This is a genomic window from Streptomyces zaomyceticus (assembly GCF_014656215.1).
Classification (GTDB): domain Bacteria; phylum Actinomycetota; class Actinomycetes; order Streptomycetales; family Streptomycetaceae; genus Streptomyces; species Streptomyces zaomyceticus.
Genome location: NZ_BNBZ01000016.1, coordinates 111315 through 167924, shown reverse-complemented (window position 1 = coordinate 167924; position 56610 = coordinate 111315). Strand labels below are relative to the sequence as shown.

The 56610-nt window shown below is 72.5% G+C and carries 53 protein-coding genes (2 of these 53 running past the window's edge); 37 read left to right on the top strand and 16 right to left on the bottom strand.

The window, feature by feature from the left end:
• A protein-coding gene (locus tag IE311_RS21700) for a flavin monoamine oxidase family protein (protein ID WP_189833427.1) crosses the window boundary here: on the top strand, positions 1-743 show its 3' portion. The gene continues 898 nt to the left of window position 1, outside the view; only the last 743 of its 1641 coding nucleotides appear in the window; its start codon lies off the left edge, out of view; its stop codon occupies positions 741-743.
• Between the two features lie 30 nt (positions 744-773).
• On the opposite strand, the gene IE311_RS21695 is transcribed toward IE311_RS21700, so the two are convergent.
• The gene (locus tag IE311_RS21695; protein ID WP_189833426.1) at positions 774-2156 is read right to left on the bottom strand and encodes an FAD-binding oxidoreductase; all 1383 of its coding nucleotides are present in this window, start codon (positions 2154-2156) and stop codon (positions 774-776) included.
• Positions 2157-2237: 81 nt separating this feature from the next.
• Positions 2238-4040, bottom strand: a complete 1803-nt coding sequence (locus IE311_RS21690; protein WP_189833425.1) for a glycoside hydrolase family 15 protein — start codon at positions 4038-4040, stop codon at positions 2238-2240.
• A 563-nt stretch (positions 4041-4603) separates the two neighbouring features.
• On the opposite strand from IE311_RS21690, the gene IE311_RS21685 reads away from it, so the two are divergent.
• The 14 genes from IE311_RS21685 to IE311_RS21620 all read left to right on the top strand — a co-directional run bounded on the left by IE311_RS21685 (position 4604) and on the right by IE311_RS21620 (position 20649).
• Positions 4604-6262 carry a CTP synthase gene (locus IE311_RS21685; RefSeq protein WP_189833424.1) on the top strand — a complete coding sequence of 553 codons (1659 nt, stop codon included), beginning with the start codon at positions 4604-4606 and terminating at the stop codon, positions 6260-6262.
• A gap of 187 nt (positions 6263-6449) precedes the next feature.
• Positions 6450-7076: an NUDIX domain-containing protein gene (locus IE311_RS21680; protein ID WP_189833423.1), complete on the top strand. Its 627-nt coding sequence runs from the start codon at positions 6450-6452 to the stop codon at positions 7074-7076.
• A 602-nt stretch (positions 7077-7678) separates the two neighbouring features.
• Complete coding sequence (locus tag IE311_RS21675; protein ID WP_229902065.1) at positions 7679-9664, top strand: NB-ARC domain-containing protein; 1986 nt, start codon at positions 7679-7681, stop codon at positions 9662-9664.
• A 147-nt stretch (positions 9665-9811) separates the two neighbouring features.
• On the top strand, positions 9812-10927 hold the full coding sequence (gene ald / locus IE311_RS21670; RefSeq protein WP_189833421.1) for an alanine dehydrogenase: 1116 nt from the start codon (positions 9812-9814) through the stop codon (positions 10925-10927).
• A gap of 449 nt (positions 10928-11376) precedes the next feature.
• Positions 11377-12402 (top strand): ParA family protein, encoded by a 1026-nt coding sequence (locus tag IE311_RS21665; protein WP_037637819.1) that lies wholly within the window; start codon positions 11377-11379, stop codon positions 12400-12402.
• The gene (locus IE311_RS21660) at positions 12387-12890 is read left to right on the top strand and encodes a hypothetical protein (protein ID WP_189833420.1); all 504 of its coding nucleotides are present in this window, start codon (positions 12387-12389) and stop codon (positions 12888-12890) included. The genes IE311_RS21665 and IE311_RS21660 overlap by 16 nt, the downstream gene beginning before the upstream one ends.
• A 423-nt stretch (positions 12891-13313) precedes the next feature.
• Entirely contained in the window at positions 13314-14219 is a 906-nt protein-coding gene (locus IE311_RS21655; RefSeq protein WP_373313932.1) for a segregation and condensation protein A, read from the top strand.
• A complete protein-coding gene (gene scpB / locus IE311_RS21650; protein WP_189833418.1) occupies positions 14216-14821 on the top strand; it encodes an SMC-Scp complex subunit ScpB in 606 nt (201 codons plus the stop codon). Before IE311_RS21655 ends, scpB begins: the two co-directional genes overlap by 4 nt.
• The gene (locus IE311_RS21645) at positions 14821-16158 is read left to right on the top strand and encodes a pseudouridine synthase (RefSeq protein WP_189833417.1); all 1338 of its coding nucleotides are present in this window, start codon (positions 14821-14823) and stop codon (positions 16156-16158) included. The genes scpB and IE311_RS21645 overlap by 1 nt, the downstream gene beginning before the upstream one ends.
• Positions 16159-16365: 207 nt before the next feature.
• Positions 16366-17019 carry a nicotinamide riboside transporter PnuC gene (gene pnuC / locus IE311_RS21640; protein ID WP_189833416.1) on the top strand — a complete coding sequence of 218 codons (654 nt, stop codon included), beginning with the start codon at positions 16366-16368 and terminating at the stop codon, positions 17017-17019.
• The gene (locus IE311_RS21635) at positions 17016-18095 is read left to right on the top strand and encodes an AAA family ATPase (RefSeq protein ID WP_189833415.1); all 1080 of its coding nucleotides are present in this window, start codon (positions 17016-17018) and stop codon (positions 18093-18095) included. The genes pnuC and IE311_RS21635 overlap by 4 nt, the downstream gene beginning before the upstream one ends.
• Positions 18092-18829, top strand: coding sequence for an NUDIX hydrolase (locus IE311_RS21630; RefSeq protein WP_189833414.1), 738 nt, complete (start codon positions 18092-18094; stop codon positions 18827-18829). Before IE311_RS21635 ends, IE311_RS21630 begins: the two co-directional genes overlap by 4 nt.
• Positions 18826-19857 (top strand): ADP-ribosylglycohydrolase family protein, encoded by a 1032-nt coding sequence (locus IE311_RS21625; protein ID WP_189833413.1) that lies wholly within the window; start codon positions 18826-18828, stop codon positions 19855-19857. Before IE311_RS21630 ends, IE311_RS21625 begins: the two co-directional genes overlap by 4 nt.
• 3 nt (positions 19858-19860) lie before the next feature.
• Complete coding sequence (locus IE311_RS21620; RefSeq protein ID WP_229902064.1) at positions 19861-20649, top strand: nucleotidyltransferase domain-containing protein; 789 nt, start codon at positions 19861-19863, stop codon at positions 20647-20649.
• A 33-nt stretch (positions 20650-20682) separates the two neighbouring features.
• Here IE311_RS21620 and IE311_RS21615 read toward each other — a convergent pair whose 3' ends face one another.
• From IE311_RS21615 to IE311_RS21605, 3 genes are read right to left on the bottom strand one after another with little or no spacing between them, the layout of a single operon-like run.
• On the bottom strand, positions 20683-21375 hold the full coding sequence (locus tag IE311_RS21615; RefSeq protein ID WP_189833412.1) for a nucleotidyltransferase domain-containing protein: 693 nt from the start codon (positions 21373-21375) through the stop codon (positions 20683-20685).
• A 10-nt stretch (positions 21376-21385) separates the two neighbouring features.
• Positions 21386-21880, bottom strand: coding sequence for a Rieske (2Fe-2S) protein (locus IE311_RS21610; RefSeq protein WP_189833411.1), 495 nt, complete (start codon positions 21878-21880; stop codon positions 21386-21388).
• 44 nt (positions 21881-21924) lie between these two features.
• Positions 21925-22260, bottom strand: a complete 336-nt coding sequence (locus tag IE311_RS21605; RefSeq protein WP_189833410.1) for a DUF952 domain-containing protein — start codon at positions 22258-22260, stop codon at positions 21925-21927.
• Between IE311_RS21605 and IE311_RS21600 the strand changes: the two genes are divergently transcribed.
• The 6 genes from IE311_RS21600 to der all read left to right on the top strand — a co-directional run bounded on the left by IE311_RS21600 (position 22168) and on the right by der (position 27496).
• A complete protein-coding gene (locus IE311_RS21600) occupies positions 22168-22800 on the top strand; it encodes a YidB family protein (protein WP_373313931.1) in 633 nt (210 codons plus the stop codon). The two genes, IE311_RS21605 and IE311_RS21600, sit on opposite strands and share 93 nt — an antisense overlap.
• 88 nt (positions 22801-22888) lie before the next feature.
• Positions 22889-23251 carry a chorismate mutase gene (aroH, locus tag IE311_RS21595; RefSeq protein WP_189833408.1) on the top strand — a complete coding sequence of 121 codons (363 nt, stop codon included), beginning with the start codon at positions 22889-22891 and terminating at the stop codon, positions 23249-23251.
• Positions 23248-24336: a prephenate dehydrogenase gene (locus IE311_RS21590; protein ID WP_189833407.1), complete on the top strand. Its 1089-nt coding sequence runs from the start codon at positions 23248-23250 to the stop codon at positions 24334-24336. Before aroH ends, IE311_RS21590 begins: the two co-directional genes overlap by 4 nt.
• A gap of 334 nt (positions 24337-24670) precedes the next feature.
• Positions 24671-25336, top strand: a complete 666-nt coding sequence (gene cmk, locus IE311_RS21585) for a (d)CMP kinase (protein WP_189833448.1) — start codon at positions 24671-24673, stop codon at positions 25334-25336.
• Positions 25333-25977: a lysophospholipid acyltransferase family protein gene (locus IE311_RS21580; RefSeq protein ID WP_189833406.1), complete on the top strand. Its 645-nt coding sequence runs from the start codon at positions 25333-25335 to the stop codon at positions 25975-25977. The genes cmk and IE311_RS21580 overlap by 4 nt, the downstream gene beginning before the upstream one ends.
• Before the next feature lie 70 nt (positions 25978-26047).
• Positions 26048-27496 (top strand): ribosome biogenesis GTPase Der, encoded by a 1449-nt coding sequence (gene der / locus IE311_RS21575; RefSeq protein WP_189833405.1) that lies wholly within the window; start codon positions 26048-26050, stop codon positions 27494-27496.
• A 128-nt stretch (positions 27497-27624) separates the two neighbouring features.
• On the opposite strand, the gene IE311_RS21570 is transcribed toward der, so the two are convergent.
• Complete coding sequence (locus IE311_RS21570; protein WP_189833404.1) at positions 27625-27957, bottom strand: hypothetical protein; 333 nt, start codon at positions 27955-27957, stop codon at positions 27625-27627.
• A 164-nt stretch (positions 27958-28121) separates the two neighbouring features.
• A complete protein-coding gene (locus IE311_RS21565) occupies positions 28122-28904 on the bottom strand; it encodes a hypothetical protein (RefSeq protein WP_189833403.1) in 783 nt (260 codons plus the stop codon).
• Between the two features lie 216 nt (positions 28905-29120).
• Here IE311_RS21565 and IE311_RS21560 point away from each other — a divergent pair, with 216 nt between their 5' ends.
• Positions 29121-29723 (top strand): LysM peptidoglycan-binding domain-containing protein, encoded by a 603-nt coding sequence (locus IE311_RS21560; protein ID WP_229902062.1) that lies wholly within the window; start codon positions 29121-29123, stop codon positions 29721-29723.
• Positions 29724-29774: 51 nt separating this feature from the next.
• Here IE311_RS21560 and IE311_RS21555 read toward each other — a convergent pair whose 3' ends face one another.
• The 3 genes from IE311_RS21555 to IE311_RS21545 are packed head-to-tail and all read right to left on the bottom strand — an operon-like array spanning position 29775 to position 33576.
• A complete protein-coding gene (locus IE311_RS21555) occupies positions 29775-30500 on the bottom strand; it encodes an ATP-binding cassette domain-containing protein (RefSeq protein WP_189833402.1) in 726 nt (241 codons plus the stop codon).
• The gene (locus IE311_RS21550) at positions 30497-33157 is read right to left on the bottom strand and encodes an ABC transporter permease subunit (protein WP_189833446.1); all 2661 of its coding nucleotides are present in this window, start codon (positions 33155-33157) and stop codon (positions 30497-30499) included. Before IE311_RS21550 ends, IE311_RS21555 begins: the two co-directional genes overlap by 4 nt.
• A complete protein-coding gene (locus IE311_RS21545; RefSeq protein WP_189833401.1) occupies positions 33157-33576 on the bottom strand; it encodes a hypothetical protein in 420 nt (139 codons plus the stop codon). The genes IE311_RS21550 and IE311_RS21545 overlap by 1 nt, the downstream gene beginning before the upstream one ends.
• A gap of 130 nt (positions 33577-33706) precedes the next feature.
• Between IE311_RS21545 and IE311_RS21540 the strand changes: the two genes are divergently transcribed.
• The 4 genes from IE311_RS21540 (at position 33707) to IE311_RS21525 (ending at position 37942) form a co-directional block, all read left to right on the top strand.
• Complete coding sequence (locus tag IE311_RS21540; protein WP_229902061.1) at positions 33707-34234, top strand: hypothetical protein; 528 nt, start codon at positions 33707-33709, stop codon at positions 34232-34234.
• Positions 34212-35504 carry an ABC transporter substrate-binding protein gene (locus IE311_RS21535; RefSeq protein WP_189833399.1) on the top strand — a complete coding sequence of 431 codons (1293 nt, stop codon included), beginning with the start codon at positions 34212-34214 and terminating at the stop codon, positions 35502-35504. The genes IE311_RS21540 and IE311_RS21535 overlap by 23 nt, the downstream gene beginning before the upstream one ends.
• A gap of 92 nt (positions 35505-35596) precedes the next feature.
• Positions 35597-36871 (top strand): glycosyltransferase family 4 protein, encoded by a 1275-nt coding sequence (locus IE311_RS21530; protein WP_189833398.1) that lies wholly within the window; start codon positions 35597-35599, stop codon positions 36869-36871.
• Between the two features lie 84 nt (positions 36872-36955).
• Entirely contained in the window at positions 36956-37942 is a 987-nt protein-coding gene (locus IE311_RS21525; RefSeq protein ID WP_189833397.1) for a helix-turn-helix transcriptional regulator, read from the top strand.
• On the opposite strand, the gene ctaD is transcribed toward IE311_RS21525, so the two are convergent.
• A complete protein-coding gene (gene ctaD / locus IE311_RS21520; RefSeq protein ID WP_189833396.1) occupies positions 37881-39593 on the bottom strand; it encodes an aa3-type cytochrome oxidase subunit I in 1713 nt (570 codons plus the stop codon). The two genes, IE311_RS21525 and ctaD, sit on opposite strands and share 62 nt — an antisense overlap.
• A 310-nt stretch (positions 39594-39903) precedes the next feature.
• On the opposite strand from ctaD, the gene IE311_RS21515 reads away from it, so the two are divergent.
• The gene (locus tag IE311_RS21515) at positions 39904-40119 is read left to right on the top strand and encodes an I78 family peptidase inhibitor (protein ID WP_189833395.1); all 216 of its coding nucleotides are present in this window, start codon (positions 39904-39906) and stop codon (positions 40117-40119) included.
• Between the two features lie 114 nt (positions 40120-40233).
• Here the strand turns inward: IE311_RS21515 and IE311_RS21510 are convergent, their stop codons facing one another.
• The gene (locus IE311_RS21510; RefSeq protein WP_373313929.1) at positions 40234-41049 is read right to left on the bottom strand and encodes a phosphatase PAP2 family protein; all 816 of its coding nucleotides are present in this window, start codon (positions 41047-41049) and stop codon (positions 40234-40236) included.
• Between the two features lie 471 nt (positions 41050-41520).
• Here IE311_RS21510 and IE311_RS21505 point away from each other — a divergent pair, with 471 nt between their 5' ends.
• Positions 41521-43314, top strand: coding sequence for an MFS transporter (locus IE311_RS21505; protein ID WP_189833393.1), 1794 nt, complete (start codon positions 41521-41523; stop codon positions 43312-43314).
• A 42-nt stretch (positions 43315-43356) separates the two neighbouring features.
• Here IE311_RS21505 and IE311_RS21500 read toward each other — a convergent pair whose 3' ends face one another.
• Positions 43357-43791 carry a cell division protein SepF gene (locus IE311_RS21500; RefSeq protein WP_189833392.1) on the bottom strand — a complete coding sequence of 145 codons (435 nt, stop codon included), beginning with the start codon at positions 43789-43791 and terminating at the stop codon, positions 43357-43359.
• Positions 43792-44114: 323 nt separating this feature from the next.
• On the opposite strand from IE311_RS21500, the gene IE311_RS21495 reads away from it, so the two are divergent.
• Positions 44115-45359 (top strand): DUF5685 family protein, encoded by a 1245-nt coding sequence (locus IE311_RS21495; RefSeq protein WP_189833391.1) that lies wholly within the window; start codon positions 44115-44117, stop codon positions 45357-45359.
• A 264-nt stretch (positions 45360-45623) separates the two neighbouring features.
• Here IE311_RS21495 and IE311_RS21490 read toward each other — a convergent pair whose 3' ends face one another.
• The gene (locus IE311_RS21490; protein WP_189833390.1) at positions 45624-46601 is read right to left on the bottom strand and encodes an ABC transporter substrate-binding protein; all 978 of its coding nucleotides are present in this window, start codon (positions 46599-46601) and stop codon (positions 45624-45626) included.
• Positions 46598-47095, bottom strand: a complete 498-nt coding sequence (locus IE311_RS21485) for a GNAT family N-acetyltransferase (RefSeq protein ID WP_189833389.1) — start codon at positions 47093-47095, stop codon at positions 46598-46600. Before IE311_RS21485 ends, IE311_RS21490 begins: the two co-directional genes overlap by 4 nt.
• Before the next feature lie 564 nt (positions 47096-47659).
• On the opposite strand from IE311_RS21485, the gene IE311_RS21480 reads away from it, so the two are divergent.
• From IE311_RS21480 to IE311_RS21445, 8 genes are all read left to right on the top strand, one after another.
• Positions 47660-48517, top strand: a complete 858-nt coding sequence (locus IE311_RS21480; RefSeq protein WP_189833388.1) for an amino acid ABC transporter permease — start codon at positions 47660-47662, stop codon at positions 48515-48517.
• Positions 48514-50319, top strand: a complete 1806-nt coding sequence (locus IE311_RS21475; protein ID WP_189833387.1) for an FAD/NAD(P)-binding protein — start codon at positions 48514-48516, stop codon at positions 50317-50319. Before IE311_RS21480 ends, IE311_RS21475 begins: the two co-directional genes overlap by 4 nt.
• 47 nt (positions 50320-50366) lie before the next feature.
• Complete coding sequence (locus tag IE311_RS21470) at positions 50367-51272, top strand: amino acid ABC transporter permease (RefSeq protein ID WP_189833386.1); 906 nt, start codon at positions 50367-50369, stop codon at positions 51270-51272.
• On the top strand, positions 51269-52078 hold the full coding sequence (locus IE311_RS21465) for an amino acid ABC transporter ATP-binding protein (protein ID WP_189833385.1): 810 nt from the start codon (positions 51269-51271) through the stop codon (positions 52076-52078). The genes IE311_RS21470 and IE311_RS21465 overlap by 4 nt, the downstream gene beginning before the upstream one ends.
• A gap of 30 nt (positions 52079-52108) precedes the next feature.
• Entirely contained in the window at positions 52109-53086 is a 978-nt protein-coding gene (locus IE311_RS21460; RefSeq protein ID WP_189833384.1) for an ABC transporter substrate-binding protein, read from the top strand.
• A 133-nt stretch (positions 53087-53219) separates the two neighbouring features.
• Positions 53220-54269 (top strand): LLM class flavin-dependent oxidoreductase, encoded by a 1050-nt coding sequence (locus IE311_RS21455; RefSeq protein WP_189833383.1) that lies wholly within the window; start codon positions 53220-53222, stop codon positions 54267-54269.
• The gene (locus IE311_RS21450) at positions 54266-55573 is read left to right on the top strand and encodes an NtaA/DmoA family FMN-dependent monooxygenase (protein WP_189833382.1); all 1308 of its coding nucleotides are present in this window, start codon (positions 54266-54268) and stop codon (positions 55571-55573) included. Before IE311_RS21455 ends, IE311_RS21450 begins: the two co-directional genes overlap by 4 nt.
• Before the next feature lie 5 nt (positions 55574-55578).
• The gene (locus IE311_RS21445; protein ID WP_189833381.1) at positions 55579-56397 is read left to right on the top strand and encodes a DUF1684 domain-containing protein; all 819 of its coding nucleotides are present in this window, start codon (positions 55579-55581) and stop codon (positions 56395-56397) included.
• A gap of 76 nt (positions 56398-56473) precedes the next feature.
• Here IE311_RS21445 and IE311_RS21440 read toward each other — a convergent pair whose 3' ends face one another.
• A protein-coding gene (locus IE311_RS21440) for a GNAT family N-acetyltransferase (protein ID WP_189833380.1) crosses the window boundary here: on the bottom strand, positions 56474-56610 show its end. 805 nt of this gene lie beyond the right edge of the window; only the last 137 of its 942 coding nucleotides appear in the window; its start codon lies beyond the right edge, outside the window; the stop codon is at positions 56474-56476.

Genomic DNA, 56610 nt, shown 5'->3' with positions numbered 1-56610 from the left:
CCCCCGGCACCCTCCGCCACGGCTGGTCCCTGACCGCCGTACGTGCCAACGCCGACGGCACACAGACGCTGACCTTCACCGAGGCCGGTGCCACCCGCACCGTCACCACCGACCACACGGTCCTCTGCCTCCCGCTGCCCGTCCTCAAGCAGCTCGACCTGTCCCGGGCCGGGTTCGACCCGCTGATGGGGAACCTGCTGCGGGACGCGCGGATGGGCCACTGCACCAAGCTCAACATGCAGTTCGGCACCCGCCCGTGGCGCGGCACCGGCACCTGGCCGGGCGTCTCGGCCGGCGACTGCTTCACCGACACCGAGGTCCAGCAGACCTGGGACACCACCAAGATCCAGGGCGGGACCGGCGGCATCCTCCTCCAGTACGGCGGCGGCAGCCTCGCCCGCTCGCTCACTCCCGCGGAACCGTTCTCCACCGAGTCCGACCCGTACGTACGGACCCTCGTCGGTCGTCACCTCGCGGGCATCGACGCCTTCTTCCCCGGCACCTCACGGGCCTACACGGGGCGCGCCCAGCTGTCCGCCTGGCACCGGAGCCCCTACGCGCTGGGCGCGTACTCCTGTTGGCCGGTCGGCTACCTCCACCGCTACGCCGGGTACGAGGGAACCGCCCAGGGCAATGTGCACATCGGCGGCGAACACTGCAGCTACGACTTCCAGGGCTTCATGGAAGGCGGGGCCACGGAGGGCGAGCGCGCCGCCCGGGAGGTGATCGACGCGCTGCGGTGAGCCCGGGCGGCGGGTGATCGTCCCGGCCGCTCAGGCGGCCGGGACGATGTTGTGGTTGAAGTGGAAGACGTTCTCGGGGTCGTACGTGGCCTTGACCGCCGCCAGCCGGCGGTAGTTCTCCTCGCCGAAGGAGGAGACCACCCGCTGCTCGCCCTCGGCGCCGACGAAGTTCAGGTACACGGCGTCGATCGCCCACGGCCGCGCGTCGGCCCGCACGTCACGGACCCACTGGATCTCGGCCTCGTCCATCGCCGGGTCCTCCCAGGTCGCGAACGGGTGCACGGCCCAGGGCGCGGTGCGCCACGGCTGCGGATACGGCCCGGCCCCGGCCGCCACCGCACCGCCCTGCATGAACAGCACGTGCTGGGTGGCCGCGGGCAGCGGGATCGCCGCGCCACGGTCGCAGAACACGTCCACGGCCTCGTCCGGGAATGCCGTCAGATACTCCGCCGACCAGTAGTTCCGCAGTCCGGGCGGGTCGTCGAGCATGGACTGCAGCTCCGCGTACGGGATGTCCGTGACGATCTCGATCACCGGCTTCAGGGCGAACAGCGGCGCCGCGAGCTCCCGCACCTCCTCGACCGGACCGGCGTACGTGAGCAGCGTCCCGCAGACCAGCCTGCCGACCAGCTCCGGCGGCACGAACGGCTCGGGCGGCGCGGGCAGGTAGATCGTTCCGCCGCCCACCTCGTCCGGCGCGGACTCCGCGATGTCCCGGAAGGCGCGGACCACCTCGGGCGCGTCGTCGGGCAGGAAGAACAGCATCACGACGCTCATCCGGGGCAGCTCGTGCAGCCGCAGCGTCAGCGAGGTCGCCACGCCGAAGTTGCCGCCGCCGCCGTGCAGCGCCCAGAACAGCTCCGGGTGCTCCTCCGCGCTCGTGCGGACGTGCTTCCCCTCGGCCGTGATCAGATCGGCGGCCAGCAGGTTGTCGCTGGCCAGACCGAACTTCCGCTCCAGCCAGCCGGATCCGCCGCCCAGGGTGAAGCCGCCGATCCCGGTGGTGGAGACCCGCCCGCCGGTGGTCGCGACATGGAAGGGCTGGCAGGCGTGGTCCATCTGCCCCATCGTCGCCCCGCCCCCGACCCGTACCGTCATGTTCTCCGGGTCCACGACGACCGTGTGCATCCGCCGCAGGTCGACCACGAGCGAGCCGTCGATCACCGAGGTCCCGGCGACGCTGTGGCCGCCGCCGCGCACGGCGATCGGAAGGTCGCACGCGCGGCCGAAGAGGATCGCGTTCGACACGTCCGCCTGGCTCTCGCACTGGGCGATCACCGAGGGACGGTGGTCGATCATGCCGTTGTGGAGGGTGCGCGCCTCGTCGTAGCCGGGGTCACCGGGGATGATCACCTCGCCGGCGAGGTCCTCGACCAGCCCTGACAGCGCGCTTTCGGAGATGTGGGGGCCCATGGGAACCCCCCTTTCGTACGGGGGGACAGGACCCCTTCATCGTAGGTCCGGGGCCTGTCCCGCGCGTGCCGGGCGGCTCCCTCAGCCGCCGTACGCCCCACTGGCCGTCAGGCGCAGCGCCGTGTCGATCAGCGGCACGTGGCTGAAGGCCTGCGGGAAGTTGCCGACCTGTCGCTGGAGCCTCGGGTCCCACTCCTCGGCGAGCAGCCCGAGGTCGTTGCGGAGCCCGAGCAGCCGCTCGAAGAGCGAGCGCGCCTCGTCGACCCGGCCGATCATCGCCAGGTCGTCCGCCAGCCAGAACGAGCAGGCCAGGAACGCGCCCTCGTCGCCCTCCAGGCCGTCGACCCCGGCCTCCTCGCCGGAGGTCGGGTAGCGCAGCACGAAACCGTCCTCCGTGGACAGCTCGCGCTGGATCGCCTCGATCGTGCCGATGACCCGCTTGTCGTCCGGCGGCAGGAAACCCATCTGCGGGATCAGCAGCAGCGAGGCGTCCAGCTCCTTGGAGCCGTACGACTGCGTGAAGGTGTTCCGCTCCGGGTCGTAGCCCTTCTCGCAGACGTCCCGGTGGATCTCGTCGCGCAGCTCGTGCCAGCGCTCCAGCGGGCCGTCGGCGTCCCCGGACTCGATGAGCTTGATCGTGCGGTCGACGGCCACCCAGGCCATCACCTTGGAGTGGACGAAGTGGCGGCGCGGGCCGCGGACCTCCCAGATGCCCTCGTCGGGCTGGTCCCAGTGCTTCTCCAGATAGTTGATCAGCTTGATCTGGAGGAGCGAGGCGTAGTCGTTCCGGGAGAGGCCGGTCATGTGCGCGAGGTGGAGGGCCTCGGTGACCTCGCCGTAGACGTCCAGCTGGAGCTGGTTGGCGGCGCCGTTGCCGACCCGGACCGGGCCGGAGTTCTCGTATCCCGGGAGCCAGTCGAGCTCCGCCTCGCCGAGCTCCCGCTCGCCGGCGATGCCGTACATGATCTGGAGGTTCTCCGGGTCGCCCGCGACCGCCCGGAGCAGCCAGTCCCGCCAGGCGCGGGCCTCCTCGCGGTAGCCGGTGCGCAGCATCGACGAGAGGGTGATCGCCGCGTCCCGGAGCCAGGTGTAGCGGTAGTCCCAGTTGCGGACGCCGCCGATCTCCTCGGGCAGCGAGGTGGTCGGCGCGGCCACGATCCCGCCGGTCGGCGCGTACGTCAGCGCCTTCAGGGTGATCAGGGAGCGGATCACGGCCTCCCGGTAGGGGCCGTGGTAGGTGCAGTGCTCGACCCATTCGCGCCAGAAGTCGGCGGTCGCCTCCAGGGAGCCCTCGGGGTCCGGGAGCGCCGGAGGCTCCTTGTGGGAGGGCTGCCAGGAGATCGTGAAGGTGATCCGGTCACCGGGGTTCACGGTGAAGTCGGAGTAGGTGGTGAGGTCCTTGCCGTGGGTCTCGGCGTCGGTGTCCAGCCACACGGAGTCGGGTCCCGCGACGGCCACCGTCCGCTCGCCGACCTTGTGGACCCACGGCACGATCCGGCCGTAGCTGAACCGCATCCGCAGCGAGGAGCGCATCCGCACCCGGCCGGAGACGCCCTCCACGATCCGGATGAGCTGCGGGGCGCCGTCGCGCGGCGGCATGAAGTCGGTCACCCGGACCGTGCCGCGCGGCGTGTCCCACTCGGATTCCAGGATCAGCGAGTCGCCCACGTAGCGACGCCGGTCGGCCGGGGCGGGCTCGGCGTCGGCGGGCCCGGCGGGGCCCACCCGCCAGAATCCGTGTTCCTCGGTGCCGAGGAGCCCGGCGAAGATCGCGTGCGAGTCGAATCGGGGGAGACACAGCCAGTCGACACTGCCGTCCCGGCAGACCAGGGCGGCGGTCTGCATGTCTCCGATGAGTGCGTAATCCTCGATGCGCCCGGCCACGTGCTTCACTCCAGTCGAACGGCCACGTCCGCCCCGCGGGGCGCTTGCTCAGATGCGTCGGCTGTGTTCAGCCGGGTCTGCGTGTGTCAGCGGTCAAGGGATCTTCGACGAGCTCTTGGTCCGGGTGACGGGCGGGGTGATGCCGCTGGCCGGCCGGCTCGGCGGGCAATGTCCGAGCAGGATACGTCGCACCCTAGTGACCCGGTGATCACGCCGGTAACGGCGTTGCTCCGATCGGGTGAACGGGGCTCGGTCCCGCCGTCGGGTCCCTCTGTCGTCCCACGGTCGCATACGAGGAATCCTCCCTTCCACCCTGGGGGAGGCCGGTCTCCCCGCACGCGGGAGGGTCCGTTCCGCTCGCGCGTCGCCGTCCGTGAACACCCGACTGCCGCGTGTGGCCGGAAGCGGTCTCCCGATGTCGCTGATACCCTGGTACCCCGTGGACCGGTGGGAAACGGCGACAGCCGAGCCCCCCGAAACCGCAGCGACGGCACCCCCCGATTCTTCCGGAGGGTACGCCGGTACGCACCTCCAAACGCGACCACGGGAGCCCCCTCTTGGCGATGCCGCCCAAAACCACGACGACCAAGCACATCTTCGTCACCGGGGGTGTCGCCTCCTCCCTCGGCAAGGGCCTGACCGCCTCCAGCCTGGGTGCGCTCCTCAAGGCCCGGGGCCTGCGGGTCACGATGCAGAAGCTCGACCCGTACCTGAACGTCGACCCCGGCACGATGAACCCCTTCCAGCACGGCGAGGTGTTCGTCACCAACGACGGCGCCGAGACCGACCTGGACATCGGTCACTACGAGCGCTTCCTCGACGTCGACCTCGACGGCTCGGCCAACGTCACCACCGGCCAGGTCTACTCGCAGGTCATCGCCAAGGAGCGGCGCGGCGAGTACCTCGGTGACACCGTGCAGGTCATCCCGCACATCACCAACGAGATCAAGTCCCGGATCCGCCGCATGGCGACCGACGACGTCGACGTGGTCATCACCGAGGTCGGCGGCACGGTCGGCGACATCGAGTCGCTGCCGTTCCTGGAGACCGTCCGCCAGGTCCGCCACGAGGTCGGCCGCGACAACGTCTTCGTCGTGCACATCTCGCTGCTGCCCTACATCGGCCCCTCCGGCGAGCTGAAGACCAAGCCGACCCAGCACTCCGTCGCCGCCCTGCGGAACATCGGCATCCAGCCGGACGCGATCGTGCTGCGCGCCGACCGCGAGGTCCCGACGTCCATCAAGCGCAAGATCTCGCTGATGTGCGACGTCGACGAGGCCGCGGTCGTCGCCGCGATCGACGCCAAGTCGATCTACGACATCCCGAAGGTGCTCCACACCGAGGGCCTGGACGCCTACGTCGTCCGCAAGCTCGACCTGCCCTTCCGCGACGTGGACTGGTCGACCTGGGACGACCTGCTCGACCGTGTCCACAACCCCGACCACGAGGTCACCGTCGCGCTCGTCGGCAAGTACATCGACCTGCCGGACGCGTACCTCTCGGTCACCGAGGCCATGCGGGCCGGCGGCTTCGCCAACAAGGCCCGCGTCAAGGTCAAGTGGGTCACCTCCGACGACTGCAAGACCCCGGCCGACGCCAAGAAGCAGCTCGGCGACGTCGACGCGATCCTCATCCCGGGTGGCTTCGGCGACCGCGGTGTGAGCGGCAAGGTCGGCGCGATCCAGTACGCCCGCGAGAACAAGGTGCCGCTGCTCGGCATCTGCCTCGGTCTGCAGTGCATCGTCATCGAGGCGGCCCGGAACCTGGCCGACATCCCCGAGGCCAACTCCACCGAGTTCGACCCGGCCACCGCGCACCCCGTCGTCTCGACGATGGAGGAGCAGCTGGCGTTCGTCGAGGGCGCGGGCGACCTGGGCGGAACGATGCGCCTGGGCCTGTACCCGGCGAAGCTCGCCGAGGGCTCGATCGTCCGTGAGGTCTACGACGACCAGCCGTACGTGGACGAGCGTCACCGTCACCGCTACGAGGTCAACAACTCCTACCGCGCGGAGCTGGAGAAGAAGGCCGGTCTGGTCTTCTCCGGCACCTCCCCGGACAACAAGCTCGTCGAGTACGTCGAGTACCCGCGCGAGATCCACCCCTACCTGGTCGCCACCCAGGCGCACCCGGAGCTCCGCTCGCGTCCGACGCGTCCGCACCCGCTCTTCGCGGGCCTGGTGAAGGCGGCCGTGGAGCGCAAGACGGGCAAGCCGGCGAAGTAGCCGACCTGTCGGTTCCTGGCGTTAACGTTGCCGGGGTACGGGCCCTTCCGGGGCCGGTACCCCGGCTTTCGTATGGGGCCGGGGGTCGGGGTCCGGGCCGGGTTCGGTTCGGGGCTCGTGGTCCGTGGTCCGTGGTTCGTACGTGTGGTTCGTGGTTCGTGTTCGTGGTTTGTACGGGAGGACGCAGATGGAGTTGCAGGACACCCCGGAGGAGTGGCGGGTCGTCGCGACGACGACCCCGTTCCAGGGAAACAAGACGAGTGTCCGTACGGACGACGTGGCCATGCCGGACGGCACGGTCGCGCGCCGCGACTACCAGGTGCACCCCGGTTCGGTGGCCGTCCTCGCCCTCGACGAGCAGGACCGGGTCCTGCTGCTCAAGCAGTACCGGCACCCGGTGCGGCAGAAGCTCTGGGAGATCCCGGCGGGGCTCCTCGACGTACCCGGTGAGAACCCGCTGCACGCCGCCCAGCGCGAGCTGTACGAGGAGGCGCACGTCAAGGCCGGGGACTGGCGGGTCCTGACCGACGTCTACACGACGCCGGGCGGCTGCGACGAGGCCGTACGGATCTTCCTCGCCCGCGATCTCGCGGAGGCGGAGGGCGAGCGCTTCGAGGTCTCCGAGGAGGAGGCCGACATGGAGCTGGCGCGGGTGCCGCTCGGCGACCTCGTGCGGGGGGTCCTCGCGGGCGAGCTGCACAACAACTGTCTCGTCGTGGGTGTCCTGTCGCTCGCCGCGGCACGGGCGGGGGACGGGGTCGACGCGCTGCGGGCGGCGGACGCGCCGTGGCCGGCCCGACCGTTCGAGGCGTAGAGCCCGCGGTGCGGGGCCCTGCGGGGTCTGGGTGCGGGTGCGGTCCGGTGCCCTGTGGGCTTGGGCCGCACCGGGTCGCCCACCCCCGTGTGGGCAATCGTCCCTCCCCCAGACTCCGTCCGGGGGGACCCCCAAGGCGGGACGGGTGGGCACACGGGACGGCGCCCTTGGCGGCGCGTCCGCCCCTTGCGCCTGGACCCGCACCAACAGTGCGGCGCCCTTCGGCGGCGCGTCCGCCCCCTGGGCCTTGACCCGCACCACCAGTGCGCCGCACAACGGGTGCGGGTCCAGGCCCGGAAGCCTGAGCGCCCGGCAGGGGCGACGTCCGTTGTGCCCACCCGTTCCGCCCCTGCGGAACGAATGCCCACAACGGGGGTGGGCGGCGGCCGCCGTGCCCGGACGTTCTGCCCTGGGGGTCCCCCCGGGTGGGGGAAGGGCGGCGTGCGTGGAGGGAGTGCGGTGTGACGATCTGCTGATCCGATCGGGGGATGTGACCGCCCTGCTCCGCAAGGTCCGGCACATGCCCTGAACTACGCTCGGAATCGCCCGTGCGGAGCCCCCCGCGGGATCGGCTCGTGCGCAGGTGGACGGGAGCGTGGCCCGTGACGGATCAGGCGGTGGCGGCGGCCGGCAGCCGGCAGTTCTTCGGCCGGCAGCGGGAGTTGAAAGCCCTGCGCGCCGACATCGAGCGGACCGGCCTGGACACCCTCACCGGCCGCAAGGCCCCCCGCGCCCGCGTGCTGCTCATCGCCGGCAAACCCGGCTCCGGACGCACCGCGCTCGCCGAGGAACTGGTCGCCGGACTCGCCGACCGGTACCCCGACGGGATCTTCCGGGCCCGGCTCACCGAGCCCGGCGGCGACCCCGTCCCCACCGCCCGTGTCGCCCAGGAACTCCTCGCCGCCCTCGGGGTCGCCGAACCCCCCGGGGCCGCCGAGGACGAGCTCACCGAACTCGTCCGCGGCGCCCTCGGCGAGCGCCGGGCCGTCCTGGTCCTCGACGACGCCGTCGACGCCGAGCAGGCCGACCCCCTCATCCCCGACAACCCCGACTCCCTGGTGGTCGGCGTCGCCCGCGGGCCGCTCACCGGCATCCCCGACGTACGGCCCTGCACGCTCGGCGGCCTCGACCCCAAGTCGGCCATCGAGCTGCTCACCGCCTTCACCGGCTCCGTACGCATCACCGTCGACCCGCAGGCCGCCGAGAGCCTGGTCGAGGAGTGCGGCGGGCTGCCCGCCGCGGTCGTCCTGGCCGGCGGCTGGCTCTCCACCCAGCCCAAGGCCTCCGTCGCCGATCTGGCCAAGCGGCTCCGCGCGCTCGGCGGCGATCCGCTCACCCGGGCCTTCCTGCTCGCCCACGAGGCGCTCGCGGGGCCCGCCGCCCGGATACTGCGCTATCTCTCCCTGGCCCCGCTGGGCCGGGCCGACGCCCACACCGCCTCCGCCCTGGCCGGCTGCTCGGTCTCGGCCGCCGAGACCACCCTCGCCGACTTCGCCGCCCTGGGACTTCTCGAAACGGGCGAGGACGGGCAGTACGGGGTGCCCGGCCATCTCGTCCCCCTGCTTCGCGCCCAGCTGGAGGAGCGCGACCGGCCCGCCGAGGTGCAGCTCGCGCGGGCCCGGATGCTGGAGCGGACCGTACGGCTCCTCCAGTCCTGCCGTGCGGTCACCGAACCCGAGGGCTCGCCGGCCCGGCGGAAGCTGGCCGGTCTGCCGCGTGCCCTGCGCTTCCCGAACACGGCCGCCGCGGCCGTCTGGCTGCGCTCCAGGCAGTCCTTCCTGCTCGCCTCCGCACGGCTCGCCGTCGCCGACGGGGAGCTCGACACCCTCGCCCGCCGTCTGGTCGCCTCCCTGGTCAGGGCGCTCGCCGCGCACCGGGGCGCGGAGGCCGCCGCGCCCGAGCTGTACGGCCTGCACCAGCTGGTCCTGGACGTGGCCGAGCGGCGCGGGCTGCACCGGGAGCGGGCCGCCGCCCTGCTGAACCTGGCCGATCTCGATGCCCGTACCGGACGGACGAAGGAGGCTCTGCTGCGATATCGGTCGGCTTTGGATGCCGGGCGCGCAGCAAATGACCCGTACGCGACCGGTCGCGCAATGGAATCCGTAGGTGGGTCCTATCAGGAGCTGGGGGACTGGCAGCGGGCCGGCGACTGGTACGGGCGGGCGCTCGCCCAGCGCCTGGCCAGGGACGAGCGGGCCGACCAGGCCCGGCTCTACGGCCGCCTCGGCGCCGTACAGACCTATGCGGGCCGGTACGGCGAGGCGCTGCGGAACTGGCGCGCCGCCGCGGCCGGCTACCGGCGGCTGGACGATCTCCCGGGCCACGCGCGGGCGTTGAGCGAGGCGGCCCGCGTCCAGGAGTACGCCGGGCGGCCCGAGGAGTCCCTGCGGACCTGCGAGGAGGCGGTGGAGTGGGCCCGGCGCGCCCAGGACACCCGGCTGCAGGCCGCGCTCCAGCTGCGGCTCGCCGACACCCTCGACCGGCTCGGCGACCCCGCCGCGGCCCGGCTGCACCGGGCCGCAGCGGAGAGACTGCTGGAAACGGAACGATCAGCCTACGAAATCCGCAGTGGGTCCGTCGAAGATTAGTACTTTGAAAGGCTAGACAGCGGGAACTCCTTCATTAGACTGGGTGCGCCGCGTTCGAACGTGGTCTGCCCCGGTGCGCCGCAGTGCATCCGGGTATGTATCGCAGTGCCCCATGTATCCCCCCTGATTCAAGGACCGTGATCGACGATGAAGGTCGGCATCCCCCGCGAGGTCAAGAACAACGAGTTCCGCGTGGCCATCACCCCTGCGGGTGTCCACGAGCTCGTCCGCCACGGCCACCAGGTCTTCGTCGAGCAGAACGCCGGTGTCGGCTCCTCGATCACGGACGAGGAGTACGTCTCCGCCGGCGCCGAGATCCTCCCCACCGCCGACGAGGTCTGGGCCACCGCCGACCTGCTGCTCAAGGTCAAGGAGCCCATCGCGGAGGAGTACCACCGCCTCCGCAAGGACCAGACGCTCTTCACCTACCTGCACCTCGCCGCCTCCAAGGAGTGCACGGACGCGCTCCTGGAGTCCGGCACCACCGCCATCGCGTACGAGACGGTCGAGACCGCGAACCGCGCCCTCCCGCTGCTCGCCCCGATGTCCGAGGTCGCGGGCCGCCTGGCCCCGCAGGTCGGCGCCTACCACCTGATGCGCTCGGCCGGTGGCCGCGGCGTCCTCCCCGGCGGAGTCCCCGGCACCCACGCCGGCAAGGCCGTCGTCATCGGTGGCGGCGTCTCCGGCTGGAACGCCACCCAGATCGCCGTCGGCATGGGCTTCCACGTGACCCTGCTCGACCGTGACATCAACAAGCTCCGCGAGGCCGACAAGATCTTCGGCACCAAGGTGCAGACGATCGTCTCCAACGCCTACGAGCTGGAGAAGGCCGTCGTCGAGGCCGACCTCGTCATCGGCGCCGTCCTCATCCCGGGCGCCAAGGCCCCGAAGCTGGTCACCAACGAGCTCGTCGCCAAGATGAAGCCCGGAAGTGTCCTTGTCGACATTGCGATCGACCAGGGCGGTTGCTTCGAGGACTCGCACCCGACCACCCACGCCGAGCCGACCTTCCAGGTCCACAACTCGGTCTTCTACTGCGTCGCCAACATGCCCGGCGCGGTCCCGAACACCTCCACCTACGCCCTCACCAACGCCACGCTGCCCTACATCGTGTCGCTGGCGAACAACGGCTGGGTCGAGGCGCTGCGCCGCGACGCCGCGCTCGGTCTGGGCCTCAACACCCATGACGGCAAGGTGGTTTACAAGGAGGTCGCCGAGGCGCACGGTCTCGAGCACGTCGAGCTGAGCACCCTCCTGGGCTGACCTTCGCGGCACCGCCGTCAACGCGTGCCGTCAATGCCGCACACCCGGCCGGACCTTGTTCGACAAGGTCCGGCCGGATGCGTGTCCGGCCTCGCCGAAACGTTCGGCCAACTCGCCTCGAACGTAACCCTTTAACCGTTTCGCACACCCCTGAAACGTGTGGATGCATGCCTGCGCACCCTTGACAGAGAGGTGTTCGGTTGCCGACACATCGGGCCGGGTCCGGCGGATTGTGTTGCTGCGGAGCGGTGACACGCCATAGAGTCGCCAACCGTCGGCATGGTGCCACGCTGACCTATCGATAAATGTTCCTGGTGACATCCAAGGAGGTAAGACGACTTGTGAATGAGTCGACAATTACTCCCGGGAGCGGTGCGCCAGGTGCTCCGATCGGCTCCGTCGCGGTGCGGACCTTCGCGACGCACCAGCCCATGACGACAGCCCACACGATGAAGACGATGGACGGCCTACACGTGAACGCCACGGCCGGCAACGAGATGGGCCGAGAGTCCACCCACTTCGCCGCCTTTGACGAGGTGCCCGAGGGGCACTTCTACGACCCCGACGCCGAGTACGAGCCCGACCCGGAGTACGCGGCCACCCTCGCACCCGACGCTGCCCGGCAGCGCCGCGAGCGGATCGGCCCCACCGGACGGCCCCTGCCGTACTTCCCGATCCCGGGTCCACTGACCGACCACGGACCCGCGAAGATCATCGCGATGTGCAACCAGAAGGGCGGCGTCGGCAAGACCACGTCGACCATCAACCTGGGTGCCGCGCTCGCGGAGTACGGACGACGGGTCCTGCTCGTCGACTTCGACCCGCAGGGAGCCCTGTCGGTCGGCCTCGGCGTGAACCCGATGGAGCTCGACCTCACCGTCTACAACCTGCTCATGGAGCGGGGCATGTCGGCGGACGAGGTCCTCCTCAAGACCGCCGTACCCAACATGGACCTGCTGCCGAGCAACATCGACCTCTCGGCCGCCGAAGTCCAGCTCGTCAGCGAGGTCGCGCGCGAGTCGACGCTCCAGCGCGCCCTGAAGCCGCTGATGAACGACTACGACTACATCGTGATCGACTGTCAGCCCTCGCTCGGCCTGCTGACCGTGAACGCCCTGACGGCGGCTCACAAGGTCATCGTGCCGCTGGAATGCGAGTTCTTCGCGCTGCGCGGAGTGGCCCTGCTGACCGAGACCATCGAGAAGGTCCAGGAGCGGCTCAACCCCGAGCTGGAGCTCGACGGCATCCTCGCCACGATGTACGACTCCCGGACCGTGCACAGCCGTGAGGTCCTCGCGCGCGTCGTCGAGGCCTTCGACGACCACGTGTACCACACGGTCATCGGGCGGACCGTGCGCTTCCCGGAGACCACGGTCGCCGGCGAGCCCATCACCACGTACGCCTCCAACTCCGTGGGCGCCGCCGCCTACCGTCAGCTCGCCAGGGAGGTGCTCGCCCGGTGTCACGCCGAGTGAGTCTGCCCGGCGCCGACGAACTCTTCCGTACGACCGGGGGGACGGCGCTCCAGGCGTCCGCACCCCGCCGGGCCGTCCCCGCACCCGCGGGTGAGAGCGATCCGACGGCGGCCGAGGGCTCCGCGGAGCACACGGCGGCCGACTCCGAGACGGCGGAACCGCGCGCCCGGACGGCGGAGCCCGAGAGCGCCGCTCCGAAGGCCGCGCCCTCCGCCGGAGTGCCCGCCCCGGCGGGGGCACGGCGGCGCGGCGGCCGGGCCCCGAACCGGCGGCCCAGCGGCCGGGAGCGCCACGACGAGAAGATCACGGTCTACGTCTCCGCCGAGGAGCTGATGGACCTGGAGCACGCCCGGCTCGTGCTCAGGGGCGAACACGGGCTCGCCGTCGACCGGGGGCGGATCGTCCGGGAGGCCGTCGCGGTCGTCCTGGCGGACCTGGAGTCCCGCGGCGACGCGAGCATCCTCGTGCGCCGTCTGCGCGGCCGCTGACGGTAGCCTGCGGGCTGCCACGCCCACCGTTCTCCCTGGACCTCCATGCACCACGCCTCTGACGAAACGTCCCGCCCACCGCGCCGCCGTGTCCTGGGGCGCGGCCCGGGCGAGACGGAGGCGGCCGGCGCGGCCGCGGCCGAGACCGGCGGGGAGGGGGAGGACGGCCGGAGGGCGAGCGGTCGCCCCGGCCCCGAGGCCCGCGGCGAAGCGCGGCCCGGGACGGGCGGTGTCCCTCGGCCCGAGGCCGACGACGCTGCCGGCCTCGATGCGGCTGTCGATGTCGATGCCGGTGTTGAAGCCGAAGCCGAAGCCGAAGCCGGTGGTGACTCCGAGCCGGAGGCCGGGTCCGAGACCGGGGCTGAACCCGAGGCCCGGACCGATGCCGATGTCGGCGCCCGTGCCGATGCCCGCGCAGCTGCCGTGGCCGATACCGGGGCCCGCGCCCGGGCCCGGAGCGGGGCGGAGGACACCGGAGCCGGGCGCGGTGGTGACGGTCCCGGCGGTGGCGGCAGTGGTGACGGCGGCGGGGTCGGTGACGGGCGGTTCACCGTGCGCCTCGCCAACTTCGAGGGGCCCTTCGATCTGCTGCTCCAGCTGATCACCAAGCACAAGCTCGACGTCACCGAGGTCGCCCTCTCGCAGGTCACCGACGAGTTCATGGCGCATCTGCGCGCCCTGGGGCCCGACGGGGACCTCGACCAGACCACCGAGTTCCTCGTCGTCGCGGCCACCCTGCTCGACCTCAAGGCCGCCAGGCTGCTGCCCGCCGCCGAGGTGGAGGACGAGGCCGACCTCGCGCTGCTGGAGGCCCGCGACCTGCTGTTCGCCCGGCTCCTCCAGTACCGGGCCTACAAACGCATCGCGGCGATCTTCGAGGAGCGCTGGGAGGCCGAGGGCCGCCGCCACCCCCGTACGGTCGGACTCGAACCGCACCACGCCGAGCTGCTCCCCGAGGTCGTCATCTCCCTCGGCGCCGAGGGCTTCGCCAGGCTGGCCGTCAAGGCCATGCAGCCCCGGGCCGAGCCCCAGGTGTACGTCGACCACATCCACGCCCCGCTGGTCAGCGTCCGCGAGCAGGCCGGTGTCGTGGTCGCGCTGCTGCGGGAGCGCGGGACGGCGCTCTTCCGGGAGCTGATCGAGGACGTCGGCGACGACACCCTCACCGTGGTCGCCCGCTTCCTCGCCCTTCTGGAGCTCTACCGGGAGAAGGCCGTCGCCCTGGACCAGGAGACCGCCCTGGGGGACCTCACGGTCTCCTGGACCGGCGGGGAGACGGACCCGTCCGGGGTCGTGACCGACGAATTCGACCAGGAGGCAACCGCATGAGCGACCTCAAGCCCGCCCTCGAAGCCGTCCTCATGGTCGTGGACGAGCCCGCCACCGAGGCGCATCTCGCCAAGGTCCTGGAGCGCACCCCCCGAGAGGTGGCCGACGCCCTGCGCGAGCTGGCCGACGAGTACACCGCCCAGGGCCGTGGCTTCGAGCTGCGGCAGGTGGCCGGCGGCTGGCGCTACTACACCCGCGCCGAGCACGCCGCGGCCGTCGAGGCCTTCGTCCTGGAGGGCCAGCAGGCCCGGCTCACCCAGGCGGCCCTGGAGACCCTCGCGGTCGTCGCGTACCGCCAGCCCGTCAGCCGTTCCCGGGTCTCCGCGGTCCGCGGGGTCAACTGCGACGGCGTGATGCGCACCCTCCTCCAGCGGGGTCTGGTGGAGGAGACGGGCGCGGAACCCGAAACAGGTGCGATCCTGTACAGGACGACGAACTACTTCCTGGAGCGGATGGGCCTTCGCGGCCTGGACGAGCTCCCCGAGCTGGCGCCCTTCCTCCCCGAGGCGGAGGCGGTCGAGCCGGACTCGCTGGAAGGGGTGCCGTCGTTCGATCCGGATGCACCGGATCGTGAGGACGACGACGACAAGACGGAAGTTTGATGCGAAGCAGCAGCGGCAGGAACAGCAGCGGAAACAACGGCGGGAGCCGTGGTGGCAACAGCGGCGGCCGCGGCGGCAGCAGCGGTGGCGGCCGTGGTGGCAGCGGCGCCGGCGGTGGCGGCTACCGGGGCTCCGGTGGCGGCTCCGGCAGCGGTGGCGGTGGCTACCGCGGCGGCTCCGGCGGCAGTGGCAGTGGTGGCGGTGGCTACCGTGGCGGCTCGGGCTCCGGCTCCGGTGGCAGTGGTGGCGGTGGCTACCGCGGCGGCTCCGGTGGCGGATACCAGGGCGGCGGCGGTGGCGGTTACCAGGGCGGCGGCGGTCGTGACGACCAGAAGCGCCCCAGCAACCCGCGCCGGCCTCGCCCCGAGGAGCGCAACTACGACGTGAGCCCGCCCGCCGAGGCCCCGAAGAAGGGTCGCGGCTCCGCGGCCCGCGGCGGCGCCAAGGGCGGCCCCAAGGCCCCGCAGGGCGGCACCCCGCCCCGTCGTGGCCCGCACGGGCAGCGGCAGGCCCCGGCCCGCTCGCGCGAGCTCGACGCCAGGATCGAGCAGCGCAACCGGGAGCGGTACGAGAACCGGCCGGAGATCAAGACCCCGAAGACCTTCCCCGGCGCCGAGCAGGAGGGCGAGCGGCTGCAGAAGGTCCTCGCCCGTGCCGGCATGGGCTCGCGCCGCGCCTGCGAGGAGCTCATCGAGCAGGCCCGCGTCGAGGTCAACGGCGAGATCGTCCTGGAGCAGGGCAAGCGCGTCGACCCGAAGGACGAGATCAAGGTGGACGGCCTGACGGTCGCCACCCAGTCGTACCTGTTCTTCGCGCTGAACAAGCCCGCCGGCGTCGTCTCCACCATGGAGGACCCGGACGGCCGTCAGTGCCTCGGCGACTACGTCAACAACCGTGAGACGCGTCTCTTCCACGTCGGCCGGCTCGACACGGAGACCGAGGGCATCATCCTGCTCACCAACCACGGTGAGCTGGCCCACCGCCTCACGCACCCGAAGTACGGCGTGAAGAAGACCTACCTGGCCGCCATCACCGGCCCGCTGCCCCGCGAGGTCGGCAAGCGGCTCAAGGACGGCATCCAGCTGGAGGACGGCTACGCCAAGGCCGACCACTTCCGCGTGGTCGAGCAGACCGGCAAGAACTACCTGGTCGAGGTCACGCTGCACGAGGGCCGCAAGCACATCGTGCGCCGCATGCTGGCCGAGGCCGGCTTCCCGGTCGAGAAGCTGGTCCGCACGGCCTTCGGCCCGATCGGTCTGGGCGACCAGAAGTCGGGCTGGCTGCGCCGCCTGACCAACACGGAGGTCGGCATGCTGATGAAGGAAGTCGGCATGTAGGGCCCCCGGCCCGCTGTACCGGAGAAGCCCGTGACCGCCCGGCGGTCACGGGCTTCTCCGTGTCCGGGGCTGGGTCCGTGTCCATGCCCGCCCCCCGTGTCGGTGCTCGCGCTCCGATCCGTGCTCCCCGTCGCGCTCCCCGTCTTTCCGTCTTGTGGCGGGAGCCCGTCCCCCTTTATAGTCAACATGACTCTTAAGGAGGCGGGCGTGAGCCTCGCAAGCATCGTCGAACCCCTGCAGCAGCCGCTCTTCACCGTTCTGGACACCCCGGTCAGCTGGACCGAGGTCCTGGGATTCGGCAGCGGGGCGCTCTGTGTCTGGCTCGTCGCCCGTCAGCACCTCGCGAACTGGCCCATCGGCATCGCCAACAACCTCTTCTTCGTCCTGCTCTTCACGCAGGCGGGGCTGTACGCCGACGCCGGCCTCCAGATCGTCTTCATCACCCTCGCCGTGTACGGCTGGTGGACCTGGACCCACGGGGGTGGACCAGGCTCCGACGCCCTCCCGGTGCGCCGCACCACGCGCACCGAATGGACGTGGCTGATCACGGCGGGGGTGGTGGGGACCCTCGCGCTCACCCTGCTGCTCGACCGCGCCACCGACTCGACCGTCCCCTTCTGGGACGCCCTGACGACCGCGCTCTCCCTCATGGCGACCTACGGCCAGTGCCGCAAGCGCCTGGAGTCCTGGTGGCTCTGGATCGCCGCCGACGTGGTCTACGTACCGCTGTACGCGTACAAGGAGCTCTACCTGACCTCCCTGCTGTACGTCGGCTTCATGACGCTCTGCGTCCTCGGCCTCCGCGGCTGGACCAAGGACCTCGCCGCACGCCGCGCCCTCGCCGTGGAGGTCGCCGCGTGAAGCGCTACGGACACGGCCTGGTCCTCGGCAAGTTCTATCCGCCGCACGCCGGCCACCACCATCTCGTCGAGACGGCCCTCGCCCGCTGCGAGCGCCTCACCGTCCTCGTCTGCGCCTCCTCCGTGGAGTCCGTCCCGCTCGACGAGCGCGTCGCCTGGATGCGCGAGATCCACCCCGACGCCCTCGTCGTCGGAGCCGTCGACGACATCCCCGTCGACCTCCACGACCCCGACGTGTGGGACGCCCACATGGCCGTCTTCCGGGCCGCCGTGCCCGAACGCGTCGACGCCGTCTTCACCTCGGAGCCGTACGGGGAGGAACTGGCCCGCCGCTTCGGCGCCGCAGCCGTCTGCGTCGACCCCGGGCGCACCCGCTTCCCCGTCTCCGGCACCGCCGTCCGCGCCGACCCCGCCGGCTGCTGGGACTTCCTGGAGCCGCCGGTGCGCTCCGCGCTCACCCGGCGCGTGGTCGTCCTCGGCGCCGAGTCCACCGGCACCACCACCATGGCCCTCGCCCTCGCCGACCACTACCGGCGGCGCGGCGGCGTCTGGGCCCGCACCCGTTGCGTACCGGAGTACGGGCGCGAGTACAGCGAACTCAAGCTCGCCGAACTCCGCGCCGAGCGCCCCGGCGCCGAGTGGGCCGACGTCGCCTTCCACTCCTCCGACTTCCCCGTCATCGCCCAGCGCCAGGCCGAACTGGAGGAGGAGGCGGCGCGCGACGGCTCGCCCGTGCTCTTCTGCGACACCGACGCCTTCGCCACCACCATCTGGCACGAGCGGTACATGGGCACCAGCAGCCCCGCCACCGGCGAGATCGCCGCCCACGGCCGCCAGCACCTCTGGCTGCTCACCGACCACCGGGGCGTCGCCTTCGAGGACGACGGACTGCGCGACGGGGAGCACCTGCGGCCCTGGATGACGGCCCGGTTCCTCACCCAGCTCGCGCACAGCGGCCGCCGCACGGCTGTCCTCAGCGGCCCCCACGAGGAGCGGCTCGCGGCGGCGGTCGCCGCCGTGGACGGGCTGCTCGCCGAGGGCTGGCACCTCACCGACCCCCTGCCGGAGCGACGATGACCGGTCACCGCGTGCCCGAGGGGTACGACCCGTACGCCTTCGAACCGTTCGCCGTCACCGTCGACCTCGCCGTCCTCACCCTCCGCGAGGACCGTCTCCACGTGCTGCTCGTCGAACGGGGCCAGGAGCCCTACGCCGGATCCTGGGCGCTCCCCGGGGGATTCGTACTGCCCCGCGAGTCCGCCGAGGGCGCCGCCCGCCGCGAACTCGCCGAGGAGACCGGGCTCTCGGACGGCACCGTCGCCGGACTCCACCTCGAACAGCTCCGCACCTACAGCGAGCCGGACCGCGACCCGAGGATGCGCGTCGTCTCCGTCGCCTTCGCCGCGCTCGTCCCGGACGCACCCGAACCGCGCGGCGGCGGCGACGCGGCCCAGGCCCGTTGGATGCCGTACGGGACCCACGGACGGCTCGCCTTCGACCACGACCGCATCCTCGCCGACGCCCACGAACGGGTCGGCGCCAAGCTGGAGTACACCTGCCTCGCGACCGCCTTCTGCCCACCGGAGTTCACCCTCGGCGAGCTGCGGCAGGTCTACGAGACGGTCTGGGGCGTCGAGCTCGACCGCCCCAACTTCCGGCGCAAGGTCCTCACCACGCCCGGCTTCGTCCAGGCCGTGGAAGGACCTCCGCGCCTCACCGGCGGACGGGGGAAACCGGCCGCCCTCTACCGGGCGGGCGAGGCCACCACCCTCCATCCGCCCCTCCTGCGACCGGAAGGACGATCCACGTGAACCTCGCACGCACCGCCACCAAGCAGGCCGCGACCGGCTCCCTGATCGGGCTGGCGCTCGGCGACGCGCTGGGCTTCCCGACCGAGTTCAACGACGTGCCCGCGATCCTCGCCAAGGTCGGCCCCTGGCGGGAGATGCCCCTGCCCGTCCGCGGCGGGAAGGCGTATGTCACCGACGACACGCAGATGGCACTCGCCTTCGCCCGGGGCATCCGCACCGCGATGGACCGCGGTGTGCTCGCCCCAATGCGGCTCGCCCGGCCCGTCCGGGACGAGTTCGTCGACTGGTACCACTCCCCGGAGAACAACCGCGCCCCCGGCAACACCTGCCTCAGAGCCTGCGGGCTCCTCGACAGCGACCGGCTTTGGCAGGACGCCAGCCAGATCCACTCCAAGGGCTGCGGCGCCAACATGCGGGTCACCCCCATCGGGCTCGTCCCCGGGCTCAGCGAGGAGCAGCGGGCCGGTGCCGCGCAGCTCCAGGCCGCGCTGACCCACGGTCACCCGACCGCGCTGGCCGCCTCCGACCTCACCGCCCGCGCCGTGTACCTCCTCGCCCAGGGCGTCGACCCGGCCGGCCTGGTCGGACAGCTCCGCTCGTACGCCTACGAGAACCGCGACCGCTACCACGAGCACTGGCTCGGCGACCTCTGGACCCGCTCCCAGGACCCCTCCGCCCTCTCCTTCGTCCGGCGCGGCTGGGACGAGTGCCTGGCCGTCCTGGAGCGCCTGGACGCCGTCCAGCGCACGGCCGACCCGGAGCTCGACCCCTGCACGTACACCGGGGACGGCTGGATCGCCGAGGAGGCCCTCGCGACCGGGCTCCTCTGCTTCCTCCTCTTCCCCGGCGAACCCCTCACGGCCCTGCGCCGGGCCGCCTGCACCCGCGGAGACTCCGACTCGATCGCCGCCCTCGCGGGCGCCTTCGCCGGAGCCCACCTCGGCGCGGACGCCTGGCCGAAGGAGTGGGAGGAGACCATCGAGTACCGGAGCGACCTGCTGACCCTCGGGGCGCTCTGGGACTCTTGATCCATGACGCTCTCTCTCGACACCGCCGGGACCGCCGGTTCCGCCCTCGACGCCGGCCTCGGCGCCGTCGTGGCCGAACAGCCCGATCCGCTGCTCTTCGCGACCGTCTCCGGTGCGCACCTGTACGGATTCCCGTCCCGTGACTCGGACGTGGACCTGCGCGGCGCGCATCTGCTGCCCGTGGACGCGCTGATCGGGCTGCGCGAGCCCGAGGAGACCCGCAGCCGGATGTGGGACCGGGACGGCGTCGAGATGGATCTCGTCACGCACGACCTGCGGAAATTCGTCCGGCTGATGCTGCGCCGCAACGGCTACGTCCTGGAGCAGCTCACCTCCCCGCTCGTCGCGCACACCACGGAGACCCACGCGGAGCTGATCTCCCTCGTGCCGGAGGTGCTCACCCATCACCACGCGCACCACTACCGGGGGTTCGCCGGGACGCAGTGGCGGCTCTTCGAGCGCAGCGGTGAGCTCAAGCCCCTGCTCTACACCTACCGGGCGCTGCTCACCGGCATCCACCTCATGCGCGCGGGCGAGGTGCAGGCGCATCTGCCGACGCTGGTCGGGGAGGTGGCCGAGGCGCCCGCCCGGCTGCCCGACCTCGTCGCGGCGAAGGCGGCGGCCGAGCACGGGCTCGCCGAGGTGGCGATCGAGGACGTACGGGCCGAGACCGAGGCCCTGCACGGGGTCCTCGACGAGGCGCAGGCCGCGTCCGGCCTCGGGGAGGCGGCGGTGCGCGCCCACGACCTGCTGCACGATCTCGTCGTCCGGGCACGACTGGGCGCTCTCTAGGAGGAGCGTCCCTGGGGGCCGCCGCTCAGGGGATCACGTGAGCGTGTCGAGCGCGGAGGCGCGCCGTGCGCGGATCAGGAAGTCCTGCACGCGCGCGTGGTCCGGGGCGGCCGGGAGCGGGGTCGTGTCGAGGGCGTGGTCGGCTTCCTCCTGGAGGCGGTTCATCCAGGACTCCACGTCGGGCCAGGACACCTCGCCGCGCTTGACCGCGAGCAGCCGCTCGCGGTCCTCGCCGACGTCGATCCGGAGCTCGCCCGAGCGCAGCAGGTCCCGGCAGCTGGTCAGGAGCCGCAGCAGGTGCATGGCGTGCTTCCAGCGGGGATGCCCGTACTGGCGGACGTCCGCGTCGAGCTTGCGGCGCTGGCCGCCCGCGTAGCGGACGAAGGTCTGGTGGGCCTGCCGGGAGAGGAAGGCGCCGCGCAGCGAGAGCAGCTCGCGGCCGAGCTCGTCGACGTGCTCGACGACGGGGGAGTGGAGACACTCCAGGACGTTCGGGTTGTTGCGGAGGGCCAGCTCGCAGAACCGTTCCAGCTCCCAGCTGAACTGCTCCTCGGCCGGCCCCTCCACATGCGCGGGGGGCTTGTCGAAGTGCCAGAACAACGGCGTCGGGGCGAGATACACGCCCCGGACGTCCGTGTCGCTGCCCTCGGTCGCGAGACCGAACGCGCGCGAGCCCATGACACAGGAGTAGATCGTGTGTGCGCGCACCAGCTCGTCCGGAGTCATGCGGGCCAGATTACGTGAGGATGATCGAGTCCCCCGAGACGGTGATCTGCTTGGCAGGGAGGGGGCGAGGAGCCGGTCCCGCCACCACCGCCGCGTCGGTGACCTTGAACTTGGAGCCGTGACAGGGGCAGTCGATGGTGCCGTCCGCGACCTTGTTCACCAGACAGCCCTGATGGGTGCAGACCGCCGAGAACGCCTTGAACTCCCCGGCCTCCGGCTGGGTGACGACCACCTTCTCCTTGTCGAAGACCTTGCCGCCGCCGACCGGGATCTCGGAGGTCTTGGCCAGGGCCGTGCCGGCGGGGCCGCTGGGGGACGGGGTGGCACTCGGAGCCGCCCCGGTGGTGCCCGTGGCGGCCGGGGCACTCGTGCCGGGCGCATCCGGGGTGGCCGGGGCGCTCGTCGTCGTACCCCCATCGCCGCCGTCGTCCGAGCCGCAGCCCGTCGTCAGGGCCGCGGCGGAGGCGAACAGGACGGTACGGCGAGTCGTGGCGCTTGAAGTCATGCCGCCAGCTTGGCGCCGCGCCGTCGCCGGGTCCCGCAACACGCCTAGGCCCGGGGGGCCAGCTCCCTCGCACGGCCGTCCGCGTCCCGCCGTACCTCCAGGACGGCGGTCACCGCGTCACGCTCGACCGGTCCGTACACATGAGGGAAGAGCGTCTCCCCCGAACCCTCCCAGCGGACCTCCCCGCCCAGCCGGTCCTCGTCGATCACGAGCACCAGGAGCGGGCCCGTCACGTCCCGGTAGTGGGCCTCGGCGATCGCGAGGGCCGCGGACTCGTCCGGCGAACAGTGGACGAAACCCTCGGCGGCGAGGGACGGCGGTGCGTAGGGGGCGCCCGGAGCGGCCGACCATTCGGCCAGGGGTACGACGTGCAGCAACATGCCGACAGTTCTACCCCGCGAAGGCGGCGGGCCCGGCATGTACCCCGAGTGGCGGAGCATCCCGGTTCGGGTGACATTGAGCCTGTTCCGAACCGGACGAAAGGCAGGACCATGGCGGGAAACGACCTCGGCAGTCTCCTCGGGAGTCTCCTGGGAGGCGGCGGACAGAGCGGCGGCGGCGGTGCGGGCGGCATCCTCGGCTCCCTGATCGGCGCCCTCGCCGACGGCCGGGGCACGGGCGGCGGCAACGGCTCGAACCCGCTCGGCGGACTCCTCGAGATGCTCACCAGGTCGGGCCTCACCGACCAGACGCAGTCCTGGGTCGGCACCGGTGAGAACCAGTCCGTCAGCGGCACCCAGATCGCCGAGGCCCTCCCGGACGAGACGCTGCGGCAGGTCGCCCAGGACGCCGGAGTCAGCCCGCAGGATGCCGCCGACCAGATCGCGCGGACCCTGCCGACGGCCGTCGACAGACTGACCCCGACCGGGTCGATGCCCGAGGGCTCCCTGGAGGACATCATCCGGCAGCAGCAGCTCTGACGGCCCCGGCTCCGAAGCCTCCCGCGACGCCCGGGCCCCACCGCTGACTAGGCTGAACGGAGCACCCACCCAGGCGAAGGAGGACGACGTGGCGGTACGAGCGGTCCGAGGAGCCGTCCAGCTGGAGCGGGACGAGGCCGGACACATGCGCGAGCAGGTCGAGGAGCTGCTCGGCGCCGTCCTGGAACGCAACGGGCTCACCGCCGACGACCTCATCAGCATCTGGTTCACGGCCACGCCCGATCTGCACAGCGACTTCCCCGCCGCCGCGGCCCGGCACACCGGGATCGTCGACGTACCCCTGATCTGCGCACAGGAGCTCGACATCGAGGGCGCCATGCCGCGGGTCGTCCGGCTCCTCGCCCATGTCGAGACCGAACTGCCCAAGTCCCGGATCGCGCACGTCTACCTCGGTGCCGCGGCCGCCCTGCGCAAGGACATCGCCCAGTGAGAACAGCCCTCGTCATCGGCACCGGACTGATCGGCACCTCCGCCGCGATCGCCCTCGCGGGCAGGGGCGTCACCGTCCATCTGCGCGACCACGACCCGGCGCGCGCCAGCACGGCCGCCGCGCTCGGCGCGGGCACCGACGAGGCGCCCGAGGGCCCCGTGGACCTCGTGATCGTCGCCGTACCGCCGGCCCATGTGGCCGCCACCCTCGCCGAGGCCATGGGCGCCGGGCTCGGCCGCGGCTACCTGGACGTGGCCAGCGTCAAGGGCGGACCCAAGCGGGAGCTGGAGGCACTGGGCCTCGACCTCACCGCGTACATCGGCTCGCACCCCATGTCCGGCAAGGAGCGTTCCGGCCCGCTCGCGGCGACCGCCGACCTCTTCGAGGGCCGGCCCTGGGTCCTCACCCCGACCCGCGACACCGACACCGAGGTCCTGAACCTCGCCCTGGAACTCGTCGCCCTCTGCCGGGCCGTCCCCGTCGTCATGGACGCCGACGCCCACGACCGGGCGGTCGCCCTGGTCTCCCACACCCCGCAGCTCGTCTCGTCGATGGTCGCCGCGCGCCTGGAGGAGGCCGACGAGTCGGCCGTACGCCTCTGCGGGCAGGGCATCCGGGACGTCACCCGGATCGCGGCCTCCGACCCGCGCATGTGGGTCGAGATCCTCTCCGCCAACCCCGGCCCCGTCGCCGATGTGCTCTCGGGCGTCGCCGCCGACCTCGACGAGACCGTCCGCGCCCTGCGCTCCCTGCAGTCCGCCGACGAGGACAAGCGCCGCGACGGCGCCTCGGGCGTCGCGGACGTCCTGCGCCGCGGCAACGCCGGCCGCTCCCGCGTCCCCGGCAAGCACGGCGCGGGGCCCACGGTCTACGAGACCGTCGCCGTCCTCATCAGCGACCAGCCGGGCGAGCTCGCCCGCATCTTCGCCGACGCGGGCCGCGCGGGGGTCAACATCGAGGACGTCCGCATCGAGCACGCGACCGGCCAGCAGGCGGGTCTGGTCCAGCTCATGGTGGAGCCCTCGACGGCCCCGGCCCTCGGCGCGGCCCTCCAGGAACGGGGCTGGGCACTCCGTACGAGCTGACGACGCACGACGACGCACGACGCCGGCCGGACCCGATCCGGCCGGCGCCGAGCCCCGACCGATGCCCGAGTCGGCCGGGGCCCGAGCCGAGCGGGTCCGAGACCCGGCCCCGAGGACGCCCGAGCCGAGCGGTTCCGAGCCGACCCTGCCCCGGGGGCGCCCGGCCCGAGCCGGCCCGGCCCGGTCGGCAGCGCGCCCCGTACGGGCCCCTGGGAGCGGCCCCGGCACGGGCTGGGCCGAACGGGTGCGTGGGACTCGGTAACCTTGGGGAGGCCCCCTGCATCTCCGCCGGGTCCCGCCACTCACCCAGGAAGGTGTTCCCACCGTGGAATCCGTGATCGTCGCCATCGACGGGCCCTCCGGCACGGGCAAGTCCAGCACCTCGAAGGCGGTCGCCGCCAAGCTGGGGCTGAGCTACCTCGACACCGGCGCCCAGTACCGGGCGATCACCTGGTGGATGATCAGCAACGGCGTGGACGTCCACGACCCCGACGCCGTCGCCAACGCCGCGGGCAAGCCGGTCATCGTCTCCGGCACCGACCCGGCCCGGCCCACCATCACCGTCGACGGCGCCGACGCCGCCGGCCCCATCCGCACCGAAGAGGTCACCTCCAAGGTCAGCGCCGTCAGCGCCGTCCCCGAGGTGCGGGCGCTCATCACCGAGCTCCAGCGGACCATCGCCAAGGGCGCCGAACACGGCATCGTCGTCGAGGGCCGGGACATCGGCACCACCGTCCTGCCCGACGCCGACCTGAAGATCTTCCTCACCGCCTCGCCCGAGGCCCGTGCCGCCCGCCGCTCCGGCGAGCTCAAGGGCGTCGACGTGCACGCGACGAAGGAAGCCCTGATCAAGCGGGACGCGGCCGACTCCAGCCGCAAGACCTCCCCGCTCGCCAAGGCGGGCGACGCCGTCGAGGTCGACACCACCGAGCTCACCCTCGACCAGGTCATCGAGTGCGTCGTCACCCTGGTGGACGAGAAGAGGACGGCCGCGAAGTGACCGTGCCCTCCGCGAAGGGCGCCGCCGTCGGGAGACGCATCGGCATCGGGCTGATGTACGGCTTCTGGAAGCCGCGCGTCCTCGGAGCCTGGCGGATGCCGGCCTCCGGACCCGTCATCCTCGCCGTCAACCACGCGCACAACATCGACGGCCCCATGCTCATGGGCACCGCCCCGCGTCCCGTGCACTTCCTGATCAAGAAGGAGGCGTTCGTCGGCCCGCTCGGCAGCTTCCTGCAGGGCATCGGGCAGGTCGAGGTGGACCGCGAAAGCACCGACCGCAAGGCCATAGGCAACGCCCTGGGCGTCCTGGAGCAGGGCGGCGTCCTCGGGATCTTCCCCGAGGGCACGAGGGGTGACGGCGACTTCGCCTCGCTCCGCGCGGGCCTGGCGTACTTCGCCCTCCGCAGCGGCGCGCCGATCGTCCCGGTCGCCGTCCTGGGAAGCACCGAGCGCCGCGGACGGTTGGTCAAGGCACTGCCTCCGCTGCGCGCCGGTGTCGACGTCGTCTTCGGCGACGCCTTCGACGCGGGGGACGGCTCCGGCCGGCGCACCCGCAAGGCGCTCGACGAGGCGACCCTCCGCATCCAGGGGAAGCTCACCGACCACCTGGAAAACGCCAGGCGCCTCACCGGGCGCTGAGCGAGACTCTCAGTAGTGGGCCCCGCGGCTCGGGGACCCACCGACCACGAATGATCAAGGAACGGACTTCATGAACGACCAGCACGACCACGGGGCACTTGGCGACGCCGAGTACGCGGAGTTCATGGAGCTCGCCTCCGAAGAGGGCTTCGACGTCGAAGAGGTCGAGGGCGCGATCGAGGAGGCCGGCCACGGCCCCCTCCCCGTCCTCGCCGTCGTCGGCCGTCCGAACGTCGGCAAGTCGACCCTGGTGAACCGCATCATCGGCCGCCGTGAGGCCGTCGTCGAGGACAAGCCGGGCGTCACCCGCGACCGCGTCACCTACGAGGCCGAATGGGCCGGGCGCCGTTTCAAGGTCGTCGACACCGGCGGCTGGGAGCAGGACGTCCTCGGCATCGACGCCTCCGTCGCCGCCCAGGCCGAGTACGCCATCGAGGCCGCGGACGCCTGCCTCTTCGTCGTGGACTCCACCGTCGGCGCCACCGACACCGACGAGGCCGTCGTCAGGCTGCTCCGCCGCGCCGGGAAGCCGGTCGTCCTGGCCGCCAACAAGGTCGACGGACAGTCCGGCGAGGCCGACGCCTCCATGCTCTGGTCCCTGGGCCTCGGCGAGCCGTTCCCCGTCTCGTCGCTGCACGGCCGCGGCACCGGCGACCTCCTCGACGAGGTCCTGAAGAAGCTGCCCGAGGCCCCCGAGCAGCGCTTCGGCAACGCCGTCGGCGGCCCGCGCCGCATCGCCCTCATCGGCCGCCCGAACGTCGGCAAGTCCTCGCTCCTGAACAAGGTCGCCAACGAGGACCGCGTCGTCGTCAACGAGCTGGCCGGCACCACCCGCGACCCGGTCGACGAGCTCATCGAGCTCGGCGGCGTGACGTGGAAGTTCGTCGACACCGCGGGCATCCGCAAGAAGGTCCACCTCCAGGAGGGCGCGGACTACTACGCCTCCCTGCGGACGGCCGCCGCCGTCGAGAAGGCCGAGGTGGCCGTCATCCTCATCGACACCACCGACAACATCTCGGTCCAGGACCAGCGCATCATCACGATGGCGGTCGAGTCCGGCCGCGCCATCGTCATCGCCTACAACAAGTGGGACGAGCTCGACGAGGAGCGCCGCTACTACCTCGAGCGCGAGATCGAGACCGAGATGCAGCAGGTCGCCTGGGCGCCCCGGGTGAACGTCTCGGCCAAGACCGGCCGTCACATGGAGAAGCTGGTCCCGGCGATCGAGACCGCCCTCGCCGGCTGGGAGACCCGCGTCCCCACCGGCCGGCTCAACGCCTTCCTCGGTGAGATCGTCGCGGCCCACCCGCACCCGATCCGCGGCGGCAAGCAGCCCCGCATCCTCTTCGGTACGCAGGCGGGCACCAAGCCGCCCCGTTTCGTGCTCTTCGCCTCGGGCTTCCTGGAGGCCGGCTACCGCCGCTTCATCGAGCGCCGCCTCCGCGAGGAGTTCGGCTTCGAGGGCACCCCGATCCACATCTCGGTCCGCGTGCGCGAGAAGCGCGGCCGCAAGAAGTAACCCCCCCACGGGGTGGGATCCCGGGCAGGACCCGGGGTGGCACCCCTGGACGGGACACGGCGGAGGGCCGGGGCGATCGCGCCCCGGCCCTCCGCCGTTCCCCGGGTGATGCGTTCCCCGGGTGATGCCTAGAACCCCCTGCGGGGCCCCGGCGGCAGTGCCGGCTGGGTGTGCGTGGGGGAGGAGTGCTGCGCCGACCACGCCGTCGGATACGTCGACGTGTACCGGTGCCCCTGCCCGTTTCCGTACACCCCCGTGCTCACCGCCGTACCGAAGGCCCGGAAGGTCAGCTCCTCCTCGCCGCTGCGGTCACCCGGCAGCGTGCGGAACGACCTGCGGTACTCCGAGTACAGGGCGTCGTAGATCGGCGTGGGCGAAGGCCCCGCCGTGACGTCCTGCGCCGGGCGCATCGAAGGGATCTGACTCGGATACGGCTGGGGGAAGGGGTCGTATGCGTGCACGTAGGTGCCAACGACCCCGCCGCCCGTCGGATGCGGGCGGCTCTCCGAATGGGGCGCCCGCCGGGGACGCGGAACGGTCGGGGCCCCCGCACCGGCGGCGCCCGAGGGCACCTTCGGTACGCCGGGGACCCGCGCCCACCCTATGCCCGGCCGGACGTCGTCCATCAGGTACCGGCCAGCGGCATCGCGGCGGCGACCAGGCGCCCGTTCGCCGCGGCCTTCTCCAGCGCGTCGCGCAGCAGGTCCTCGCGCGGCTGCTGGCCGATCGAGCCCACCGGGGCGGCGAAGACCAGCACCGTGTGCGACTTGTTGGCCGCCGCACGCCAGCCCTCGGTGACCTGGAGCGGCTGGTGCGCCTGCCACCAGGCGGCCTGCCCGGCGCCGCCGGGGCCCGGCTGGAGCACGGAGTGCAGCTGGCCCATGGCGACCAGGACCGACCAGCCCGGCAGCACCGCCGGCCTCGCTTCGAGGTCCATGACCTGCTGGAAGCCCTGGTCGGCGAGGAGCGACAGGAACTCGTCGGTGAGACCGTCCGACCCCGGACGGGCCACCGGCGCGGTCGGCTCCACGACCAGCGCCGGGTGCAGCTCGCCCTGGATCAGGACGAGACCGCTGGTGACTCCGAGCACGGCCTGCTCGGGGTGGGCGGCGGACAGCGCGTCCGCGGTGTCCGAGGCCGTGATGGAGGCAACGGCGCCCTGGAGCTGCTCCTCGGCGACCCGGACGACCTGCGACGGAATGCAGCTGGCGTGGGCGAAAGCGAGGACCGCGGTCTCGTCGCCGACGAACAGCACCGTGCTGGTGCGCTCCTGCTCGGAGTCCCCCTGCGTGCGGCAGGAGGTGCAGTCGTAGCTGCCCGGGGCGTTGTCGCCGGCGAGCAGCCGGTCCGCTTCTTCGTCGCCGATCTCGGCGCGTACGTCCTCGCTGACGTCGAGCATGCGCGGCACGGGGGGCTCCCTGGACTCGGTACGGGGGGACGCCGGGCCGTTCCCGGTCGTCCATGCCGAGTTCAACGGGTCAGGCTCGGCCGGGGTCACGCGCGGAAGCGGGGCAACTTGCCACCGGCTCGTGCGGAAGGGCGGGTGACTCCGACCGGGTGGGGTGTGAACGGTGTTCCGCGCGGCACGGGCCGGGGGTGCCCGGACGCTGCCTAGCCTGCCCCGATGTCGAAGATCCGATTTTGGACGAGCGGTTCCCTCGTGGTGGCGTCCGCGGCCGCGCTGCTGACCCTGATCCCGGCACCCGCCCAGGCCCGGGACGTCCGTGGCGGGGTGCGGGACGCGTCCGCCGTGCTTCGGAACGTGTCCGAGGGGCTGCGCGCGGCCGCCGCCGTGCCGTCGTACGCCTGCGCCCGGGACCAGTGGCCGTGGGGCTGTGTCGCCGAGTGCGAGAGCAGCGGCCGCTGGCACATCAACACCGGCAACGGCTTCTACGGCGGACTCCAGTTCTGGCAGCCGACCTGGGTCGAGCACGGCGGGACGAAGTACGCCCCGCGCGCCGACCTGGCGACCCGGCCGCAGCAGATCACGATCGCGGAGGAGGTGCTCCGCACCCAGGGGTGGGGGGCCTGGCCCGTCTGCTCCAAGCGGTACGGACTGAGCGGGCGGGTCCACACCGTCCGGGCCGGCGACACTCTCAGCTCCATCGCCCACCGCTTCGGGATCAAGGGCGGCTGGAAGGCGCTGTACGCGGCGAACCGCGGTCTGATCGGGGCGGACCCGAACCGGGTCGTCGTGGGGACGATGCTGCGGATCGCGCCGCTCTGACGGTCCCGGTCCTGCTCCACGCCCCGAGCGGGGCTCCGGACCGGGGCTCCTTCAGGTCAGCTCGGCCGGCTCCCCGCTGAACGCGAGGGAGCCGCGCCGCAGCTCGTGCACCAGCGTCCCCCGGGGCAGGCCCTCCGGTACGCGCTGCTCCGCGAGGACGACGGCCGCGCCGCCCTCCGCGGCGAGAGCCGCGAGCCGCCGGTACGTCCGGGCCGCGACCGGCGGGGCCAGCCCGAGCGCGGGCTCGTCGACCAGCACCACGCGCGCGCGTGGAGCGAGAAAGGCGCGGGAGAGGGCCAGCATGCGGCGCTCCCCGCCGGAGAGGGTCCCGGCGGGCCGGTCGAGGAGGGGGACCAGTTCGGGATACGGGGGCGGGGGAAGGGCTTCGGGCCCCGCCCCTCCGGGGGCGGCGGAACGGGGGGTGGCGCCTCCGTGGGCGGCGCTGGGGTGCGCGGTGCCTCCGGGGGCGGCGAGGGTCAGGTTCTCGGCGACGGTGAGGGTCGCGTACACCGCCTCCAGGTCCGGTACGAAGCACAGCCCCCGGCGGGTCCGCTCGTGGGCCGACAGCCGGGTCACGTCGGAGCCCCGCCACAGGACCCGGCCCGCCGAGAGCCGCACCGTGCCGGCCAGGGCGCGCAGGGCCGTCGTACGCCCCGAGCCGTTGCGGCCGAGCAGGACGGTGACCGTACCGGCCGGGACGGGCAGGTCCAGGCCGTGCAGGGCCTCCAGGGGGCCGTAACGGACCCGTGCGGCGCGCAGGGCGATCTCGACGCTCATGACACGATCCGGCCGCCCTCCATGGTGTGCACCGTGTGGGCGATCCCGGCGACGAGGTCCGGGTCGTGCTCCACGACGAGGACGGTTAGCCCGTCGGCGGCCAGCGCGGCGAGGATCCGCGCGAGCGCGGCCGTCTCGGCGGCGTCGAGACCGGCGGCGGGCTCGTCCAGGAGCAGGGTGTGCGGCTGCCCGGCCAGCGCGCGGGCCAGCTCGACCCGGCGCAGGGTTCCGGTCGGCAGGTCCGCCGCCGTCTCGTGCCGTACGGGTCCGGCGAGGCCGAGCAGCCGCAGGCTCCGCTCCACGGCGGCGGGGTCCCGCCGGACGTGGCCCTGCTCCTCGCCGAGCCGGACGTTCTCCTCGACGGTGAGGGAGGGGAAGACGGCGAGCCGCTGGAAGGTCCTGGCGATGCCGAGCCGGGTCCGGGCGTGGGCGGAACGGCCGGTGATGTCGGTGCCGTCGAGGGTGATGCTGCCCCGGCGGGGGCGGAGGGTTCCGGCGAGGCAGTCGAAGAGCGTGGACTTGCCGGCGCCGTTGGGCCCGACGAGGGCGGTGACGCGGGAGGGGGCGAGGTCGAGCGTGACGCCGTCGAGGGCGGTGACCCCTCCGGGGTAGGTGAGGGTGACGGCATGGGCGCGGAGGCGCGGCGCCGGGGTCACCCCGGGCGGTGCGGGTGTGGTGGCGGGGGCGGCGGCTCGGGGACGCGTCCGGCCTCCCGCCGGCCGGGGACGCCCGCCCTCGCCGCCCGCGCGGCCGGGGACGGGCGGTGCCGGTCCTCCCGCGGGTGGCGCGGCGCCGTCGGCGCCCGGCCGAGAGCGGACGGACGCCGTCCCGGCCGGTGGGACCACGTGGTCCGGCGTGGGCGGTCGGCCCCGTCCCCGCCGCCCCCGGTCTCCGGGCCTCGCCCGGGGGAGCAAGGCCGTCAGTGGGGGGACGCGGGCCGTCAGGGCGGCCAGGAGGCCCAGGGCGGCGGCTGCCGCGCCCGCGTGGGAGCCCGCGTCCAGGGTGGTCAGCAGCGCGGCCGCGACCAGGGGAGTGAGGAGGCTGTCGGCGCCCAGGACCAGGACCGCCGCGAACCAGAGCAGGCCGCGGACCGGGTCGTACGCCTCCGGGTCGAAGGCCCGCAGCCCCATCCCGAGCAGCCCGCCGCCCAGGGCGGCCAGGGCGGCCCCCAGGACGAAGGCGAGGAGCTTCAGACCGGGGACGGCGACCCCCGCGGCCTCCGCGCCCGGCTCGTGGTCCCGCAGCGCGGCCAGCGCCCGGCCCGTGCGGCCCCGGCGGAGGGCCGCGACCAGAGCCAGGCAGCCGGCGAGAACGAGCAGTTCGAGGGCGTAGAAGGAGCGGTCGTCGGTGAAGCCCGCCGGGCGGCCGAGGGACACGCCGGCCGTCGCGTACGGCTGGGTGAGGACGAAGCGGCTCACCGCGACGCCGGTCGCCAGCGTCACCAGCGCCAGCGCCAGGCCGTGCCGGCGGATCGCCGGCCATCCCGTCAGCAGACCCACCGCGGCGACGAGCGGCACGGCGAGGCCGAGGGCAAGCAGGGTCGGCACCCCGCCCGCCGCGAGCAGCGCCGTGAACAGCGCGCCGAGGCCCGCGTACGCCGCCTGGCCCAGCGCGATCTGGCCGCCCCGCCCCGCCACCACGACCAGGGACAGCAGGATCACCGACAGGGCCGGGACCTGGATCGCCGTGTGGAGGTCCGGTCCGGCGAAGCCCAGCGGCAGGAGGAACAGGACGCCCACGACGAGCCACACGCCCCCGGGCAGCGGCTCCGACCGCATGGGCGGAGGCAGCGCGTCCCGGCCCTTGCCGCCGATCCCCGGCAGGACGAGCGCCGAGACCAGGAGAGCGACGACGAACAGGTTCGCCCCGACGGCCTGGAGAAGCGGACCGGCCCAGCCCTCCGGGTGCAGCCGGGTCAGCTGGGCCTGGGCCACCCCGATCGCGAGCGCGGCCACCACGGCGACCGGCAGGGACCGCATCCGGGCGATGACGGCGACCGCGACGACCTCGAGGACCAGCAGGGGCATCCCGTACGGGTCGAGCCGTACATAGGGGGCGAGCAGCACCCCGGTGAGTCCGGCCGTGAACGAGCCGAACGCCCAGCCGGCCGCCGCGACGCGGTCCGCGTCGATCCCGGAGAGCACCGCGAGCGGCCGGTTGTCGATCACGGCCCGCAGCTCCCGGCCGAACCGGGTCCACCGGGTCACCGCCCCCACCAGACAGGCGAGCGCCACCACCGCCCCGAGTTGCGCCCAGGGGTCGTCGCCGAGGAGCACCGGGACGTCGTCCCGTGCCCCGGGACCCCACAGGAGCACCGCCGTGCCCACCAGCAGGACGAAGACGCCGATGGAGGCCACGAGGGCCTGGGCGGGGTTCGCCCCGCGGTGCGCGAGGGGCCGGAACACCGCGCGGTCCAGGACGACGCCGATGCCGGGGGCGACCACCAGGAGGGTGACGAGGGCCCCGAGCGGCAGCGGCCACCCCTCGACGACCACCAGTTGGCGCAGCACGTACGCGCAGATCATGGCGACGGCGCCGTGCGCCAGGTTCAGCACACCGGTCGCCCGGTAGGTGACGACCAGGCCGATCCCGGTGAGCGCGGCCGCGCTGCCGACCGCGAGGCCGGCGAGCGTCAGTTCGTAGGTCAGGGAGGCCATCAGGGCGGCCACGGCTCACAGACGGGGCAGGGGGCCAGCGCGGCCTCTCCCACCTCCACCGCCTCCCTCTTGCCCACGACCAGAGGGCAGTCCGGCCGGTGCGCGAGCGTCCCGCCCGGGACCCGGAGCGGGGGGCCGTCGGAGGACGGCGGGGGAGTCTCCTCCGCCGTACCGGGCGCCCCCACGGGGACGTCCGTCCGCGGCTCCGGAGGGCGTACGGGGAGCGCGTAGGCCGCCACGAAGAGCACCGTGCCCGCCACGACCAGTGCCGCCCCCGGCACCGTGCACGAGGCCAGATAGGGCAGCTGCCGTTCCGCGAAGCGCTCGCCGGAGATCCCGTACCAGCCGAGCACGCACAGCACCGCGCCTCCGGCGGCCGCCGTGAGACCACTCCACAGCAGGATCCGGGATGTCGGCACGGCGGCCTCCCTTGTCATCTTTCCTGCCGTTCTGTCCATCCTCTGCATCGATCTTGCACTATGTGCCGATCCGTCCCACCCTGGAAGCATCGGGCCGCACGGCCCGGAGGAACACCCGGTGGTGAGCCAGATGGTTTTCGCTCGACTCGGCCGACGCCCCCGGCTCGCCGCCCTCGCGGCCGCCGCCGTGCTCGTGCTCACACCGGCCGTCGCGTGCTCCGACAACGGGGAGGGCCGCTACGACGACACCCAGACATCGGCCCCGGCCGGTACGACGACCGCGCCCGCGGCGGCCGACGAGCCCGACGACCCGGCCGCGGCCCAGGCGGAGATCACCAGGAACTGGACGGCCTTCTTCAACCCCGGGACCCCCACGGCCGAGAGGGTGAAGCTCCTGGAGAACGGGGAGCAGATGCAGGCGGTCCTCGGCGCCTTCGGCGGTGACGAGAACGCGGCGGCGACCTCGGCGAAGGTCACCGGCGTCGAGTTCACCTCCGACGCCGGTGCGAACGTCACGTACGACCTGCTGGTCGGCGGAGCCCCGGCCCTGCCCGACGCGCAGGGCACCTCCGTCCTCCAGGACGGCACCTGGAAGGTCTCCGTGAAGACCCTGTGCGGCCTGGTCGAGCTGAGCGGTGTCACCGTTCCGGGCTGCTGAGGCAGGGGCGGCGCTGCTCCTGGCCCTGCTGCTCCTTCTCCTCACGGGCTGCGGCAGCCGGCTCCCGGAGCGCGCCTTCGAGACGCGGCCCACCGCCAACCCCTCCGGCGGTGAGCCGCTCCGCGTCGGGATCATCACCAGCGTCACCAGCCCGGTCGGCGGGCAGGCCTTCACCGGTCCGCGCGACGGGGCCCGCGCCTACTTCGACGCGCTCAACGCGCGCGGCGGCCTCGACGGACGCCGGATCGAGGTCGAGACCTGCGACGACGGCGGCAGCGGCGTCGGCAACAACGCGTGCGTGCACCGGCTGATCGACGAACGCCGGGTCTTCGCCCTCGTCGCCACCACCGCCCTCACCTACGCGGGCGCCCCCCTCGTCGCCCGCGCCGGCGTCCCCGACATCGGCGGCCAGCCCCTCACCCCCGCGTACGACACCCACCCCCACCTCTACGGGATCTACGGCAGCTCCGCTCCGCGCACCGGGAAGGAACCCGGCTGGGACGGGGTCCTGTACGGCGGCACCGAGGTCTACCGCTGGTTCGCGCGGGAGCGGGGCGCCAGGACCGCCGCCGTCGTCTCCTACAACCAGGCCGCGTCCGCCGCGTACGCCCGGCTGGTCGTCCGGGGGCTGCGCGCCGAGGGCTACCGGGTCGTCGAGGAGCAGGTCGACTTCGCCCTGCCCAACTTCCGCGCGGTCGCCGCCGATCTGCGGGCCCAGCACGTCGACGTCCTCTTCGACGCCATGGACACCCATGGCAACGTGCGCCTGTGCGAGGCGATGGAGGCCCTCGGCGTACGGGTCGGTGCCAAGGTCACCAACGTCCAGAACTGGTCCTCGTCCGTCGCCCGCGACCACGCCCGCGCTCCCGGCTGCCGGGACACCCTCTGGGTGACCGGCTCCTCCCGCAACCACCAGGACACCGGCCATCCTGCGGTCCGCGAGTTCCGGAAGGCGATGGGCGACCGGCCGCTGACGCAGTGGCAGCTGGAGGGGTGGGCGGCGGCCATGTGGTTCACCGACGCGGCCCGCTCCTGCCTCGACGGGGACGGGCTCACCCGCGCGTGCGTGGAGCGGTTCATGAACCGTCCGGAGCCGTACACCGCGCGCGGGCTGCTGCTCCCGGTCCGCTTCGAGCAGCTGCCGCGACCGCCCGCGAACCGGAACACCTGCCTCTCCGTGGCCCGTTGGCAGGACGGCCGCGGCTGGGTGAGTCAGGGAGAGATGACGGAGAACTGCGCGACCGTACCCCAGCTCGGCTACCGTCCGTGATTCCCCCGACGGCTACCGCCCGTGAGCGACGGCCCGGCCCCGGCAGTACAGTCGAGCGACCGATCAACTGACCGGGGGGAACCGGCAGCGCGATGCGTATCTCCTTTCTGCTCCACAACGGCTACCACTACGGCGGCACGATCCGGACGACGTTCACCCTCGCCGAGGAACTGGCGGAACGTCACGAGGTCGAGATCGTCTCGGTGTTCCGCCACCGCGACCGCCCACTCCTCGGCCTGCCCTCGGGGGTGACCCTGCGCCACCTCGTCGACCTGCGCAAGGACAGCCCCGGATACGACGGGGACCACCCCGAGTTCCACCGCCCCGCCGAGGTCTTCCCACGCGGCGACGGACGCTGGAAGCAGTACAGCGCGCTCACCGACACCCGGATCGGGGAGCATCTGCGCGGCGTGGAGGCCGACGTCCTCGTCGGCACCCGACCCGGACTCAATGTGCACCTCACCCGGCAGGCCCGCCGCGGTCCGGTCCTCGTCGGCCAGGAGCACCTGATACTGGACGGCCACAGCGTCCGGCTGCGCCGGGACATCGGCCACGAGTACGCGCTCCTCGACGCCGTCACGACGGTCACCGAGGCGGACGCCCGTGCCTACCGGAAGCTCGGGCTGCCCGGCGTACGCGTCCAGTCCGTGCCCAACAGCGTTCCGGCGCCCTCGGTGCCGCCCGCCGACCCCGCGGCGAAGACCGTCGTCGCGGCGGGCCGGCTGACCCGGGTCAAGCGGTACGACCTGCTGATCGACGCCTTCGCCGAGGTGGTCGCCGACCACCCCGACTGGAAACTGCGGATCTACGGCACCGGCGACGCGGTCCAGGACGTCAAGGCACCGCTGACCCGGCAGATCAAGGAACGGGGCCTCGGCGAGCAGGTCTTCCTCATGGGGTCGGTGACCCCGCTGGAACCGGAACTGGCCAAGGGCTCGATCGCCGCCGTGACCTCGCAGCGCGAGTCCTTCGGCATGACCATCGTCGAGGCGATGCGCTGCGGGCTCCCGGTCGTCTCCACCGACTGCCCGCACGGCCCGCGCGAGATCATCGCGGACGGGGTCGACGGGTTCCTGGTGCCGGTCGACGACACGGCCGCGTACGCGCGGACGCTCCGTCGGCTGGTCGAGGACGACGAGCTGCGCGCCAAGACGGCCCGGGCCGCGCTCGACGCCGCCGCGCGCTTCGACCCGGCCCGGATCGCCGCCCGGCACGAGGAGCTCTGGACGGAGCTCGTCGAGCGGGGCGCGGGCCGGCGCACCCACCCCCGGGGCCGGGTGGCCCTGCACCGGGGGGTCGGCCGGGCCGTCGATGCCGTCTACACCCTGAAGGCGAAGGCCGGCCGGCTGGTCCGCCGCTTCCGCTGACGGGGCGGAGCACGCCACTCCTCCTTCTCCCGGGGACGGAATCGAGGACAGAAGTCGTCCGCGAGGGCTGGCAGACTCGGGGTCATGTTGGAGACCTCCGCACGGCTCTTGCGTCTGCTCTCGTTGCTCCAGGCCCACCGGGAGTGGTCCGGTGCCGACCTCGCCGAACGGCTCGGGGTCACCTCCCGGACCGTCCGGCGGGACGTCGACCGGCTGCGGGAGCTCGGATACCCGGTCAACGCGAGCCCCGGGACGGGCGGCGGCTACCAGCTCGGCGCCGGTGCCGAGCTGCCGCCGCTGCTCCTCGACGACGAGGAGGCCGTGGCCGTCGCGGTCGGCCTGCGCGCCGCCGCGGGGCAGGGCGTCGAGGGCATCGGCGAGAGCTCCGTACGCGCCCTGGCCAAGCTGGAGCAGGTGCTCCCCGGGCGGCTGCGGCGCCGGGTGAGCGCCCTGAACGCCTTCACCGTGCCGATGCTGCGCACCCCGCGCGAGCGGATCGACCCGGCCGTGCTCACCGAACTCGCCAACGCCTGCCGGGACACGGAGCGGCTGCGCTTCGAGTACCGCGACCACGGCGGATCGACCACCCGCAGGACCGTCGAACCGCACCGACTGGTCTGCAGCGAGCGCCGCTGGTACCTGGTCGCCTGGGACGTGGACCGGGCCGACTGGCGCACCTTCCGGGCCGACCGGATCGTGCCGACGCCGCCGCACGGCCCCCGCTTCGCACCGCGGCAGCCGCCCGCCGAGGACCTGGCCGCCTATGTGGCGAAGGGCGTGTCCACCGCGGCCTACGCCACCGAGGCGACGATCCGGCTGCATGTCCCGCTCGCCGAGGCCGCCGCGGCCGTCGGAGCCGCCGACGGCGTCCTGACGGCGGAGGGGGAGAACAGCTGCCTGCTGCGCACCGGCGCCCACAGCCTCGACGTGATGGTGATCCACGTGTCCCTGATCGGCTTCGAGTTCGAGGTGCTCGACCCGCCGGAGCTGGTCGGCCGGGTGCGGGCGCTCAGAGATCTGTTGTCCCGCGCTCTCGACCGCTCGGCCGGCGCTCCGGCGGAGGGCTCGTGATCCGCATCCGCTCGTAGCTCGCGAACTCCGGGTGGTGCAGGTCGAAGGCCGGCGCCTCGGAGCGGATCCGGGGCACGGAGTCGAAGTTGTGCCGGGGCGGCGGGCAGGAGGTCGCCCACTCCAGTGAGCGCCCGAAGCCCCACGGGTCGTCCACGTCGACCCTGGGCGCGTACAGGGCGGTCCGCCACACGTTGTAGAGGAACGGCAGGGTGGACGCGCCGAGCAGGAAGGCGCCGATGGTCGACACGGTGTTGAGGGCGGTGAAGCCGTCCGCCTCCAGGTAGTCGGCGTACCGCCGGGGCATGCCCTCGGCACCCAGCCAGTGCTGCACCAGGAAGGTCAGGTGGAAGCCGACGAAGAGGGTCCAGAAGTGGGCCTTCCCGAGCCGCTCGTCGAGCATCCTGCCGGTGAACTTCGGCCACCAGAAGTAGAAGCCGGCGAAGGTCGCGAAGACGACCGTGCCGAACACGGTGTAGTGGAAGTGGGCGACCACGAAGTACGAGTCGGTGACGGCGAAGTCCATCGGCGGCGACGCGAGGATCACTCCGGTGAGGCCGCCGAAGAGGAAGGACACCAGGAAGCCGACGGACCAGAGCATCGGGGTCTCGAAGGAGAGCGAGCCCCGGAGCATCGTCCCGGTCCAGTTGAAGAACTTCACCCCGGTGGGCACGGCGATGAGGAAGGAGAGCAGCGAGAAGAACGGCAGCAGCACCGCCCCCGTGGCGAACATGTGGTGGGCCCAGACGACCACCGAAAGACCGGTGATCGCCATGGTCGCGGCGATCAGCGTCGTGTAGCCGAAGATCGGCTTGCGGGCGAAGACGGGGATGATCTCGCTGACGATCCCGAAGAACGGCAGCGCGATGATGTAGACCTCGGGGTGCCCGAAGAACCAGAAGAGGTGCTGCCAGAGCAGCGCCCCGCCGTTCTCGGGCTGGAAGACCACCGAGCCGAGGCGCCGGTCCGACTCCAGGACGAGCAGCGCCGCCGCGAGCACGGGGAAGGCGGCGAGCACCAGGATCGCCGTGAAGAGCACGTTCCAGGTGAAGATCGGCATCCGGAACATGGTCATGCCGGGCGCCCGCATCCCGATGATGGTCGCGAGGAAGTTCACCGAGGTCAGGATGGTGCCGAAGCCGGAGAGGGCGAGACCCATGATCCACAGGTCGACGCCGATGCCGGGGGAGCGTTCCAGGCTGTTGAGCGGGGCGTACGCGGTCCAGCCGAAGGCGGCCGGGCCGGTCGGGGTGAGCAGCGCGCCGACGACCATCAGGCCGCCGAAGAGGAACAGCCAGTACGAGAACATGTTCAGCCGCGGGAAGGCGACGTCGGGCGCGCCGATCTGCAGCGGCACCAGCTCGTTGGCGAAGCCCGCGAAGGTGGGCGTGGCGAAGAGCAGCAGCATGATCGTGCCGTGCAGGGTGAAGGCCTCGTTGAACTCCTGGTTCGAGACCAGCTGGAGTCCGGGGCGGGCCAGCTCGGCCCGCATCAGCATCGCCAGGAGCCCGGCGATCAGGAAGAAGAGGAACGAGGTCACCAGATAGAGGTGGCCGATCTTCTTGTGGTCGGTCGTGGTGAGCCAGTCGATCAGCACCCTGCCATGGCGCTGCCCGGCCGATTCGACGGTCGCGGTCGCTGTCCCGTTGCCCATCCCGCTGCCTCCGCCTCGCCGTCCTCCCGGCTCCGCGTCTCCGGGCGTTCGGCCAGCGTAAGCATTGTGTAAGGGAAGAGTGAGCGGCTCGCGCGCGCGTCGCCGAGACAATTCGGCACGGGGGCACGGGAAGAGGGAATTGCGTGTGCTCTATCGACGCGCGTGTCCTCTTCGTGGGAACTACTGGATGCCGAGAGGAATTACTGGAGAAACGGCCGGAAACCGGCCTGTCGAGTGACCCCGGGCAGGGCAAACATATGTCGAGAACTTGTGACACAAGCGTGACCGCCAAGGGACTAACGTGAGGGCCATGGCACCCACATCGCGCACTCCCGAACCGCCCCGCGACGCCCCCGAGTCCTATGTGGGCCTCGACGCGGAAGGCGCCGCACAGCTCGCGAGGACACGGGGCTGGCGCACGGTCAGGTCCCTGCCGCCGGGCTCGATCATCACCATGGAGTACCTGGTCGGACGCATCAACTTCGAGGTCGAGGACGGCGCCGTCACCCGCTGCTGGATCGGCTGAGGACCCGTACCCGAGCCCGCCCCGACCGCGCCGGGGGCACTCGCCCCCGAGCACGCGAAAGGCCCCGACCGTCCGGTCGGGGCCTTTCGCGTACGCGGTGGGGTGCCGTCGCGGTCAGCTGCGGGTCACCGGGGTGCGGCCGCCGGCCACCCCCACGGGCTCCCGGACCGGCTCCTCGGACCCGGCCGGACGCGGCGGGAAGAACCCGGGGCGCGGACCGCCGGAGGCCACGGGCAGCGAGGGCACCAGACGGCGGCGGTCCCGCAGCCGCTCCCGTACCCGGTCGCGCGCGGCGAGGATCCACGACTCGGCCACGGCGAGGACCGGCTCGCACCAGGGCAGCGCCAGGAGGACCAGAAGCCCGGCGGCCCAGCCCAGCAGCACATCGCTCAGCCAGTGCGTGCCCAGGTAGACGGTGGTGAGTCCGACGCCCAGCGCGACCACGGCGGAGAGTGCCGACAGATAGCGCCTGGCCCTCGGAGTGGTCGCCAGATACGCGAGGATGCCCCAGGTCACGACCGCGTTGGCGGTGTGACCCGAGGGGAATATGTCGCCGCCCGCGAAGAGCTCGGCGGAGCCGACCTGAGTCGCGTAGTGGGGGCCGAGGCGGCCGAGTCCGAGCTTGACCGCGCCGACCGAGACGTTGAGCAGCAGAAGAGCGGCGCCGAGACAGAGCAGGGGGCGCAGGGTGTGCTGGCGCCAGGAGCGCCAGCCCAGCCACGCGGCCACCATGACGGCCGTGGGGCCGCGCTGACCGAGGACGACGTAGTAGTCGAGGAAGCCGTGGATCTCCGGCCACTGCTGGTAGGGCCGGAAGAGCATGATCTTCCAGTCGAGGGTCACCAGCCACGTCGAGAGCAGCACGGCGACGACCATGACGAGATAGAACGCCGACGTCCCGCCGAAGAGGGCGAGACGCGTGCGGGTCATCCGCGGGACCTCTATCTTCGGCGGTTCCGGCTCCCGGTCCAGCCGGGCAAAGATGTCGGTACGCACCCAATCGACGTTACAGGGAGTGAGAAGCCGACCCGGTCGATCCGGTCCCTTCGTGATGTTGATGTGATGTGGAGTAGGTCTCAGTGACCGGCCTATTCCAGGCATCCGTCAGGAAATCCGATGACCTTCCGTCCTATTGCCGAGGGCGTCATTCCGGAAGAGTGTTTGAACGCACGGGAATTGCTTCAAACAGACGTCCGTACGGAATTGCATGCGACGCACGGGGCCGCCCGAGTGGCGTACGCCACACCGCGAGGCCCGCCGGGGTGAGAGCTGCACCACGCGCTCGGGGCTTGAACTCGCGTACGCTGACGGCTCACTCGCCCGTCGATGCCGGGCCGCCCCAGGGGCATAAGCCCTGGTCGGGGCCCGCCGAGCGCGAGAGCTTCACTGGGAGGTACGTACATGTCGCGGACGAACACGGCCCCAGCACGACCGCCTGGCGCCACCGGCGGCGGAGCCAACCGCTGGGTCGTTCTCGTCGTCCTCTGCGTCAGCCTTCTCGTCGTCGCCCTCGACGCGACCATCCTTCACGTCGCGATCCCCTCGCTCACCGAGGACCTGCGCCCCAGCTCCACCGCGCTGCTCTGGATCGTCGACGCCTACCCCCTGATCTGCGCCTCGCTCCTGATCCTCTTCGGCACTCTCGGCGACCGGGTCGGACGGCGCAGAATCCTCCTCCTCGGGTACGCGCTCTTCGGCATCGCCTCGGCGGTCGCCGCGCTCGCCACCGAACCCTCGGTCCTCATCGGGGCCCGGGTGCTCCTCGGCGTCGGCGGCGCCATGATCATGCCCGCCACGCTCTCCATCCTCCGGGCGGTCTTCCCCGACCGGCGGGAGCGTGCCACCGCCATCGGCGTCTGGACGGCCGTCGCCGCGATAGGCGCCGCCACCGGGCCCGTCCTCGGCGGCTTCCTCGTCGAGCACTACTGGTGGGGCTCCGTCTTCCTCATCAACATTCCGCTGATGGCCCTGATCCTGCCGCTCGGCCGCCGCCTGCTCCCCGAGTCAAGGGGAACCGCCGACGGTCCCTGGGACGTCCTCGGCGCGCTCATGGCCGCCGCCGGTGTCCTCGGCTGTGTCCTCGGGGTCAAGCGCGCGGGAGCCGGCGACCCGATCCTCGCGCTCCCGACCGCGGGACCGCTGCTCCTCGGCGCCGCGCTCCTCGTCCTCTTCGTACGGCGGCAGAAGCGGCGCACCCACCCGCTGATCGACATGCGGCTCTTCTCCCGGGCGGCCTTCACCACCTCGGTCGGCTGCATCGTGCTCGCCATGCTGGCCCTGGTCGGTCTGCAGCTGATCGCCGTCCAGTACCTCCAGCTGGTCCTGGGGCTCAGTCCCCTGGAGACCGGGCTGCGCCTGCTGCCGCTCACCTTCGCCGCCATGGCCGCCGGCGCCACCGGCTCGTACACCCTGCGCAGGATCGGACCGCGCCGGATGGTGGGCTGGGGCTTCGTCCTCACCGCCGCCGCGGTGCTGCTGCTCACCTTCATGGGGCAGCACGACCGGCCGCTGCTGCTCACGGTGGGCTTCGTGCTGCTCGGCTTCGGCCTGCAGACCACGCTCTTCTCGGCGTACGAGTCGATGCTCAGCGAGGCGCCCCAGCGGAGCGCGGGGGCCGCGGCCTCGATCGGCGAGACCTCGTACCAGCTCGGCGCGGGCATGGGCACCGCTCTGCTCGGCAGTGTGATGAACGCGGCGTACGCTCCCGGGCTCGCCGCGGTCCCCGGGGTCCCCGAGGAGGCGAGCCGGGCCGCCGCGAACTCGCTCGGCGAGGCCTATCAGGTCGCCGGACAGCTCGGCGGCGCGGCCGGCGGGGCGCTGCACCAGGCCGCCCGGCACGCCTTCGTGGGCGGGCTGCACATCACGCTCTTCGTGAGCGCGGGGCTGCTGCTGCTGGGAGCGGTGATGGCCCGGCGGCTGCCCCGGGTGATGGAGTGCCCGGTGGACGTGGAGGAGGCGGTGGAGGCGATGTCCGCCGAGGACTTCGGGCCGGACGAGCCGCGGGGGTCGGACGGACGGCGCGGGGTGGGCGAGCCGCGCGGGCCGCACGAGTCGGGGGAGGGCTGCGAGCCGGTGCGGCAGCCGAGGCCGACGGAGGCGGCGGAGCGCTCCGGTCTCGCCGAATCGTCCGAGCCGCGGGTGCCCGCGACCCGGGAAGCGATCGAGCCCGCCGGCTCGGGACGTCCGGCGCACTGACCCGATCCTTCGGGTGGTGCCCGGCCGGGCCGGCGGACCCGCTCAGCTCTGGTTGAAGAAGCCGTCCTGCGTGCGCCGGTGCGACTCACCGGTGACGATCTGGGTGTCGGCGGGGGTCAGCAGGAAGACCCGCGTCGCCACGCGCTCGATCGAACCGCGCAGACCGAAGGCGAGACCGGCGGCGAAGTCGACCACGCGCTTGGCGTCGTTCCCCTCCATCGCGGTCAGGTTCACGATCACCGGAATGCCGTCACGGAAGAGCTCGCCGATGCCCCGGGCGTCCCGGAATCCGTCCGGGGAGACGGTGGCGATCCGGCGGCCCCGCTCCTCGGCGGTGTCCGTGGCGACCCGGACCCGGGGGTCCGTCACCCAGGCTTCGCCGCCCTCGGCACCGTCGGCGTACTCGTCGTCGTAGTAACGCTCGTCGTTGTCCTCGACGAGTCCCAGCCAGGCGCTCGCCTTGCGCACCGATCCCATGGACGCCTCCTTTCAGCGCGGTCACTTGTGGTTCCGCAATCCCTATCGTCCTTCATGATGCGGATCGCGCGCCAAGTGGATAGTCGGCGCGCAGGGGATTCGTGACGGTACTGGTGCAGAACGTGATCACCGTTTCCTGGCGAATCGTCAGGAATCTTGCGGTATGCGAGCCCTGGGGGAGGGCCATGTAGCTGAAAATATGAAAGTCGGGTCACAAGGGTGACGATGGGCGCGTACGGGTGAACGGGCCTGCTCGCTACGATGCCGCGAGGCCGCCCGGCGGTCCATAGCCCGGCCCAGATCCACGACTCACGGGGGAGTCCATGTTCGGAATCGTCAGACCCTGCACCCACCGGCTCACCGACGGCCTCAAGACCGAGTGGATGGCCCACCTCTGCGGCCTCTGCCTGGCACTTCGCGCCGACCACGGGCAGTTCGCCCGGGTGGTCACCAACTACGACGGGCTCATCGTCTCGGTCCTGACGGAGGCTCAGACCGGCGCCGTGGCAAGCGGACGGCGCACCGCGGGCCCCTGCCCGCTGCGCGGAATGCGCACCGCGCCCGTGGCCCGCGGCGAGGGCGCCCGGCTCGCCGCCGCCGTCTCCCTCGTCCTCGCCTCGGCGAAGGTACGGGACCACGTCGCCGACCGGGACGGCCTGTTGGCCCGGCGGCCCGTCGCCGCCGCGGCCCGCCGGGTCGCCCGTTCCTGGGACAGGGCCGGCGCCAGGACGGGCCGCGCCCTCGGCTTCGACACCGCCGTCCTCGTCGACGCCGTCGACCGCCAGACCGGCATCGAGGCACTCGCCGGACCCGGCACCCCCCTGCTCGCCGTCACCGAACCCACCGAGACCGCCACCGCGGCCGCCTTCGCGCACACCGCCGTCCTGGCCGGACGGCCGGAGAACGCGGAGCCGCTCGCCGAGGCGGGCCGGCTCTTCGGCCGCCTCGCCCATCTCCTGGACGCCGTCGAGGACCAGACCGCCGACGCGGAGAGCGGCGCCTGGAACCCGCTCACCGCGACCGGCACCTCCCGCATGGAGGCCCGGCGGCTCGCCGACGACGCCCTGCACGGCATCCGCCTCGCGCTGCGGGACGCCGAGTTCACCGACGGCAAGCTCGTCCACGTGCTGCTCGCCCACGAGCTGCGCACCTCGGTGGACCGCGCCTTCGGCACGACGACCTGCGCCCACGGAACGCCGGGGCCGGGCCAGGGTCCGGTGCCGGGCAATCCGTACGGGGGCGGGGCCCCGGGCCCGTACAACCCGCACGGCGGCGGGCACCCCCACGGCGGTGGCGGGAACCCCTACGGCGGTGGCGCCGGCGGCTCGGGAGGTTTCGGCGGGCTGCCGCCGCAGTTCGGCGGCGGCGCCCCGCAGGCACCCAAGCCGCGCGGCTTCCTCGCCGGGTGCGCCATGTTCACCTGGCTCTTCTGCACCTGCCAGATCTGCTGTGCCAGGGAGTACGAGGGGCCCTGGTCCCGCAAGAAGCGCGAGGGCTGCTGCCAGAACTGCGACTGCGGCAGCGGTGACTGCGGCGGCTGCGACTGCTGCTGCCCCTGCGACGGCTGACGGCCCGTCCGACGTCCGGCGCCGGCCGGAGGGGGGACCCCCTTCCGGCCGGCGCCGGTCCTCACCCCTCGCGGGCTGTGCCGACCCTTCCCCCTCGCGGGCGGCGCCGGCCCTCCCCCTTCGCGGCCAGGACGAGGTCCGCCCCGGTCGGAGGCGAGGCCCCGGGGTCCCGTCCCTGCCGGAGGCCAGGCCCCGGGGTCCGGTCCCCGCCGGGGACCAGGTCTCGGGGTCCCGTCCCCGCCGGAGGCCGGGTCCCTCCGGTGTCTACTTCTCCGGGGACGGGAGCTCCGGCGGGGAGATCTGCGACTTCGCGATGCCCGAGCCCGTCACCCCCCACTTCTTCAGGATCCGGTCGTACGTCCCGTCCGCCTTCAGGCCGTTCACCGCCGCCTGGAAGGCGGGCGCCAGCGGCGTGCCCTTCTTGAAGGCGAAGCCCACGTCGAGCCGCCGGTACTCGTTGAGGAACTTCACGCCCTTCTGCTGCGTCACCGCGTACCGCAGACCGTTGATCGTGCTCATCGTGACATCGCTGCGGCCCTGCTGGAGCGACATCCAGACCGTCCCCGCCTCGCTGAAGACGCTCACCTCGTACGGCTTCTTGCCCGCCTCCGCGCACCGGCCCTTGTTCTTCTCCAGGGACTGCTCGAAGGTCGTGCCCGCGTTCACGGCCACCTTCAGACCGCACAGCTGCGTGAGGTCGGTGACCGCCTTCAACGGGCTGTCCGCCCGGCTCGCGAAGCCCTGGCCGTCGTTGATGTACGTCACGAAGTCGATGGTCTTGCGCCGCTCCTCGGTCACCCCGAAGTTCCCGGTGCCCACGTCGTACTTGCCGCTGCCCAGCGCCGGCAGGATCGCCTCGAAGCCGACCACCTCGCGCTTCACCTCGAGGCCCAGGGCCTTCGCCACGGCCGCGGAGAAGTCGGCGTCCACTCCCACGACGGTCTTGCCGTCGGCCAGATAGGTCGAGCTGGGCGGGGAGGCGACGGAGGAGGCGACCGTGAAGCTGCCCCGCTGCCGTACATCGGCCGGAAGCAGCTTCGCCGCCGCCTCGTTCTTCTTCACCGCCGACACGACGTCCTCGCTCGGGAGCGCGCCCTTCGCCGGACCCGGCGCGCCCGAGGCGCCGGCCGGGGCGGTCGCGGGTTCGCCCCCGGAGCAGGCGGTGAGGGCGAGTGCGGCGCCGGTGATCAGGGCGAAGACGACGGTGGTGCGAGCGGTGCCGGGGCGCGTGCGCGTGGTCATGGTTTCGAGTTCTCCAGGAATTTCTCGAACGGCAGCGGGCCGATCGACTCGGGATCGGCGGACACGTCGAAGAGCGGGCGGTAGCCGCTCGCCAGGTAGAGGCCCCTGGCCTCGGGCTGGCGCGGCCCGGTCGTCAGATAGATGCGGGAGTAGCCGCGGGCGGCGGCCTCACGTTCGAGCACGGTCAGGACGCGCCGGGCGAGGCCGCGCCTGCGGTGCGCCGAGTGGGTCCAGATCCGCTTCAGCTCGGCGGTGCGGTCGTCGTAGCGACGGTAGGCGCCGCCCGCGACGGGCCTGCCCTGTTCCAGAAGGAGCAGGAAGGCGCCGTGCGGAGGGGCGAACTCCTCCGCCGGATAGCGGCTCAGGTCGTGCGCGGAGCCGTAACGGGTCGTGTACTCGTGCGCCAGCTCGTCGAGGAGCGGGCGCGCCAACGGGTCGTCGGCCGTGGTCCGGCGCACGGACAGCGCGGACTCACGGCTGGGCGTGAGAGGCATGTGTCTCTTTCGGGCGGAGAGAACGACGAGGAGAAGGTCGAACCCACGCCGGTCGAACGCCGATCGAGCGCCGGGGGAACGGCGGAGGACACGGCGAACAGGGTCAGGAGAACCGGGAAAAGGGAGAGCGAGGGGAGTCGAGGCTCAGTGCCGCGCAGGTGAAGGTGCCGCGAAGGACATCACGAAGGAAGCCCCGGGCAGGGGTGCGCTGAAGAGAAAGGCAGGCGAAGGCGCAGAGGGTCGGCTCAACAGGAAGAGGACCACACGCGACCGAAGTCGATGTGGGAGCGCGTGACCAGCTGCTGCGGATGCATGGCCCCAGTGGAACAGGCATCCGTTGCCCCGTCAACCACGATGAGACGAACGGCTCATATTCCGGACGGACTTGACAAGCCTCCGCTCGACGGCCGTAGCCTCACAGGGCGGACATCGGGCTGAGGGGCCCGCATCCGCGCTCAATGGCTCGCCGTGCGTGTGAAGGCGCACTCCAGGGTGAACGCCCCGTGCGTTCCCGTGTGCACTCCCGTGTTCGATCCGCCCCCTGGCATCCACGGAGCCCTTCACATGTCGACACCCCTCGCCACCCTCTCCAAGACGGACCCCGCCCCACCGCCGGCCGCACCACCCCTTCGTGTCGTTCCCACCCGCCGCGCCGGACAGTGGGCCGCCGCGACCCTCGTCCTCGTCCTGATCGGCCTCGGCCTCGTATCCGTCGTCCGCAACAAGGCCTTCCAGTGGGACGTGGTCGCCCAGTACTTCACCTCCGTGTCCGTCCTGCGCGGACTCGTCCTCACGCTGTGGCTGACCGCCGTCGTCATGGCCCTGGGCTTCCTCCTCGGAACCCTGCTCGCCGTACTCCGGCTCTCCGCCAACCCCGTTCTGCGCGCGGTGAGTTGGGGATACGTCTGGTTCTTCAGATCCACCCCGATCCTGGTCCAGCTGCTCTTCTGGTTCAACATCGGCGCGCTCTACCCGCAGATCCTCGGGGTGAACACCGTCAACCTCCTCGGGCCCGTCGCCGTCGCCGTCATCGGCCTCACCCTGCACGAGGCCGCCTACGCCGCCGAGGTCGTCCGCGGCGGCATCCTCTCCGTCGACCGGGGCCAGATCGAGGCCGCCGAGTCCCTCGGGCTCGGCCGGTGGCGCCGGCTCACCCGCATCGTGCTGCCGCAGGCCATGCGTGCCATCGTCCCGCCGGCCGGGAACATGCTGATCGGCACCCTCAAGGGCACCTCGATCGTCTCCGTGATCGCCGTCCAGGACCTGCTCTACTCGACCCAGCTCGTCTACCACCGCACCTACGAGGTCATCCCGCTGCTGCTCGTCGCCACCCTCTGGTACGTCGTGGTCACCTCGGTCCTCAGTGTCGGCCAGTACTACGTGGAGCGGCACTACGCCCGCGGTACGGCAGGTGCGCGATGAGCCCCCGACCGTCGATCGTGATCGTGGGCGCCGGGCCGCGGGGGACCGGCTTCCTGGAACGGCTCGCCGCCAACCTGCCCGAGGTGTACGGCGACGACCCCCTCGACATCCACCTCGTCGACCCGCACCCGCCCGGCCCCGGCCGGATCTGGCGCACCGAACAGTCCCCCCTGCTCTGGATGAACTCCCGGGCCGAGGACGTCACCATGTTCACCGACGAGACCGTGGAGCTGGCGGGCCCCGTACGGCCCGGACCCACGGTCGCCGAATGGGCCGGCATCGACGGCCGCGCCTTCCCCACCCGCCGCCAGCAGGGCGCCTATCTGCGCTGGGTGTACGAGCGGGCCCGCGCCGCGCTGCCCGCCTCCGTCACCGTCCACGAACACCGCACCGCCGCCCTGCGGATCGGCGGCCCCCGCGAGGGACGCCAGCGGGTCTGGCTGGACGGCACCGCCGCACCCCTCCTCGCCGACCTCGTCGTCCTCACCGTGGGCCACCTCGACGCCGAACCCGACCCGGAGCAGCGGGCCCTGGCCGACTTCGCCGCCCGCCACGGCCTCGTCCACCTGCCGCCCGACTTCACCGCCGACAGCGACCTCGGCGCGCTGCCCGCCGGTGAACCCGTCATCGTCCGGGGCTTCGGACTCGCCTTCGTCGACCTGATGGTGCTGCTCACCGAGGGCCGCGGAGGACGGTACGAGGGCGAGGGCGACACGCTCGTCTACATACCGTCGGGCAAGGAGCCGGTCCTGCACGTCGGATCGCGGCGGGGAGTCCCGTACCACTCCAAGCTCGGCTACGCCCTCGACGGCGAACGCCCCCCGCTGCCCCGCTTCTTCGGACCCGAGCAGACCGACGCCCTGCTGCGGAGGACCGGGCCGATCGACTTCCGGCGCGATGTGTGGCCCCTCGTCGACAAGGAACTCGGCTGGGCCCACTACCACCGGCTCTTCTCCACCCACCCCGAGCGGACCACGCTCGCCTGGTCCGACTTCGAGCGGGCCTACGAGGAAGCGCCGCCGCGCGGGGCCGAACTCGCCGCCGTCGTCGCCGCGGCCGTCCCCGACCCCGCCGACCGGCTCGACCTGGACGCTCTCGACCACCCCCTGGACGGCATCCGCTTCACCTCGGCGGAAGCGCTCCAGCACGGGCTGCGCGACTACATCACCGACGACCTGACCCGCCGCCACGACCCCGCCCACAGCCCCGACGCCGCCGTCTTCGCCGGCCTGCTCTCCGTCTACGGGCAACTCCTGCGGCTCGGGAAGAGGATCGACCTCGGCGGCTGGTGGCACGGCTTCTTCAGCTATCTCGCCTCCGGACCGCCGGGCCCCCGGCTGCACCAGCTCCTCGCCCTCTCCCGCGCCGGAGTCGTCAGCTTCCTCGGCCCCGGGATCACCGTCGAGACCGACGAGGAACGCGGCGTCTTCCGGGCCGCCTCCGCCGCCGTGGCGGGGGAGTGGACCGAAGCCGGGGCCCTGGTCGAGGCCCGGCTGCCCGACCCCACCCTGGAGCTCACCGGCAGCCCGCTCCTGCGCGCCCTGTACGAGGAGGGAGCCCGCGCCACCGCCAGCGGCCTCCTCGTCGTCGACCCCGTCGACGGCCGGGTCCTCGAGCACGACGGACGCCCCCACCCGCGCCGCTTCGCGCTCGGTCCGCACACCACCGCCCGCACCGACAGCGCCTTCACCCGGCCTCGTACGGGCGGGGTCGCCTTCGGGCAGAACGACGTCACCGCGCGGGCCGCGCTGACGTTCCTGCGCGACCGGGAGTGTCGCCTCCCGGCCCCGCTGAGCGCCTGATCCCGCGCCGCTCCTCCCGCTGCCCGACCCGTCTCCGAGGAACCGCCATGTCTCTCACCAGCGATCCGCCCGCCGCACCGAGCCTCACGAAGGAACCGGGCACCGCCGTCACCACGCCGCCGGCGCCCGCCGAACTCGTGGTCGTCCCGGTGCGCCACCCCTGGCGCTGGGTGGCCGTCGCCGCCACCGCCGTCCTGCTCACACAGTTCGTCCACGGGCTCGTCACCAACCCCGGCTGGGAGTGGGACGTCTTCGCCGCGTTCTTCACCACCGAGACGATCCTCCGGGCCGTCTGGGTCACCCTCCAGCTCACCTTCCACGGCACCGCGCTCGGCTTCGCGATCGGCATCGTGCTCGCCTTCATGCGCCTGTCGGCCAGCCCGTTCCTGCGGTCCGTCGCCTTCGGCTACATCTGGGCCTTCCGCTCCATCCCGCTCATCGTCCAGCTGCTCTTCTGGTTCAACCTCGCCTATCTCTACAAGGAGCTGAGCATCGGCATCCCCTTCGGGCCGAGCTTCCTCTCCTTCGACACGACGGGCCTGGTCGGCGAGATGAGCGCCGCCGTCCTCGGGCTCGCCCTGCACCAGGCGGCCTACGCGGCGGAGATCGTCCGGGGCGGCGTACTCGCCGTGGACGAGGGCCAGTTGGAGGCGGCGGCCTCCCTCGGCATCCCGAGGCTCCGGCAGGTGCGGCGGATCGTGCTGCCCCAGGCCATGCGCTCGATCCTGCCCAACGCCGCCAACGAGATCATCTCGCTCTTCAAGGGCACCTCGATCGTCTCGGTCATGGCGATCGGCGAACTCTTCTACCAGGTGCAGGTCGTCTACGGCCGCAACGGACGGGTCGTCCCGCTCCTGATGGTCGCCACCGCCTGGTACGTCCTGCTCACCACCGCGCTCTCCGTCGTCCAGCACTACGTCGAACGCCACTACGCGAAGGGGAGCGCCCGATGAGCTCCGTCACCACCGCCGACCCGGCCGCCGGGTCCACCGCCACCACCACGGCCAAGGTCGAGATCCGGGCCGTCCACAAGAACTTCGGTCCGCTCCACGTCCTGCGCGGCATCGACCTCGACGTCCGCGCCGGCGAGGTCACCGTCGTCCTCGGCCCCTCGGGCTCCGGCAAGTCCACCCTCCTGCGGACCATCAACCACCTGGAGAAGGTCGACAGCGGAACCGTCAGCGTCGACGGCACCCTCGTCGGCTACCGCCGCTCCGGGAACAAGCTGTACGAGCTGCGCGAGCGGGACGTCCTCAAGCAGCGCACCCGGATCGGCTTCGTCTTCCAGAACTTCCATCTCTTCCCGCACCTCACCGTGCTGGACAACATCGTCGAGGCCCCCGTCTCGGCCCTGAAGCGCCCCCGCAAGGAGGCCGAGGCCGCGGCCCGGAAGCTGCTCGAACGCGTCGGGCTCGCCGACAAGGCGGAGTCGTACCCCAAGCAGCTCTCCGGCGGACAGCAGCAGCGGGTCGCCATCGCCCGCGCGCTCGCCCTCGAACCCGGCCTGCTCCTCTTCGACGAGCCGACCTCCGCGCTCGACCCCGAACTCGTCGGCGAGGTCCTCGACGTCATCAAGGACCTGGCCGCCTCCGGCACCACCATGATCGTCGTCACCCACGAGATCGGCTTCGCCCGCGAGGTCGCCGACACCGTGGTCTTCATGGACGAGGGCCGGATCGTCGAGCAGGGACCGCCGGCCGAGGTGCTCGACAGCCCACGCCACGAGCGCACCCGCGCCTTCCTCTCCAAGGTTCTCTGACCACCACCCCTCCCCTTCAGGAGTACTGCCATGAAGACCCGTCGCTCCCTTCTCACCGCCCTCGCCTCACTCACCGCCCTCGGGGTCCTCACCGCCTGCGGCTCGGGTGACGCCGCCATAGGCGCGGCCGGGCCCGAGGCGAAGAAGACCGCCGGCGGCATCAACCTGAGCCCCGAGCAGAACCGCGTCCACACCCCCAAGGTCGACGCACTCGCCGACCGGCTGCCCGAGGCCGTCCGCAAGAGAGGCACCCTGGTCCTCGGCGTCTCCGCGACGAGCAATCCGCCGCTCGCCTTCCACGCCACCGACGACAAGACACTGATCGGCGTCGAGATCGACCTCGCGACCCTGGTCGCCGACGCCCTCGGTCTGAAGCCCGAGTTCAACCCGGTCTCCTGGGAGAACCTCTTCGTCGGCCTCGACAGCGGCAAGTACGACGCCGTCTTCTCCAACGTGACCGTCACCGAGGAGCGCAAGGACAAGTACGACTTCGCCACCTACCGCCTCGACGACCTCGCCTTCGAGGCGAAGAAGGGCTCCGGCTGGACGGTGAAGGGCCCCGAGGACGTGGCGGGGAAGAAGATCGCCGTCGGCTCCGGCACCAACCAGGAGAAGATCCTCGTCGACTGGTCCGCGCAGAACGAGAAGGCCGGCCGCAAGCCGGTCGACATCAAGTACTACCAGAACACCTCGGACTACTACCTGGCGCTCCAGTCCGGCCGGATCGACGGCTACCTGGGCCCCAACCCCGTCGCCGCGTACCACGTGCTCTCCGCCGGACAGACCGAGATCGTCGGCAAGTTCTCCGGTGCGGGCGCCGGCCTCCAGGGCAAGATCGCCGCCACCACGAAGAAGGACAGCGGCCTCGTCGCCGCCTACGCCGCCGCGATCGACCACCTCGTCGAGAACGGCACCTACGCCCAGGTCCTCAAGCGCTGGGGTCTCGACGGCGAGGCCGTGAAGAAGTCGGAGATCAACCCGCCCGGCCTGCCCCGCACCAAGAACTGACCGACCGCCGCCGTCCCGGGCGTCGCTCCCGGAGCCGGACCGCGCTCCGCTCCGGGGGCCACACCCGTCCTGGAGCGCGTTCCGCTCCGGGCCCACCGCGATCCGCACCGGGATCCGCACCGAGAGAGACCGCATGACCAGCACCCGAACGCTCCACCTCGCCGCCGAACTCGCCCCGGGCGGCTCCCCGGCGTCGTCCGCCTCCGCCGACGCCCGGACCGCCGCCGCGCGCACCGTCGCGCTCGCCCGGCTCGCCGAGGCCGCCGCGCTCGACTTCCTGACCCACGACGACTCCTTCGGACGGCCCGGCCTCGACGCGCTCGCCGTCCTCGCCCGGGTCGCCCCCGAGACCCGCTCCGTCGGCCTGGTGCCGACCGTGACCACCACCCACACCGAGCCCTTCCACGTCCAGGCCGCCGTCGCCACCCTCGACTGGGTCAGCCGGGGCCGGGCGGGCTGGCGGATCGCGGTCTCCCCGACCGCCGCCGAGGCCCGGCTCATCGGCCGCCGCCCGGTGCCGCCCACCGCCGAGCTCTGGCAGGAGGCGGGGGAGGTCGCCGAGGTCTCCCGCAAGCTGTGGGACAGCTGGGAGGACGATGCCGAGATCCGCGACGTGACGACCGGACGGTTCGTCGACCGCCGCAAGCTCCACTACGTGAACTTCCAGGGCTCGACCTTCTCGGTCAAGGGCCCCTCGATCGTTCCCCGGCCCCCGCAGGGCAACCCGGTGACCGTCGTCGACGCCACCCGTCCCGCCGCCCGGGACACCGCCGCCCACCACGCCGACGTGGCCCTGATCCGGGCCTCCTCCGCGGAGGAGGCCGCGGCCCTGCGCGCCGAACTGCACCAGGGAGCCCGCGCCCACGGCAGGGACCCCGGGCAGCTGCGCGTCCTGCTCTCGGCGACCGTCGACCTCGACGCGTACGAGGGCGGGCCCGGCGCCCTCGCCGAACTGATCGCCGGCTGGTACGGCGGTGGGGCGGTCGACGGCTTCCACCTGGTGCCGGCCGTGCCCGAACGGGACCTGGAACGGTTCACCGCCGAGACCGTGACCCGGCTCGGGGACCGCGGCCTCTTCCGCAAGGCCTACGAGGGCACCACCCTCCGCGACCACCTGGGGCTCACCCGCCCCGTCAGCCAGTACGCCACCGACGCACGGGCGACGACGGGAGCACGCGCATGAGTACGGCTCCGGGCCGGAAGCAGATCCATCTCGCCGCGCACTTCCCCGGCGTCAACTCCACCACGGTCTGGGCCGATCCGCGCTCGGGTTCGCAGATCGACTTCTCCTCCTTCGAGCATCTCGCCAGGACGGCGGAGCGTGGTCTCTTCGACTTCTTCTTCCTGGCCGAGGGGCTGCGGCTGCGCGAGCACAACGGGCGCATCCACGACCTCGACGTCGTCGGCCGGCCCGAGTCGATCACCGTCCTGAACGCCCTCGCCGCCGTCACCGACCGGCTCGGTCTGGCCGGCACGGTCAACGCCACCTTCAACGAGCCGTACGAACTGGCCCGCCGGTTCGCCTCGCTCGACCACCTCAGCGCGGGCCGGGCCGCCTGGAACGTGGTCACCTCGTCGGACGCCTTCACCGGCGAGAACTTCCGGCGCGGCGGCTATCTGGACCGGGCCGACCGGTACACCAGGGCCGCCGAGTTCCTCACCACCGCACGGGAGCTGTGGGACTCCTGGACCCCGGAAGGGGAGCCGCGGCCCTTCGCCCACAGCGGGCCGCAGTTCGGGATCGAGGGCGAGTTCACCGTCCCGCGCTCCCCGCAGGGACACCCCGTCGTCATCCAGGCCGGGGACTCCGCCGAGGGACGGGAGTTCGCCGCCTCGGCCGCCGACGTGATCTTCAGCCGGCACTCCACCCTGGAGGCCGGCCGGGAGTTCTACGCCGACGCCAAGGGGCGGCTCGCCCGGTACGGCCGCGCGCCCGAGGACCTGAAGATCATGCCTGCGGTCACCTACGCCCTCGGGGACACCGACGCCGAGGCGCAGGAACGGGCCGCCGAGATCCGCCGGCAGCAGGTCTCCCCGCAGAACGCGATCTTCGCCCTGGAGCAGATCTGGGGCCGCGACCTGTCCGGCTACGACCCGGACGGGCCGCTCCCGGACGTCGACCCCGACCCCGACTCGACCCTGGTCCAGGGCCGGGTCAGGGTCGCCGACCCGGTGGCGGTGGCCAGGAAGTGGCGGGCGCTCTCCGAGGCCCGGGGGCTGTCGATCCGTCAGACCGTCATCGAGACCTCCGGCCGGCAGTCCTTCGTGGGCACCCCGGAGACGGTGGCCGCGGCCCTGGAGGAGTTCGTCGTGACGGGCGCCGCCGACGGCTTCATCCTCGTCCCGCACCTCACCCCCGGCGGCCTCGACGACTTCGTCGACCGGGTCGTCCCGCTGCTGCAGGAGCGCGGAGTCTTCCGTACGGAGTACTCCGGCACCACGCTGCGGTCGCACCTCGGGCTCCCCGAGCCCGTATGGAAAGGTTGAGCTCCATGAGCACGGACAACGACAACGGCACGGGCGCGGGGGCGGACGCCCGGCGGGAGTGGCAGCACTGGCACGAGCAGCGGGAGGCCGCGGTCTCCTCCTCGTACGGCCCGCTGTCCCTCACGGGCACCCACTGGCTCTCGGACTTCCCGGAAGGACGTATCCCGGCCGTTCCGGGGGAGTGGCGGGAGGACGGCGACGAGATCCTCCTCAGCGCGCGGGCCGAGGACGGGGTCACCGTCGACGGCAAGCCCCTCACGGGCACGGTCCGGCTCACCGCCGACCACGGTCCGATCCACGAGTCCCGGGTGGAGTCGGCGGGGCGGCGGCTCGTCGTGCTGCGCCGCGAAGGGCTCTGGGCCGTACGGGACTTCGACCCCGGCTCCGAGGCGCGCGGCGCCTTCCGGGGCATCGAGGCCACCCCGTACGACGAGCGCTGGGTGGTGCCCGGCGTCTTCCGCCCGTACGAGCAGGCCCGCAGCGTGCGGGTGGAGAACGCCGACGGCAGGGAGCGCGGTCTCGGGCTCGCCGGGGAGCTGGTCTTCGACCTGCACGGCGGGGAGCACACCCTCCAGGTGGCCGTCGAGGACGACGGTTCGCTGTGGGCGGTCTTCGCGGACGCCACCAGCGGCCGGGACAGCTACCGCTTCCGCTTCCTGCGCCCGCCGGCCCCGGCGGCGGACGGCTCGGTGACGGTGGACCTCAACCGTGCGCTGCTGCCGCCGTGCGCCTTCGCCGACCACTTCATCTGCCCCTTCCCGCCGCCCGGGAACACGCTGGACACCGCCGTGGCGGCGGGCGAGCGGCTGCTGGTCGGAGCCTGACGCACCGCGGGCGTACGCGGGACCGCCCCGCGCGAGTGGCGCGGGGCGGTCCTGTCGCCGTGGGCGTGCGTCCGGCTCAGACGGCGCGGGCGAACTCCAGCCGGTCGGCGAAGTTCTCGTACCCGGCCCGCTCGAAGGCCCTGGCCATCGCCACGTTCGCGGCGTCGCAGTCGCCGCGGATCTCCGTGGCCCCGGCGGCGACCAGGACACGCG

Bases quoted from the DNA above. Each gene is read 5' to 3' on its own strand.
- IE311_RS21695 (WP_189833426.1), bottom strand. From the start codon at position 2,156: ATGGGCCCCCACATCTCCGAAAGCGCGCTGTCAGGGCTGGTCGAGGAC.
- IE311_RS21685 (WP_189833424.1), top strand. From the start codon at position 4,604: ATGCCGCCCAAAACCACGACGACCAAGCACATCTTCGTCACCGGGGGT.
- IE311_RS21680 (WP_189833423.1), top strand. From the start codon at position 6,450: ATGGAGTTGCAGGACACCCCGGAGGAGTGGCGGGTCGTCGCGACGACG.
- ald (WP_189833421.1), top strand. From the start codon at position 9,812: ATGAAGGTCGGCATCCCCCGCGAGGTCAAGAACAACGAGTTCCGCGTG.
- IE311_RS21665 (WP_037637819.1), top strand. From the start codon at position 11,377: ATGAAGACGATGGACGGCCTACACGTGAACGCCACGGCCGGCAACGAG.
- scpB (WP_189833418.1), top strand. From the start codon at position 14,216: ATGAGCGACCTCAAGCCCGCCCTCGAAGCCGTCCTCATGGTCGTGGAC.
- IE311_RS21645 (WP_189833417.1), top strand. From the start codon at position 14,821: ATGCGAAGCAGCAGCGGCAGGAACAGCAGCGGAAACAACGGCGGGAGC.
- IE311_RS21630 (WP_189833414.1), top strand. From the start codon at position 18,092: ATGACCGGTCACCGCGTGCCCGAGGGGTACGACCCGTACGCCTTCGAA.
- IE311_RS21620 (WP_229902064.1), top strand. From the start codon at position 19,861: ATGACGCTCTCTCTCGACACCGCCGGGACCGCCGGTTCCGCCCTCGAC.
- IE311_RS21615 (WP_189833412.1), bottom strand. From the start codon at position 21,375: ATGACTCCGGACGAGCTGGTGCGCGCACACACGATCTACTCCTGTGTC.
- IE311_RS21610 (WP_189833411.1), bottom strand. From the start codon at position 21,880: ATGACTTCAAGCGCCACGACTCGCCGTACCGTCCTGTTCGCCTCCGCC.
- IE311_RS21605 (WP_189833410.1), bottom strand. From the start codon at position 22,260: ATGTTGCTGCACGTCGTACCCCTGGCCGAATGGTCGGCCGCTCCGGGC.
- der (WP_189833405.1), top strand. From the start codon at position 26,048: ATGAACGACCAGCACGACCACGGGGCACTTGGCGACGCCGAGTACGCG.
- IE311_RS21560 (WP_229902062.1), top strand. From the start codon at position 29,121: ATGTCGAAGATCCGATTTTGGACGAGCGGTTCCCTCGTGGTGGCGTCC.
- IE311_RS21555 (WP_189833402.1), bottom strand. From the start codon at position 30,500: ATGAGCGTCGAGATCGCCCTGCGCGCCGCACGGGTCCGTTACGGCCCC.
- IE311_RS21550 (WP_189833446.1), bottom strand. From the start codon at position 33,157: ATGGCCTCCCTGACCTACGAACTGACGCTCGCCGGCCTCGCGGTCGGC.
- IE311_RS21540 (WP_229902061.1), top strand. From the start codon at position 33,707: ATGGTTTTCGCTCGACTCGGCCGACGCCCCCGGCTCGCCGCCCTCGCG.
- IE311_RS21530 (WP_189833398.1), top strand. From the start codon at position 35,597: ATGCGTATCTCCTTTCTGCTCCACAACGGCTACCACTACGGCGGCACG.
- IE311_RS21525 (WP_189833397.1), top strand. From the start codon at position 36,956: ATGTTGGAGACCTCCGCACGGCTCTTGCGTCTGCTCTCGTTGCTCCAG.
- ctaD (WP_189833396.1), bottom strand. From the start codon at position 39,593: ATGGGCAACGGGACAGCGACCGCGACCGTCGAATCGGCCGGGCAGCGC.
- IE311_RS21515 (WP_189833395.1), top strand. From the start codon at position 39,904: ATGGCACCCACATCGCGCACTCCCGAACCGCCCCGCGACGCCCCCGAG.
- IE311_RS21510 (WP_373313929.1), bottom strand. From the start codon at position 41,049: ATGACCCGCACGCGTCTCGCCCTCTTCGGCGGGACGTCGGCGTTCTAT.
- IE311_RS21505 (WP_189833393.1), top strand. From the start codon at position 41,521: ATGTCGCGGACGAACACGGCCCCAGCACGACCGCCTGGCGCCACCGGC.
- IE311_RS21500 (WP_189833392.1), bottom strand. From the start codon at position 43,791: ATGGGATCGGTGCGCAAGGCGAGCGCCTGGCTGGGACTCGTCGAGGAC.
- IE311_RS21495 (WP_189833391.1), top strand. From the start codon at position 44,115: ATGTTCGGAATCGTCAGACCCTGCACCCACCGGCTCACCGACGGCCTC.
- IE311_RS21490 (WP_189833390.1), bottom strand. From the start codon at position 46,601: ATGACCACGCGCACGCGCCCCGGCACCGCTCGCACCACCGTCGTCTTC.
- IE311_RS21485 (WP_189833389.1), bottom strand. From the start codon at position 47,095: ATGCCTCTCACGCCCAGCCGTGAGTCCGCGCTGTCCGTGCGCCGGACC.
- IE311_RS21480 (WP_189833388.1), top strand. From the start codon at position 47,660: ATGTCGACACCCCTCGCCACCCTCTCCAAGACGGACCCCGCCCCACCG.
- IE311_RS21475 (WP_189833387.1), top strand. From the start codon at position 48,514: ATGAGCCCCCGACCGTCGATCGTGATCGTGGGCGCCGGGCCGCGGGGG.
- IE311_RS21470 (WP_189833386.1), top strand. From the start codon at position 50,367: ATGTCTCTCACCAGCGATCCGCCCGCCGCACCGAGCCTCACGAAGGAA.
- IE311_RS21465 (WP_189833385.1), top strand. From the start codon at position 51,269: ATGAGCTCCGTCACCACCGCCGACCCGGCCGCCGGGTCCACCGCCACC.
- IE311_RS21460 (WP_189833384.1), top strand. From the start codon at position 52,109: ATGAAGACCCGTCGCTCCCTTCTCACCGCCCTCGCCTCACTCACCGCC.
- IE311_RS21455 (WP_189833383.1), top strand. From the start codon at position 53,220: ATGACCAGCACCCGAACGCTCCACCTCGCCGCCGAACTCGCCCCGGGC.
- IE311_RS21450 (WP_189833382.1), top strand. From the start codon at position 54,266: ATGAGTACGGCTCCGGGCCGGAAGCAGATCCATCTCGCCGCGCACTTC.
- IE311_RS21445 (WP_189833381.1), top strand. From the start codon at position 55,579: ATGAGCACGGACAACGACAACGGCACGGGCGCGGGGGCGGACGCCCGG.